The 57,671-nt window shown below is 65.6% G+C and carries 52 protein-coding genes and 1 pseudogene (2 of these 53 running past the window's edge); 35 read left to right on the top strand and 18 right to left on the bottom strand.

Going from position 1 to position 57,671, the window contains the following annotated elements; translation table 11 throughout:
- From I1A62_RS01595 to I1A62_RS01545, 11 genes are all read left to right on the top strand, one after another.
- Positions 1-1,540 carry the 3' portion of a dynamin family protein gene (locus tag I1A62_RS01595; protein ID WP_219453670.1) on the top strand. Its footprint begins 356 nt before the window's first position, so only the last 1,540 of its 1,896 coding nucleotides appear in the window; its start codon lies off the left edge, out of view; it ends in the stop codon at positions 1,538-1,540.
- Positions 1,537-2,964: a GTPase gene (locus I1A62_RS01590; RefSeq protein WP_219453668.1), complete on the top strand. Its 1,428-nt coding sequence runs from the start codon at positions 1,537-1,539 to the stop codon at positions 2,962-2,964. The genes I1A62_RS01595 and I1A62_RS01590 overlap by 4 nt, the downstream gene beginning before the upstream one ends.
- Positions 2,965-3,581: 617 nt before the next feature.
- Positions 3,582-5,087, top strand: a complete 1,506-nt coding sequence (locus I1A62_RS01585; protein ID WP_257890342.1) for an Hsp70 family protein — start codon at positions 3,582-3,584, stop codon at positions 5,085-5,087.
- A 212-nt stretch (positions 5,088-5,299) separates the two neighbouring features.
- On the top strand, positions 5,300-6,214 hold the full coding sequence (locus I1A62_RS01580; protein WP_219453666.1) for a hypothetical protein: 915 nt from the start codon (positions 5,300-5,302) through the stop codon (positions 6,212-6,214).
- 135 nt (positions 6,215-6,349) lie between these two features.
- Entirely contained in the window at positions 6,350-7,276 is a 927-nt protein-coding gene (locus I1A62_RS01575; protein WP_219453664.1) for a C39 family peptidase, read from the top strand.
- A 166-nt stretch (positions 7,277-7,442) separates the two neighbouring features.
- Entirely contained in the window at positions 7,443-7,874 is a 432-nt protein-coding gene (locus I1A62_RS01570) for a hypothetical protein (protein ID WP_257890341.1), read from the top strand.
- Between the two features lie 140 nt (positions 7,875-8,014).
- On the top strand, positions 8,015-8,557 hold the full coding sequence (locus I1A62_RS01565; RefSeq protein WP_219453662.1) for an RNA polymerase sigma factor: 543 nt from the start codon (positions 8,015-8,017) through the stop codon (positions 8,555-8,557).
- An 82-nt stretch (positions 8,558-8,639) separates the two neighbouring features.
- A complete protein-coding gene (locus tag I1A62_RS01560; RefSeq protein WP_219453660.1) occupies positions 8,640-9,710 on the top strand; it encodes a YhcG family protein in 1,071 nt (356 codons plus the stop codon).
- Positions 9,711-10,041: 331 nt separating this feature from the next.
- Positions 10,042-11,718 carry a CopG family transcriptional regulator gene (locus I1A62_RS01555; protein ID WP_219453658.1) on the top strand — a complete coding sequence of 559 codons (1,677 nt, stop codon included), beginning with the start codon at positions 10,042-10,044 and terminating at the stop codon, positions 11,716-11,718.
- A gap of 47 nt (positions 11,719-11,765) precedes the next feature.
- The gene (locus tag I1A62_RS01550) at positions 11,766-12,095 is read left to right on the top strand and encodes a hypothetical protein (RefSeq protein WP_219453656.1); all 330 of its coding nucleotides are present in this window, start codon (positions 11,766-11,768) and stop codon (positions 12,093-12,095) included.
- A gap of 132 nt (positions 12,096-12,227) precedes the next feature.
- Positions 12,228-12,587, top strand: coding sequence for a histone-like nucleoid-structuring protein Lsr2 (locus I1A62_RS01545; protein WP_219453655.1), 360 nt, complete (start codon positions 12,228-12,230; stop codon positions 12,585-12,587).
- 112 nt (positions 12,588-12,699) lie between these two features.
- On the opposite strand, the gene I1A62_RS01540 is transcribed toward I1A62_RS01545, so the two are convergent.
- Complete coding sequence (locus tag I1A62_RS01540) at positions 12,700-14,574, bottom strand: RNB domain-containing ribonuclease (RefSeq protein WP_219453653.1); 1,875 nt, start codon at positions 14,572-14,574, stop codon at positions 12,700-12,702.
- 1,138 nt (positions 14,575-15,712) lie between these two features.
- Between I1A62_RS01540 and I1A62_RS01535 the strand changes: the two genes are divergently transcribed.
- Positions 15,713-15,919, top strand: a complete 207-nt coding sequence (locus I1A62_RS01535; RefSeq protein WP_219453651.1) for a hypothetical protein — start codon at positions 15,713-15,715, stop codon at positions 15,917-15,919.
- A gap of 371 nt (positions 15,920-16,290) precedes the next feature.
- Here I1A62_RS01535 and I1A62_RS01530 read toward each other — a convergent pair.
- Positions 16,291-17,744, bottom strand: a protein-coding gene (locus I1A62_RS01530; RefSeq protein WP_257890339.1) for an IS3 family transposase whose coding sequence is annotated in 2 segments (ribosomal slippage) — positions 16,291-17,372 and positions 17,372-17,744 — 1,455 coding nt in all. Because the reading frame shifts where the segments join, the coding sequence is not laid out codon by codon here.
- Positions 17,745-17,904: 160 nt separating this feature from the next.
- On the opposite strand from I1A62_RS01530, the gene I1A62_RS01525 reads away from it, so the two are divergent.
- The 3 genes from I1A62_RS01525 (at position 17,905) to I1A62_RS01515 (ending at position 19,304) form a co-directional block, all read left to right on the top strand.
- Positions 17,905-18,195: a hypothetical protein gene (locus I1A62_RS01525; protein ID WP_219453649.1), complete on the top strand. Its 291-nt coding sequence runs from the start codon at positions 17,905-17,907 to the stop codon at positions 18,193-18,195.
- Positions 18,192-18,518 (top strand): hypothetical protein, encoded by a 327-nt coding sequence (locus I1A62_RS01520; protein ID WP_219453647.1) that lies wholly within the window; start codon positions 18,192-18,194, stop codon positions 18,516-18,518. Before I1A62_RS01525 ends, I1A62_RS01520 begins: the two co-directional genes overlap by 4 nt.
- A gap of 480 nt (positions 18,519-18,998) precedes the next feature.
- Positions 18,999-19,304 carry a WhiB family transcriptional regulator gene (locus I1A62_RS01515; RefSeq protein WP_219455004.1) on the top strand — a complete coding sequence of 102 codons (306 nt, stop codon included), beginning with the start codon at positions 18,999-19,001 and terminating at the stop codon, positions 19,302-19,304.
- Between the two features lie 404 nt (positions 19,305-19,708).
- Here the strand turns inward: I1A62_RS01515 and I1A62_RS01510 are convergent, their stop codons facing one another.
- Entirely contained in the window at positions 19,709-19,960 is a 252-nt protein-coding gene (locus I1A62_RS01510) for a hypothetical protein (protein WP_219453645.1), read from the bottom strand.
- 155 nt (positions 19,961-20,115) lie between these two features.
- Between I1A62_RS01510 and I1A62_RS01505 the strand changes: the two genes are divergently transcribed.
- Complete coding sequence (locus I1A62_RS01505) at positions 20,116-20,460, top strand: Lsr2 family protein (protein WP_219453644.1); 345 nt, start codon at positions 20,116-20,118, stop codon at positions 20,458-20,460.
- A 164-nt stretch (positions 20,461-20,624) separates the two neighbouring features.
- On the opposite strand, the gene I1A62_RS01500 is transcribed toward I1A62_RS01505, so the two are convergent.
- Complete coding sequence (locus I1A62_RS01500; RefSeq protein WP_219453642.1) at positions 20,625-21,122, bottom strand: N-formylglutamate amidohydrolase; 498 nt, start codon at positions 21,120-21,122, stop codon at positions 20,625-20,627.
- Positions 21,123-21,240: 118 nt separating this feature from the next.
- Positions 21,241-21,411, bottom strand: coding sequence for a hypothetical protein (locus I1A62_RS01495; protein ID WP_219453640.1), 171 nt, complete (start codon positions 21,409-21,411; stop codon positions 21,241-21,243).
- Between the two features lie 87 nt (positions 21,412-21,498).
- Here I1A62_RS01495 and I1A62_RS01490 point away from each other — a divergent pair, with 87 nt between their 5' ends.
- The 14 genes from I1A62_RS01490 to I1A62_RS01430 all read left to right on the top strand — a co-directional run bounded on the left by I1A62_RS01490 (position 21,499) and on the right by I1A62_RS01430 (position 36,388).
- Positions 21,499-21,717: a hypothetical protein gene (locus tag I1A62_RS01490; RefSeq protein WP_219453638.1), complete on the top strand. Its 219-nt coding sequence runs from the start codon at positions 21,499-21,501 to the stop codon at positions 21,715-21,717.
- Between the two features lie 516 nt (positions 21,718-22,233).
- Positions 22,234-22,566 carry a hypothetical protein gene (locus I1A62_RS45645; RefSeq protein ID WP_257890338.1) on the top strand — a complete coding sequence of 111 codons (333 nt, stop codon included), beginning with the start codon at positions 22,234-22,236 and terminating at the stop codon, positions 22,564-22,566.
- Positions 22,567-22,570: 4 nt separating this feature from the next.
- Positions 22,571-24,448, top strand: a complete 1,878-nt coding sequence (locus I1A62_RS01480; protein ID WP_219453636.1) for a hypothetical protein — start codon at positions 22,571-22,573, stop codon at positions 24,446-24,448.
- Entirely contained in the window at positions 24,448-25,245 is a 798-nt protein-coding gene (locus I1A62_RS01475; protein ID WP_219453634.1) for a hypothetical protein, read from the top strand. The genes I1A62_RS01480 and I1A62_RS01475 overlap by 1 nt, the downstream gene beginning before the upstream one ends.
- A gap of 1,330 nt (positions 25,246-26,575) precedes the next feature.
- Positions 26,576-27,859, top strand: coding sequence for a CdaR family transcriptional regulator (locus I1A62_RS01470; protein WP_219453632.1), 1,284 nt, complete (start codon positions 26,576-26,578; stop codon positions 27,857-27,859).
- Between the two features lie 53 nt (positions 27,860-27,912).
- Positions 27,913-28,548, top strand: a complete 636-nt coding sequence (locus I1A62_RS01465) for a 3,4-dihydroxy-2-butanone-4-phosphate synthase (protein ID WP_219453630.1) — start codon at positions 27,913-27,915, stop codon at positions 28,546-28,548.
- Positions 28,549-29,150: 602 nt separating this feature from the next.
- Positions 29,151-29,954, top strand: coding sequence for an acyl-CoA dehydrogenase family protein (locus I1A62_RS46805; protein ID WP_308340752.1), 804 nt, complete (start codon positions 29,151-29,153; stop codon positions 29,952-29,954).
- Positions 29,882-30,274: a hypothetical protein gene (locus tag I1A62_RS01460; RefSeq protein WP_308340749.1), complete on the top strand. Its 393-nt coding sequence runs from the start codon at positions 29,882-29,884 to the stop codon at positions 30,272-30,274. Before I1A62_RS46805 ends, I1A62_RS01460 begins: the two co-directional genes overlap by 73 nt.
- Positions 30,275-30,490: 216 nt before the next feature.
- Positions 30,491-31,543 (top strand): porin PorA family protein, encoded by a 1,053-nt coding sequence (locus I1A62_RS01455; RefSeq protein ID WP_257890337.1) that lies wholly within the window; start codon positions 30,491-30,493, stop codon positions 31,541-31,543.
- A gap of 141 nt (positions 31,544-31,684) precedes the next feature.
- A complete protein-coding gene (locus I1A62_RS01450; RefSeq protein WP_219453625.1) occupies positions 31,685-32,110 on the top strand; it encodes a hypothetical protein in 426 nt (141 codons plus the stop codon).
- A gap of 135 nt (positions 32,111-32,245) precedes the next feature.
- Entirely contained in the window at positions 32,246-32,623 is a 378-nt protein-coding gene (locus tag I1A62_RS01445; RefSeq protein WP_219453623.1) for an antibiotic biosynthesis monooxygenase, read from the top strand.
- A 107-nt stretch (positions 32,624-32,730) separates the two neighbouring features.
- Complete coding sequence (locus I1A62_RS01440; RefSeq protein WP_219453621.1) at positions 32,731-35,340, top strand: ATP-binding protein; 2,610 nt, start codon at positions 32,731-32,733, stop codon at positions 35,338-35,340.
- Complete coding sequence (locus tag I1A62_RS01435) at positions 35,337-35,738, top strand: roadblock/LC7 domain-containing protein (protein WP_219453619.1); 402 nt, start codon at positions 35,337-35,339, stop codon at positions 35,736-35,738. Before I1A62_RS01440 ends, I1A62_RS01435 begins: the two co-directional genes overlap by 4 nt.
- 62 nt (positions 35,739-35,800) lie before the next feature.
- Positions 35,801-36,388, top strand: a complete 588-nt coding sequence (locus I1A62_RS01430; protein ID WP_219453617.1) for an ATP/GTP-binding protein — start codon at positions 35,801-35,803, stop codon at positions 36,386-36,388.
- Between the two features lie 69 nt (positions 36,389-36,457).
- Here the strand turns inward: I1A62_RS01430 and I1A62_RS01425 are convergent, their stop codons facing one another.
- Positions 36,458-39,871, bottom strand: coding sequence for a serine/threonine-protein kinase (locus I1A62_RS01425; protein WP_219455000.1), 3,414 nt, complete (start codon positions 39,869-39,871; stop codon positions 36,458-36,460).
- 501 nt (positions 39,872-40,372) lie between these two features.
- Between I1A62_RS01425 and I1A62_RS01420 the strand changes: the two are divergent.
- From I1A62_RS01420 to I1A62_RS01410, 3 genes and pseudogenes are all read left to right on the top strand, one after another.
- Positions 40,373-41,558 (top strand): annotated as a pseudogene (locus tag I1A62_RS01420) (transposase); the annotation flags it as partial.
- A gap of 325 nt (positions 41,559-41,883) precedes the next feature.
- Entirely contained in the window at positions 41,884-43,185 is a 1,302-nt protein-coding gene (locus I1A62_RS01415; RefSeq protein WP_219453615.1) for a cytochrome P450, read from the top strand.
- A gap of 17 nt (positions 43,186-43,202) precedes the next feature.
- The gene (locus I1A62_RS01410) at positions 43,203-43,505 is read left to right on the top strand and encodes an EthD family reductase (protein WP_219453613.1); all 303 of its coding nucleotides are present in this window, start codon (positions 43,203-43,205) and stop codon (positions 43,503-43,505) included.
- Positions 43,506-43,514: 9 nt separating this feature from the next.
- Here the strand turns inward: I1A62_RS01410 and I1A62_RS45635 are convergent, their stop codons facing one another.
- Complete coding sequence (locus I1A62_RS45635) at positions 43,515-43,670, bottom strand: hypothetical protein (protein WP_257890534.1); 156 nt, start codon at positions 43,668-43,670, stop codon at positions 43,515-43,517.
- Between I1A62_RS45635 and I1A62_RS01405 the strand changes: the two genes are divergently transcribed.
- Positions 43,611-44,495 (top strand): PDR/VanB family oxidoreductase, encoded by an 885-nt coding sequence (locus I1A62_RS01405; RefSeq protein WP_257890513.1) that lies wholly within the window; start codon positions 43,611-43,613, stop codon positions 44,493-44,495. The two genes, I1A62_RS45635 and I1A62_RS01405, sit on opposite strands and share 60 nt — an antisense overlap.
- Positions 44,496-44,590: 95 nt before the next feature.
- Here the strand turns inward: I1A62_RS01405 and I1A62_RS01400 are convergent, their stop codons facing one another.
- The 11 genes from I1A62_RS01400 to I1A62_RS01350 form a co-directional block, all read right to left on the bottom strand.
- Positions 44,591-45,616 (bottom strand): AraC family transcriptional regulator, encoded by a 1,026-nt coding sequence (locus tag I1A62_RS01400; RefSeq protein ID WP_257890336.1) that lies wholly within the window; start codon positions 45,614-45,616, stop codon positions 44,591-44,593.
- A 974-nt stretch (positions 45,617-46,590) separates the two neighbouring features.
- Positions 46,591-46,980: a hypothetical protein gene (locus I1A62_RS01395; RefSeq protein ID WP_219453607.1), complete on the bottom strand. Its 390-nt coding sequence runs from the start codon at positions 46,978-46,980 to the stop codon at positions 46,591-46,593.
- A 230-nt stretch (positions 46,981-47,210) separates the two neighbouring features.
- Entirely contained in the window at positions 47,211-47,876 is a 666-nt protein-coding gene (locus I1A62_RS01390; protein WP_219453605.1) for a hypothetical protein, read from the bottom strand.
- Positions 47,852-49,309, bottom strand: coding sequence for an MCE family protein (locus I1A62_RS01385; RefSeq protein WP_219453604.1), 1,458 nt, complete (start codon positions 49,307-49,309; stop codon positions 47,852-47,854). Before I1A62_RS01385 ends, I1A62_RS01390 begins: the two co-directional genes overlap by 25 nt.
- 1 nt (position 49,310) lies before the next feature.
- On the bottom strand, positions 49,311-50,417 hold the full coding sequence (locus I1A62_RS01380; protein ID WP_219453602.1) for an MCE family protein: 1,107 nt from the start codon (positions 50,415-50,417) through the stop codon (positions 49,311-49,313).
- Positions 50,414-51,637 (bottom strand): MCE family protein, encoded by a 1,224-nt coding sequence (locus I1A62_RS01375; RefSeq protein ID WP_219453599.1) that lies wholly within the window; start codon positions 51,635-51,637, stop codon positions 50,414-50,416. Before I1A62_RS01375 ends, I1A62_RS01380 begins: the two co-directional genes overlap by 4 nt.
- The gene (locus tag I1A62_RS01370; RefSeq protein ID WP_219453598.1) at positions 51,637-52,638 is read right to left on the bottom strand and encodes an MCE family protein; all 1,002 of its coding nucleotides are present in this window, start codon (positions 52,636-52,638) and stop codon (positions 51,637-51,639) included. The genes I1A62_RS01375 and I1A62_RS01370 overlap by 1 nt, the downstream gene beginning before the upstream one ends.
- On the bottom strand, positions 52,635-53,669 hold the full coding sequence (locus I1A62_RS01365) for an MCE family protein (RefSeq protein WP_219453596.1): 1,035 nt from the start codon (positions 53,667-53,669) through the stop codon (positions 52,635-52,637). The genes I1A62_RS01370 and I1A62_RS01365 overlap by 4 nt, the downstream gene beginning before the upstream one ends.
- Complete coding sequence (locus I1A62_RS01360; RefSeq protein ID WP_219453594.1) at positions 53,666-54,865, bottom strand: MCE family protein; 1,200 nt, start codon at positions 54,863-54,865, stop codon at positions 53,666-53,668. Before I1A62_RS01360 ends, I1A62_RS01365 begins: the two co-directional genes overlap by 4 nt.
- A 3-nt stretch (positions 54,866-54,868) precedes the next feature.
- Complete coding sequence (locus tag I1A62_RS01355; protein ID WP_219453592.1) at positions 54,869-55,699, bottom strand: ABC transporter permease; 831 nt, start codon at positions 55,697-55,699, stop codon at positions 54,869-54,871.
- 31 nt (positions 55,700-55,730) lie between these two features.
- Positions 55,731-56,513, bottom strand: a complete 783-nt coding sequence (locus I1A62_RS01350; RefSeq protein ID WP_219453590.1) for an ABC transporter permease — start codon at positions 56,511-56,513, stop codon at positions 55,731-55,733.
- Positions 56,514-57,238: 725 nt separating this feature from the next.
- Here I1A62_RS01350 and I1A62_RS01345 point away from each other — a divergent pair.
- Positions 57,239-57,671, top strand: partial view of an ABC transporter ATP-binding protein gene (locus I1A62_RS01345; protein ID WP_257890335.1) — the beginning only. 644 nt of this gene lie beyond the right edge of the window; 433 of the gene's 1,077 nt are visible here — the first part of the coding sequence; it begins with the start codon at positions 57,239-57,241; its stop codon lies beyond the right edge, outside the window.

The following is a 57,671-nucleotide window of genomic DNA, read 5'->3' as shown; positions in this document are numbered from 1 at the left end:
CCGCACCGAGCAGATCCGGCATGCCGAGTTGGCGGACTGGGTCTCGTGCGAGGGCGCCCATGTCACCGACAGCCGGGTCGCGGAACTGCCCACCCGCGCGATCGTCCCGGTCGCCGGCAGCCGCCTCGGGAATGTCACCGTGATCGACACCCCCGGCGTCGGCGGGCTGGATCCGTCCTACGCGGTCCTGGCGGAAGCGTCGGCGTCGCAGGCCTGCGTGCTGGTAATCGTGTGCGATGCCACCACCCCGCTGACGGCACCGGAGATGGCGTTCATCGACAAGACCGGGTCCGCGGTGGAATCGCTGATCGTGGTGGTCACCAAGACCGACAAGAACATCCGCCGCTGGCGGCCGATCGTCGACGAAAACCGGGAACTATTGCTGCGGCACCTGGGCCGGCAGGTCCCGGTGCTGGGGGTGTCGAGTCTGCGGGCGGTGATCGCCGCCGAGATGGCACCCGGCCCGCTCCGCGACCACGCGGAGGCAAGATCGGGGATCGCCGAGCTGCGCGAGCTGATCGGTGCGAAACTCGCTATCGCCGAACACCTTCCGGCGATCACCGGGCTGCGGACCGCGGTCGAGGGGCTGCGCACGTTGGCGACGGACATGCACACCCAGATCGGGGCGATCACCCGCAGCGGTGAGGTCATCCCGGATCTGACCGCGCAGCTGACCGAACTGCAGGGCCTCACGGACCACTCGACGCAGTGGGAGCAATACCTGCAGCGGGATCTGACGTTGATCCGCCAGCACGCCACCGACGACCTCGACCGCCGCCTCGACGGGATCCGGCAGAAGTGGACCACCCGGATCAACAAGAACGGGATGGCGGTGTTGCGGCGGAACCCGCAGCATTTCACCGCCGAGATGGAACGCGACTTCCAGGCGGCGATGGCCGGGTCGGTCAACCTGTTCCTCGAGCAGCTCTACACCCAGATCGTGCACCCGCGATTCGCCTCCGAGATCATCTGGCACGAGATCTCCGAGCAGGTCCTCGCGACGTTGTCGAACCGCACCCTGGAAACCCACCAGGTCGCCGGGAAACGGCAGGGCCTGCTCGACCCGTCGATGATCACCATGGGCGTGATGGGCTCGTCGATGCTCGGCGGCCTGATCGGGGTCTCGGCGATGATGGGCGTCGGGGCGGTCGTCGGCGTCGCCTGGGTCGGATTCAACCTCGGGTTCAAGGCGATGCGCGCCGGGAAGACGAACCTGCTGTCCTGGTTGCGGGAGACGATCGCGACCACCAAGACCACCACCGCCCGGATGCTCGAATCCACCCTCGCCCTTGCCCGCCCGGAGATCGTGATCCGCTACCGCGAACACGTCAAAGCCTCGATCGAGACCCTGCAGGGGCAGATCAAAGACGCCGAGGACACCGCCCGGGCGGACAAGGCCACCCGGGAGAAGAAACTGACCCGCCTGCAGAACAACCTGCGGGTGGTCGAGAACAACATCACCCGCGCCGAAGCCCTGATCGCCGAACTGTCCACCCACCCCACACCCGCCGCCGACCCGGACGGCGGGGATCCCCGGTGACCGCCACCCCCACCGCACCGGCCGCCGATCCGGTGCGCGCCGGCCTGGACCGGGCATTGCACGCGCTCGCCGCCCTGGCCCCCGACCTGGCCGCCCACGCCAACCGGATCGGTCAGATCCTCTGGTCCCCGCCGCGGATCGTGATCGTCGGCCGCCTCAAGGCCGGGAAATCAACCCTGGTCAACGCCCTGATCGGGGCGCCGGTCGCCGAAACCGCCGCCCTCGAGGCCACCAGCATCGTCGCCGTCTACCAGGACGGCGCCCCCTCCCGCGCCGAGGTGGTCCTGCTGGACGGCTCCCGCCGCCCGCTGCACCTGTCCCGCGGCCACACCACCGACCTCGGGGTCGCCCCCGAGCAGGTCGCCTACCTGCACCGGTGGCTGCCCTCGGCGGCGATCCGCGACTTCACCCTGGTCGACACCCCCGGCCTGGCCACCCTGACCGCCGAGAACGAGGCCCGCACCCGCCGGGTCCTCATCGACGGGTACGAGCAGACCCGCACCGCCTCCGTCGACGCCGACGCCGCGGTGTTCCTGTTCGACTCCGCCCCCCGCGCCGACGAGATCTCCTTCCTCAAACAACTCGGCTTCACCCCACTGAACACCCTCGGCGTCCTCTCCCGCGCCGACGGGTTCGGGGAAGGCGCACTGGGGCAACGCAATCCGCTCGAGCACGCGATCGCCCACGCCCGAGTGCTGGCGGACCGGCTCGCCGACACCGTCATGACGGTGATGCCGATCGCCGGGCTGCTCGCCGAAACCGCCCACACCGGGGCGCTCACCGAGGCCGACGCCCGCGCACTGGCGTCGCTGACCGGATACGGGCCGCTCGAGGTGCTCGATCTCCTCGACACCGACACCCCCACCGTGGTGCCCGCGGCGGTGCGTGATCGGCTCCTCGACTTGCTCGGCGAATACGGCATCGCCGCGGGCCGCGACGTCGCCGCCCACGGGGCCGCCACCCTCAACGACTGGCTGGCCGCGCACTCGGGGATCCCCCAGCTGCGGGGCGTGCTCGCGGAGCATCTGGGCCGGTTCGCCGCCGTGCACCGGGCCAGCCGGATCATCCGCGAACTCGACCAACTCGCGTTCACCCACCCCGCCCGGGACCAGATCCGCGGCGTCGTGGACCAGCTGCGCCGCGACCCCGCCCTGAACACCGTGGTGCTGTTCGAACACCTCAAGGCCATGCTCGAGGCCGATCCCCGCTCCCCGGTCACCACCGAACTGCGCCGGCTCCTCGAACACCCCACCCCGGCCGGGCAGCTCGGCCTCCCCGCCGGTGTGGGCCCGGACCAGGTGCGGGCGACCGCGCAGCAGAAGCTGAGCTGGACACACACCCAGGCGCTGTCGACGCTGACCGCGGCCGAGGACGCCGCCCTGATCGTGCTGCAACACGCCTACGCCGCCCTCGCCGCCACCTGAGACCCAATCCCAGGGCGGGCCGGGTCGGTGGGGGTGTGTGCTCGTCGGCGGGAACCTTTCGCCCGCGGCCCGCATCGAACCATCACCCGCCGAGAACACCCTTGTGGAAGGACCGACCCGTGATGTTCCACCGACCGCCGCAGCCACCGCCGCCACGCCGGCGTGACATGATGCCCGGGCGCGACCGCGCCGCACCGGCCGCCGCGCGCATTCAGTGGGGTTCGAGCACGAGGGGGATCAATGTCTAGGCCGGACTGGCTGCTGGGGATCGACTTCGGCACCTCCAACACCGCCGCCGCACACACCGGCGCGGTCAGCGGCGCGGTGGAAGCGCTGCAGCTCAGCCACAACCGCACCACCATGTCCTCGGCGGTGTTCGTCGAAACCCCCCACCAGATCGCGGTCGGCGACGTCGCCACCAACCGCGCCGAAACCAACCCCGCCGCCTACCTGCCCTCCCCGAAACGGGTGATCGGGCAGGGCGTGGTCAACGTCAACGGCTACACGATCCCCTCGTCGGTGCCGGTCGCCGCGGTCCTCGACTCGGTGATGGCCCGGGCCCGCGCCGCGCACGCCGGGCAGGCCCCCGCCCAGCTGGTGCTCACCCACCCCGAGGCATGGTCCCCCGCGAGATCCAGGTACTCCTCGACGCCGCCGCCCAACTCGGGCTCGACCCCTCCCAGGTCACCACGGTCTCCGAACCACGGGCGGCGGCGCACTACTATTCGCGGTCGAACACCCTCCCCCCGGGCGCGAAGATCGCGGTCTTCGACTTCGGCGGCGGCACCCTCGACATCGCCGTGCTGGCCGCCAACGACCACGGCACCTTCGACGTGGTGGCCGCGCGCGGCGACAACGGCCTCGGCGGGAAGAACTTCGACGCCTACATCCGCCGGTGGGTCGATGAACAACTCGACGCCCGCAACCCCGAACTCGGTGACTACCTGCGGTCGGCGCCGATCGATATCCGGCACGCCCTCGACGATTCGATCCGCCGCGCCAAGGAACTGCTCTCGGAGGCACCGTCGGCGACCATCACCGTCGCCGGCGGCGGGCACACCGAAAAGTTCCAGATCACCCGGGAGGAGTTCGAGGAACTCATCACCCCGGCCTTGGAGAAGGCGGTCACCCTCACCCGCGCCACCCTCGCCGACGCCCACGTCACCGACCCCACCGGGCTCTACGCGCTGTATCTGACCGGAGGGTCCTCCCGGATCCCGATCGTCCAAGACCACCTCAAGGCACTCGGGCCGATCGCCACCCTCGACGACCCGAAGACCGTCGTCGCGCAGGGCGCCATCGCGGCCGCCGCCCCGATCGTCCGCGGCCTCACCACCACCACCACCGCCGGCGATACTGGGGCTCGGTACACCCACCCCACCCCGCCGACATCTGCCCCCGAACGCCCCGGCGGGCCGGGCGCGACCGCACCCCTCCCGGACCGGCCGACCCCGGCCTGGCACCCCACCCCCACCCCGGCGGCGGACACGGGTGCGGGCCGCAAGAAGTGGACGGTGATCGGCGCCGCGGCCGCCGCCGCGGTCATCGCCGCCGGGGTGATCGGGGCGATCACCCTCACCGGCGACGACCACAGCGCCGCCGATCAGCCGGCCACCGACACCGCCGCGGCCGGGGACACCGCCGACGCGGAACAGGTCGGCGCCTCCGGCACCGGAAACACGCAGGTTCCCACCACGAAAGACACTGTGCTGGCCGCGCTTCCGGCGTCCCTGCGGTCAGATCTGGAGAACTGCAAGACCAGCGGCGAAACCGAGAACGGTGGACTGGAAATGCAATGCACCCTGAAGGAGGGCGCCGCGCTCACCGCCGGCATCTCCGACCAGGACTACCAGTCGATCATTCTCAGCGTCGACGCCGCCGAGGCGAAGAAACGGGTCCTCGGGATCCGGCAGGGCTTCCAGAACGACACCACCTCGACCGACAACGAAATCGTGGAGAACATCCCGCGGACCGCGGCCGCCCACATCGACGGTCCGGGCTACGCCGGCACCTACTCGATCTGGTACGCCAACGGCTCGACCGGGGTGATGGCCAGCTTCAGTGACGTCCAGGGCCTCGACGGCGCGAAGACGTTCCTCTCCCGCGCCGGACTGATCAACTAACCATCCCGCCCCCGCACGAACTCGCTGCGCCCGCCCCACTTTTGGGGCGGGCGCAGCCGTCTGTGCACGGCCCTTCCGGGCTCGGTCGCGACCGGCGCAAAAGTTTTTCCGTGCGCCCGGGAACCTTTCGGGGCACTCACCGCATCCAACTCTCGACAACACCGGGAACACCACTTCCCGGCCGGAAACCCTTCGACGGACAAGGATTCGAGATGAGCAACCCCCGCGCCGCCCAGAACACCCAGACCACCACCACCGGCGCCGAGACCGCCTCGCCCAGCCCCAACCTGACCGGGGACCCGCGCGAGGCCACCTACACCACCGCCCCCACCGCGGGCGGCCAGCAGCCGACCACCGCCCCCACCGCGGGCGGCCAGCAGCCGACCGCCGCAGCCGACCCGGGCCCCGCCGGCACCGCAACCGCGCCGGACCTCACCACCACCACCACCGACCTCGGGGCCGCCGGCGACACCGACCCGACCGCCGGCGCCGGCGGGGAGTACTACTCGCCGCGGGACGTCGACGGCGACGGAGATGTCGACCTGATCCACACCCGCATCGAGGGCATCGACACCATCACCCACATCGACGAAGACGGCTCCATCACCCTCGTCGAACAGGACACCGACGGCAACGGCACCTACGAAACCGGCATCGCCCCCACCGCCACCGGGATCCGCCTCGCCGAGGACCTCGACGACGACGGAACCGTCGACCTCGCCACCCACCTCGACCCCGCCACCGGCGCACCGGTCCGCCAGGACGTCATCGAGGACGGCCGGATCACCGACACCCGGCTCGACACCACCGCCGACGGCAACCCGGACGTGCACCTGATCGACAGCAACGGCGACGGCCGCTTCGACACCGCCCTCCTCGACACCGACCTCGACGGCGTCACCAACGACACCCTGGTCGACACCAACGGTGACGGCACCTTCGACCTGCGCACCGCCGACACCGACAACGACGGCACCCAGGAATCCTTCGACACCGCCACCGACGGACACCTCGGATCGATCGAGCAGTTCGAAGCCCTCATCCCCGCCGAGGACCACTACCACGAGCAGGCCGGAACCTACCCGGCCGAGACGCCGGCCGACCCGAGCGCCACCGACCTGGCCTGACCCACACCCACCGGGCGCGGAGGGCGTCGGCGCCCACCCGCCTGCCGCCGGGGCGACTGGGTGCAGGACACCCGCCGCCCACGATTCATGTTGCGGCATTCATGTTGCGGCCGAACCACACCGGGAGAGCACCGAATGGACGACATCGCCGCGGATCTGGCTGCAGCAGCCTGGTCCGCCGCCCCACCCGACGACGACACCTACCTCGGCGACCCGGGCCCGATCGACGAGATCATCGACGCGATCTGCGCACCGGTCGACGACGACCCGTTCGCCGTCATCGCCGACGGGCCGGGACCGATGGATCTGTCCGCCATCGACCTGAGCGCACTCGACCCGGATCCCACCGAACCCCCGACGCTCTCCCCGCCGCAGGACGCGCCCGCACCGGCCGCCGAACAGTTCAGCATCACCCCAAACTCCCCGGTCGACGGCACCGGCGGGGACGGCGTGTACGGGGACCCGGTGGAATGGTCGGTGAACTGGTTCTTCCAACAGGTCGACGGCTACTGCGGGCCGTCGAGCGCCGCGCAGGTGATCGCCCAATACACCGGCGTCGTCATCGACGACCCCCAACAGTTGGTGGACCGGGCCCTTGAACTCGGACTCATGCAGGACGGCGACCCCGCGCAGGGCATGACCCTGCCGAACCTCGAGATCCTCCTCGAAGACCAAGGGGTGCCCTGCACCGTGCAGGACGGCACGATCGACGACCTGAAAACCACGCTCGAGGCCGGCCACGGGGTGATCGCCATGGTCGACTCCGGGGAGATCCGGAACCCGGACCAAGAAGCGGGGGAAGACGACACGGCCGACCACTTCCTTATCGTCGCCGGCATCGACGACACCCGCGGCGTGGTGATCCTCTCCGACCCCGGCGCCCCGGACGGCAACCAACTCGAGGTGCCCATCGACCAGTTCGAGGACGCCTGGGCGGACTCGGGCCACAAAATGCTGGTCGCCGACGCCCCGGATCCCGACCTGGCCGACCACCCGCACCCGGTGGCGGCGTCGGTGGCCGCACCCGATCGCCGGTGGGCGATGATCGACCTGTCGCGGTAGCCGCTACCAGCCGACCGCACCTGGGGCGTGCACACTGGAGAGGCCACACCGACCACGGTGACGGTGATCGGAACGATGCCGGCGATCGGTGGGAACCTTTCGCCGCACCGGTGCATCCAACCAGGGTGGGTGTCGGTGGCGGCGCCGACCTACGCGAGGAAACGAGGTGAGAGCAGCAGTGGACGACGACTCCGTCCTTGCCGCACTGGGGGTATCGGGTGCGCTGCCACCCGTGCCCGACGAGGTGTGGGCCCGCGCCCTCGAGGTCGCCCTCGACCCCACCACCGCACCCGTCGACGCCGACCTCGTCCCCGACATGGACGACGTCCCGGTCGTGCCCGAGGACGACGAGATCATCCTGCTCGACGACGGCGACGACGGCGAGGAGGCCGACGAGGACGACCTCGACACCGACGCTGACACCCTCCCCGGCCTGGACCTCGAACCCGACGAGGACGAGGACGAGGATCTACACCGACCCGCCGGGCAGGATCTCGACCTCGGCGACGACACCGTCGACCCGTCCGCCCTCGGCGTCGACGACGCGGCCGATCCCGGCATCGACCTCGGTGGGCACCACGACATCGACCCGCTCTGACCAACCGGCGCACCCCACCACCCCGGGCCCCCGGTCTGGGACCGCATTCCTGGCTCGGGCGGCTGTATGTGACGGCGGGTACGATTCTCTCGGCGCCCGGGGGCGGCAACGACAGTGATCACGGCACGGGGGGACCAGACATGGACGACGCGGACCTGATCGCCGCGTGCCGCGCCGGCGATCATCACGCCTTTACCGAACTCGTCGGCCGCTACCGCACCAACGCCTGGCACGTGTGCCTGCAGATCACCGGCAACACCCACGACGCCGAAGACGCCCTGCAGGACACCCTCACCGCCGCCTGGCAGAACCTCCCCAAGTTCCGCGGCGACGCCCGCTTCAACACCTGGCTGCACCGCATCGCCGCCAACGCCGCCCTCGCCGTCGTCCGACGCCGCAAGAACACCGACAGCCTCGACGACACCGACGGCGACTACGGCATCGTGCTCGAAGACCCCGCCCCCCGATTCGACGAGCAGATCACCACCGTCGACGCGGTCCGCCGCGCCCTGGCCCAACTCCCCGAAGACTTCCGCGTCGCCATCGTGCTCGCCGAATTCGCCTCCCTGCCCTACGCCGACATCGCCGAACACCAAGGCGTCACCGTCGCGACCGTGAAAACCCGGATCCACCGCGCCCGCAAACAACTGGCCACACTCCTCACCCCCGCGATCGACCCGTAAGCCGCCCGGGGGAGCCTGTCGTATGGGTCCGGATCGAATGCGCCCCCGCGGTCGTGTCCCCGGCGTGCGGGAGGATGGGCGGGTGAGCGATTCTCCACTGCTGCCCGACGACTACCGCGACTTCCTCGACCACCTCAAAACCCAGGTCCGCCAAGCCCGGATCCGCGCCACCCGGGTGGTCAACACCGAGTTGCTGCTGCTGTACTGGGACCTCGGCCGCGCCATCCTGGACCGCCAGGCCGCCGAGGGGTGGGGAAGCAAGGTCATCGACCGACTCGCCGCCGACCTGCGCACGGAGTTCCCCGAGATGCGCGGATTCTCCCGCAGCAACCTGCACTACATGCGGAAAATCGCCTCGGCATGGCCCCGGAGCGCATTCGTCCAACAAGCTGTTGGACAAATCCCGTGGGGACATGTGACCGTGCTCATCGACCGCCTCGACGACCAGGACTCCCGCGACTGGTACGCGGCCGCCGCGTTCGAGCGGGGCTGGTCCCGCAACGTCCTCACCCATCAGATCCGGAACCGACTCGACCAGCGGATCGGGGCCGCACCCTCGAACTTCACCGACCACCTGCCCACCGGTGACTCCGACCTGGCGCAGCAACTGGTCCGCGACCCGTACGTCTTCGACTTCCTGGACCTGACCGATAGGGTCGCCGAGCGTGAGCTCGAGGCGGCGCTGATGGCCCGGTTGGAACGGCTGCTGCTCGAACTCGGGCACGGCTTCGCGTTCGTCGGCCGGCAATACCACTTCGACGTCGACGGTGACGACTTCTACATCGACCTGCTGTTCTTCAACTGGATCCAGGCCCGCTTCGTCGTCGTCGAGCTGAAGGTCGGCCGGTTCGAACCCGAGTACGTCGGCAAGCTCGGCTTCTACGTCTCCTGGATCGACGACAACCTGCGCGACCACCACAAGCACGCACCGACCATCGGGATCCTGCTGTGCGCCGGACGAAACGACAACGTCGTCCGCTACTCCCTGGCCGGGACCACCGCACCGTTGGCGGTCGCCGACTACACCTACGACACCCTGCCCGCACCCGTTCGGGAACTCGTCCCCACCGACGATGAACTCGCCTCCGCAGTGGGGGAGACCCTCACTCACCTGGCGGAGACCCCGACCACGCCCGCCGACCCCGATCAGTGACCCCTGGCCTCGGTCAACCCCGCGCTGATCGAAATCAATTATCCCGCAGGATATCTGCGGCGCCCGATGACTGATCGGTGAGAAGTGTAACGGGTGTCATGCTCTGCCCATTGTCGCCGAACAGCCAGCGGCCAGCGGCGGCGTGCGGCGCCCGTGCGATCGATCAGACGCCCGCGCCGCGCCGACGGTCCCAACCCCTCGGCTACCGGGGCGCCACAATCTCGCCGCGACAGACCCACCCGGCTCACGATGACCGCGGCAGCGCACAACGCGGTCGATGCCGTGGGGTGCCGGATCGCCGTCCCCGGGAGTATTGGAACAATGGCCGGTGATGAGCGAGACGAACATGGGCCGCGTGCCGGTGGGGGATCCGATCCCGCTCCGGTTCGATCCGACCACGAAACAACGACTCGAGGAGTACGCCGCCGGCATCGGGCCCCGCCGTTTCGGGGCGTTGGTGCGGGTGGCCGCCCGGCGCCTTCTCGCCGACCCCGACCGGGTCCCGCAGGCTCTGACCGCGGCCCGGCGGGCGTCCGCCGAGGTCCGCCGCATCCCCTGGGCGGAACGACCTCTGAACCTCGACCCCGCCACCCGCACACGCCTGAACGAACTCGCCCGCGAGTTGCACACCGACCGCAGCACGATCGTCCGCGTCGCTGTGCACCGCTTCCTCACCGCGGCGGGACGATTCCGCCACCCGGTGCTCCGCGAAGACGCCCGCACCGACCTGACGACTCGCACCCGCGTGTACCTCAACCGCTCCACCCTCGACCGACTCGAGCGGCTCATCAGCCGCCACGGCGACGCCCCCACCGCCGCCGCGATCCGGGTCGCGGTGCGTCGACTCCTCGACGAACCGGGCGATCTCGCCGCCGACCTGACCACGATCGGCGCCGCCCGCGACCTGAAACCGGAGACCTTCGGCGCGCGCTCGAACGTGAACTTCGACGACGATTTGCGCGACCAACTCGACAACCTCGCCGAACGGCTCGACTCGAACCGCGCCGAACTCATGCGCCTGGCCGCCCGCCAACTCCTGGCGAACCCGCGGGACCTCGATCAGGCGGTGACCGAGGAGATCTACCGCGGGGACGCCAACCGGGCCACCCTCCTCGCCCGCGACACCCGCCGTCGGCAGGCCGCGGCCGCCGATCAACTCGCTCAGATGCCTCTTCGGGCGCCGAGTCCGCAGGGGAACCCGTTCGGGAAACGGCACGTTTTCATGCTCGACGAGGACACCAAACGCCGGCTGGAGGAGCTGGCGGACGAGTACGGTCCCCGCCGGGTCTCCGCGCTGCTTCGGGTGGGGATCCGCAGGCTCATCGGGTCCCCGTGCGCCGAGGCCGATCTCGCGCAGGCCCGCCGGGTGGCCGCCCAGGCGCGGACGCTGCCGCACGACCCGGTCACCCTGAGACTGGACTCCCGGGCGGCGGCCCGCTTCGGCGCCCTCGCCGCCCGCTACGAGGCGTCGCCGCGGGATTTGGTCGCGGTCGCGGTGCACCGCTTCCTCACCGCCCCCGGGCACTACAAGGCGGCGCTGATCGACGAGGCTGGCGCATCCCGGCTCGATGAGAGGATCACGGTGTCGCTCCGCCCCTCCGCCCTGCGCGACATCGAGCGGCTCGCCGACCGCCACGGCACCCGGTTGAGCGCGGCGTTGGTGCGTGTCGCGGTGCGCCGGCTCCTCGACGACCCCGGCGACCTCACGGGCGACCTGGAGACCGTTGCGCCGGTGCACGACCAGCGTCCCGCACCGCGGACGGCCCAGGTCGGCGTCGCCCTCGACGACGAACTCCTCGTCCACCTCGACGCCCTCGCCGCCCGGCTCGGCTCGGACCGTCAGGAACTGGTGTACCTCGCGGCCAAACGCATTCTCCGCTTCCATCACAACATCGAAAACCGGATGCTCGACGAGATGTTCCGCGCCCCGATCAGCCGGAAACACCTGCTGGCCAAACATGCCCGCCGCGAGAAAACTCGTCGGACAGACCGCGGCAGCGGCACCTGACCTGCGAGAATGGGCGGTGGGTCGGGCCCGCATCACCGGAGGATCCCATGTCTCGGTTTCTGCGCCTCGCCCTCGTCGCGTCCACGGCCGTCGTCCTGTCCCTGACCGCGGCGCCCGCACACGCCGCCCCAGCTCCGAGCGGGTGCGACATACAGTTCTTCGCGGTCGGTGCCATGTCGACCTGTGCACCCGGATCGGTGAACACCCACCAATTGGAACTGGTGTGCGTCCCGTTTACCAATCTGATTTATCCCGTCAACACCATCACCGTGTGGGGGCCGGAGGTCCCCACCTTCCTGCCTTCCATCGCACTGTGTCCGCCGCCCATCTACTTCGCGCTCGGCCCCCTGAGGGACACCCGGGTGCACACCCGATAGGACCAGCCCCCGGCTGCTCCCGCACGCCGTCCAACCGGCGAGTGACCTGCGTGAATGACACGTCCCCGGGGTTCTTTCGTCCCCCTGATCGGTTGCCCCCGCCAGTAGGGTTCTGCCTGCTGACGAGAAGATGTGAGAGATCGGGGAACTGTGGCGCGCAAAGTAGTTGTCGAACTGGTCACCGTTTCCGTCAACGGGGTGGACTACGAAATCGACTTGAAAGGTAAGCACGCCAACAAAATTCACAAGCAGACCGGACTCTTCATTGAACACGCCACCCGGGTCGGTGGCCGCACAACAACGCTTGGATCGTCCCGTGGCACCGGATGCCCGGTTCGTCGGCGCGGGAACGCCAAGGAGATTCGCGCCTGGGCGACCGAGCAAGGGTACGAAACTTCTCGCGCGGAGAGGTTTCGGCAGAGGTGGGACGGGGGAGTATCAGGACGCGAACTGACGCTACTGCGGCACGCATTGTCCAACTGGTGGATCTGAGCTGACTGGGGACGTCTCAGCTCCGCAGCCCGAGCCTGGGATCGCATTGCTATCTAAGCTAGCGTTGCTCGCAACGTTAGGTGAGCATCTGGGAGGCGGACACTCGTAGCCTTCAGTGGTGTGCGAAGAGCGCTTCGATGAGCGCGGCCGCTGATGCGGTCTTCGCCGCGGTTTTCGCTGTCGCGTCGGCGGTCGCGGTGTGGCCGGCGAGGTGCACGGTGGCGGTGAAGCGGGGTGCGTGCGCGGGTCCGTCGGTGCGAATCTCCCACTCGGGTGGGGCCTGATGGTTGTTCTGGGCCAGGCTCATCAGCCAGGCGGTGGGGTTGGACAGGGCCTTGGATTTCTTCGCCCCGTCCAGATTCAGCGCGGCCTGGCCGGTCGTACGTTGCGGCGTCGAGGCGGCGAGGCCGGGATGATCCGGCGCCGGTGGGGGAGTCGTCGGCTCCGAAGGTTGTGGCGTGGTGGGCCATTCGGGTTCGGTGTCGGGGTGGTCGGTGCCGGTCAGCTGCGCCCGCAGTGCCGCCCACAGGGCTGCCTGTTCGGCGGGCTTCTTCGCGGCGGCGGTGGTCCAGGGTCCGCGGATTCCGAGGTGGGTGGCGCGGGCGGCGAACAGTGGGTGGTGGGCGGCGCCGCTCTGCCGGGTCTCGACGTCGGTGGGGGATTGGTCGGGGTGGGTTTGCCGCCACACCGACACCACACTCGGGCCCATCTCCGGATGGGTGTCGGCGAGGGTGTCCAGGATTCGGAGTTGGATCGGAAGCCAGGTGGGGTCGGCGGCGTCGATCAGGACCGCGACGTCCGGGGCGGTGAGCAGGTCGGCGTCGACGCGGCGGGCGAGTTCGGCGGCGATCTCCTCGCGACGTGGTGCGGCGGCGGCGGTTTTGAGGACCTTGTGGAAGGTGCGACCGTCGAGGGCGGTGAGGTCGCGTGCCGCCTCTTGGGTCACGAGGCGGTGGTCGGCGTGTTTGAAGTGGTTCTTCTTCGCCTCCCGGGCTGCGCGGGTGCGCCGGTTCAGGTCGGCGCCGAGGGCAGCCAGTTGGTCCGGGGTGTAGGGGGTGGGGGAGTGGTCGAGGTGGGCGAGGATGATCCGCTGGTTGATCAGGTCGGCCACCCGGCGCAGCGGGGAGGTGACATGGGTGTAGGCGCTGAGACGGAGACCGTAGTGGCCGTGGACGGTCGGGTCGTAGGTCGCGGCCCGCAGCGTCGACAGCAGCCGCCCCCGGAGTTTCGCGAACAGGTCCGGGTCCCCGGCCGCGGCGGCGATCTCGGTCATCAGCTCGTCGGCGGGGCCGGCGACGGGGTTGGGCCGGTGGTTGCGGAACAGAATCGGCAACCCCTGCTCCACGCACCAGAGGGCGACCGCTTCGTTGGTGGCGATCATCAGTTCTTGGACGATGACGTAGGCGACGGTGCGCAGTTCGGCGGCGATCGGCACGATGGCGCCGTCCTCGTTGGCTGCCCAGCCGCGGGTGAGGTCGTAGAACGCCAGGGCTCCGCCGTCGCGGCGGGCGCCGAGCAGGGCCTGCGCGGCGGCATCCGCCGCAGCCAGCTGGGCATGGAGTGGATGGGCTGGGTCGGTCAGGGCGCCGGGCACCTGCGCGTGGTCGACGGCCACGCACCGGCCCGGCGGGATCTGTCCGCGGCCGACGGCGGTGCCGATCAGTCGGCCGTCGGGGGTGAGGGTGCCGGTGACCCGAAGGCTGGTCCGCGCGGCTTTGGTGGTCAGGGTGGCCGCCTGTTCGGCGGTCTCCCCGAGCATCGGGACGGTGCGGCCGGGCAGGTACCGGGTCTCGGCCCGCAGGAACGCCTGCTCGTCGGCGACCGACCCCAAGTCGATGACGTCGGCGACACCGGCGATATGAACTTCGACCGCCCAGCCGTGGCCGCCGGCGAGCGGGGTGACGGCGAAGGCGTCGTCGCGGTCCCGCGCGGACGCGGAGTCGATCATCAGCAGCGTCGACAGGTCGGTGGTGGTCGGTGATGCCATGGTCGCTTGCCCCCTTGATTCACTACAGGTCTTCGACGATAACCGGCTCCGGACCCTGCGGGTCGCCGACACACGACGCCCTGGCCAACCCCCAGGCAGGTGGCGTTTCTCGTGCGAGGTCCCCAGGGACTGGTGTGCGGTCCGCACTGCGGGAGTGTCGCTACCCCGGCCGACGAGGTGGACGGTCGTGGCGGTGATCCTCGCGGGGCAGCACGAGCGGTCCCGATGAGGACGCCGAGCCCCTTATTCGGCCGAACACGACGATTCCCGCAATCCAGGTCCCCGGTCTCGTGGGATGTCCTGCTCGACGTCGACGTCTCCCAGCCCACGGGCATGATCGCCTGAGGCCCCGTCCGCACACGGTCACACCGCCGGCCCACACGGGCCTGCGACCTCGTGGAGTGGCGCGGTGCGTCGGCACACAGCCGGGGCCGAAGAAGGGATGCGGTTCCCATCAAGGGGCGTTCCGGGTGCACTGGAACTACACCTACGGCGATGTACCCACCGAAGGCGACCAGTCGGTGGACGTGTATGCCACGGGTAGCTGGGATGACGTGCGGCGGGCGTATCGGCGGGGTGTGCTCGCCGACGACGAGTGGGACATCCCGGCGAGGGCACCCGCACCGCACGTCAGGCGCAGGCCGTATGGCACGGCGGTGAGCGTGGCCGGAGAACCACTGCGCGAAACAGTTTCTCGGCAATTGGTGCACCTGGGCCACCACGGGCAGCCGCTGCACCCGGACAGTGGCCGGAGTGCCCTCGACCTGTACGCGAATGATCGCCGTCGGGGCACCAAGAGCGGCAACGGCGAGACGGGATCGGGTTTCCTATGGGCGTCCGCCGGTAACTGGCCGCCAACGACCCGTTGCCGAGTGGTGGGGTCGCGGCGCGCAGCCACGCCCACGGTGGCCGGGGTGTGTGGACATCGCGCAGTGTCGGTGACGACCTCTACGTTTACGGTGCGCGATGGCAGGTGGTAGCGACGAAGGACGCGGACACTGTGTCCCCGGTCGCCGTGGACGGTTGCCACCGGTGTCGGATCAGTTGAGGACGGGAGATCGACATTCATTCACACAGCCAGGACTTTTATCTTGCGGAGATGACTCGTGCCACAGAGAAGGCTCGCACGCTGAACCGTGTGCCGTGGGCGTTCATTGCCGCCGCCGGTGCCTGTGCGGTGCTCTATCTCGTGTTTGACGCGTGGTGGTGGTTTCTGGCGATGGTCTTCGCGGCGGTGTCGGTTGTCGTGGCGATTTTTCAACTCTGGGTGGTGCGAAAGGGGTTGAAGGCGTCCCGCGCGTTTCGTGCCGTCGGTTCGACGGACCTGCAACACCTGGAGGGCTGACGTCGGCCTTGTCAGATGTGGTGAAGGAGATCGGGCAGGGGTGAGGTGATGGTGGCGTGTGCTATCCACCTCTGTCATTGGTCACGAAATTCCCCCGGTTGAGGGGTTTGTCCGTCACGTCATCGGATGTGGCGCAATTATCGTGATTGCTTTAACCCAAAGCCGCTTAGCTATCCGGCGTGTATGGCACGTTGGCGGAGTAGGTCGAAGTTGGCTCCCCCCGGGGGTGGCCAGCATCGGCACAATCAGTCGCATGGGCCGATTGTGCGCCTGTGTGCGCAGCTCCGACGGTCTTCGCCGAGAGTGCGGCCCGATTAATTCCCGCTCATGGCCTGCCCGGAACTTGTCAAGGGAGTTGAGTCCACCGGGTGTTAAGCGGCTGACGTTTCGGCCTCCGCAGAATCGTCGGCGGGGCGGTTGATCCAGACGGTGTCGGGCAGGTCGAGGATCTTCGGCGCTGTCGTAGTGCCGAAGCGGTACGGATGCCTGGCCCGTGCTGCCTCGAGTACCTGCCGACGTTCGGCGGCCTTCGCCGCCGCCAAACCGAAGTGGACGTCGGCGGCAGTGTGTAGCCCGATGCCGGTGTGGCGATGCTCGTGGTTGTACCACTCGGTGAACTGCATCATGAATTCCCTTGCTTCACGCAGCGATCCGAACCGTTCGGGGAACTCCGGTCCATACTTGAGGGTCTTGAACACCGCCTCCGAATACGGGTTGTCGTTCGAGACCCGCGGCCGCGAATGCGAGCGGGTGACCTCGAGATCCGACAGCAGTGACGCGACGGACTTGCTGGTCATCGACGTGCCACGGTCGGCGTGCACGACCTGCGGAATGCCGTGCACCGCGAAGATCTGCTCCATCAACTCCCGTGCCAGCACACCCGATTCGTGTGCGTGGACGTGCACACCGACGATGTACCGCGAGTAGATGTCGATCATCACGTAGGCGTCGTAGTAGCGGCCCTTGTCCGGCCCGGCGAGCTTCGTGATGTCCCACGAGTACACCTGCCGCGGGGCGGTCGCGACCAGCTCCGGGCAGGTCCTCGCCGGGTGCCGGGCGAGCCTGCGGCGTTCACTGACCTGTGCGTTCTCCCGCAGGACGCGGTACATCGTCGACACCGAACACAGGTAGACGCCCTCGTCGAGGAGTTGCGCGTACACCTCGAGCGGCGCCTGATCGACGAACCGGTCACTGTTGAGTGTGTCGAGGATGCGGCGGCGTTCGATCGGGGTGAGCTTGTTCGCCGGCGGATGCGTAGGTCGGACTGGAGCGGAAGGTGTCGGTGCGGCGGCCGCGGCGCGACGCCGGACCGCGGTCGACCGGACCACACCGGTCACTGCGCTTGCTGTTCTCGTCGACATCCCGACGTTGGTCAGTTCGGTCCATGCTGCGGTCAGCGCTTGGTTGGCTTGTCGTCCAAATCCGCTCTCTCGGAGAGCGATTCCAAGAGAGCATGCGCTTTTCCCATGATGTCCAGGGCGGCTTCGGTGGTGGCCAGTCGCTTGTTCGTGCGGTCGAGCTCCCGCTTGAGGCGAGCGATCTCGGCCTGCTCGGCGGTGAGTTTGCCGACCTTCGCGCCGGCGGGTTTGCCGTCGAGGACGCCGGCGTCGCGTTGCTTGCGCCACTCGGTGATGAGGGAGGAGTAGAGGCCCTCGCGGCGCAGGTAGGCGCCGCCTTCGTTCGTCTGGCAGGCCTGCTCGTAGGCGGCCAGGTGCGCGAGCTTGTCCGCCGGGGCGAATGAGCGTCGGCGTGGTCCGTCGGAACGTGGGTGGGAAGACTCCATGTGACCATTGTCCCCGGCTACGGCCAGGCTGGAAATTGTCATTGTCGGGTTGATCCGTATCTCGCCCTGCAGGCGGGGTTGCTGTGAACCGGTGGACTCAACTCAGCCTGACACGCAGGGGCCCGGCTGTCGGCCTCCAGGGGCATGACACCCTGTGACGTGACTTCACGCCCGTCGACCGCCTGGGAGGACCCGCACCGCCATGACCACCTGGACCCTCTGGATCGGCGCCCTGTTGGTCGTCGGTGGTTCGGCCGCCCAACTCACCCGTCGGGTAGTGGCGGCCCGGGCCCTCTGGGTGCTCGGCGTGCTCGCCTTCGTGGTCACGGCCGCCTCGGCGGCGTTCACGTCCGAGGTCCCGCTGCCGCTGCTGCTGATCCTCGTGGTCGCGATCGCGGCGACCGTCGCCTTGGTCTCCGTCACCCGGCAGCCGGCACGGTCGGTCACCCGGGAGCTGGCCAGGTCTGCGGCCGCGCGCCGGGAGGCACGGTGATCACCGCGGTCTGCGCCGTCGTTCTCGGTCTCCTGCTCGGGGGTTCCGACCTGGCGGACCGCTGGCGCACCCGCCGGTCGGAGCGGGCGCGGATCTCCGAGATCGCCGCCGGTCTCGACCGTTTCCAGTGGTGGGTGCTCGAGGACCTCGCCGACGCACGCCAGGCGTTCCTGAGCCGAGATCGCACAGCAGGGGACGAGCAGGTCCGTGCGTTCCTCGCGGCCCGTGATGCCGCCACCAAGGTGGGCATCCCCGACGAACTGGCGGTGTACCGGCTGGCGGATGAGATTATCCAGGACCGGGACCGGCACGCCCGCATGTAGCGAGGTCCGCGCAGACACCAGAACGGTCCCAGTCGAGTTCCACAGGCGCGGTGCACCGTTCTGTATCTGACGAGCGTGGGACCCGCTTGCGGGCGTCGTGCCGCGCGCCCCGCCGGGGTGGATCCGTCGGTGCGCCCGAGGGGGCCGCGTGGAATGACCAACGCACGAATGCGAACGAACGTGCAGGTGAACCGCTGCGTCGGAATCTTGGGCCGGCCGGGATGTTGGACATGCGACCGAGTGGCGCCGGGGCCGCACGCTCCGGTATACCTCTGCAAACAGGGTGACCGGTTTCCTCTCTCAACGCGGCGTGACCGGGACCCCGTGGCCACATGAGGGCCCCGACGCCCGTTGTCCCGGCCCGCGATCCATTCCCGGGCTCGGAGCAACGACGGGCTCGGGTGAACGGAAAGGGAATCGGCAGTGTCACCCGCAGGAACCGCACCGCTACCGGCGTACCAGACCCCGACCCCCGGGGGCGTGGGGTGGCAGGAGCGGGCCGCCTGCCGCGGACTCGACGTGTCGGTGTTCTTCTCCCCGGACACCGAACGCGGCCAGGCCCGGGCCCGGCGCGAAATGCGGGCCCAGCAGATCTGCCATAACTGCCCGGTGCTTGCCGCGTGCCGTGACCATGCCCTGGCGACGGGTGAGCCGTACGGAACCTGGGGCGGGATGACCGAAACCGAGCGCAGGCGGCATGCCCGCCGCCGCGGCGAACGCCGATCGCTGCCACCGCGGCGATCGGTATCCGACGATGCCGAACGCGAGTGGGCATCCGCCCGGTAGCGGACGCGGCACCGCGGCACCGCGGCACCGATCCTCGGATGCATCAGGGTCGCCGGCGGCGGCGGCCTCCCCGTGCCCTGCTGGAGGCACCCACCATCTGCGTAGGGTGTTGGCTCGGCTCCGGGCGCACATCACCGGAGGCGGTGGTGGTCGGCTTCCCCCGGCGGGATGGGGCGGCCTTGCCGTCGCACCGTCTGGTGCCGTGCGTCCTCGAGCCGCGCCGTAGCCGTCGTCGCCGATCATGTTCGGCGGGCCGGCACCACCGGGTGAGCGGTGGCGGTGGTCGTGGGCTGAGCAGCGCCTGGCCTGCGCGCAGAATACGGCGAGTTCCGCCGCGCACCACCCAGGCAGGGCGGTTCGGCACCCCCGTCTCGGTTCTCACCCGGGGTGAGGTCGGTGTTCGTCTACTGCGTGGGGTTGCTGCGACCACGCAGTCGGTCCCGGTAGTCGTGCAGCCGGACCACCGCCGTGTGCTCGGGGTCGACGAACAACAGACTCTCGTCCCGCAGGATCCGGGCGGCGACCCGATCGCACCGATAGGCGAACACTGCGATGTGTTCGGACGCGGTGACGTCCTCCATCAGCCGCAGGGGAAGGCGCGCGATGCGGTAGCCGAGTCTGATCGCGTTCAGCGGTAGCGACCTCATCGTCGTCATTGCACGATGCTAGGCCGGCGCGCACACCAGTGGACGAATCCACCCGCCGGTGGTTCGGCGGATCCCGCTGTCGGCCGCTGAGCTCGGCGGGGTTACCTGGTACTTCCAGTACTGTCATCAGATCCGGACCGACGAAGAACGCGAGGAGTGAATCTGTGGCACGCAAGGTCGTGGTGGAGCTGGTCGACGACATCGACGGCACCGTGTTCGGTGACGACGGCGAGAGCATCCACTATGCCGTCGACGGTGTCGAGTACGTGATCGACCTGAAGGACGAGCACGCCAAGGAACTTCGAGAGACGTTCGAGTACTACATCGCCCACTCCACCCGGGTCGGGGGCCGTAAACACCGCGCGGACCGGTCGGCTGCCCCTGCTGCGCGGCGGTCGTCGGACGAGACGAAGAAGATCCGGGCCTGGGCGCGCGGGCAGGGCTACGAACTGTCTTCCCGGGGCCGTATCCCCGCCGAGATCGAGCAGGCCTTCCGCGACGCCCACTGACCACGGGTGACCCGTCCTCGGGGTCGTTCACCGTCGGCGAACACACCGGCCCGTGGAGTGCCCGCGCAGGGTCCGCTGTGGAACAGGCCGATGTTGCGCGCGCATACCCCGGGTACCGCACCGGAACAGTCGCCGCGAGCGACCACGTGCTGCACGTCGTGAGCTCAAGCGGTGGTGACGATCCGAATCTCGGGATCGCCGTCACCGGTGCGGATCCGGTAGTGCGGACAGCCGACCACCTGGTGAGGCACTCGGATCGGCTGCCGGTCGGTGTCGAGGTAGAGCCGGTAGGCCAGTTGCCCGTCCCGGTGCTCGCCGGTGTCCGGGTCGACGGCGCCGAGGAAATACCCCTGCGCGGCGTCGATGCCGGCGAAGATCGCCCGCGCCCACTCGTTCGGCTCGGCTGTGGGGAGATGCCGCGGCAGGCCGGTGGCGGCGTCGACGCTGTGCACGAGCACGGTGACCACGAACCCCGAGACCGCCGGCGCCCACGGTGCGGCCGCCACCTCGAACACCGTCAGCGAGGTGTGGATTAGCAGTGCGATGTTGGTGCCGGTCCGGGCCGGGGTGGTGATGATATGCGGGTGCTCCGACGGCGCCAGTGTGGTCAATGACGGCAGCGCCTGGGGGTTGTTGGGGATGTCGTCGGAGGGAGCGGACACCGGCACAAGGCTTGGGGTTAACCCGTTCACGGCGCCCCGCGCGATCACCCGCACGGCGGCAACAGCCCGTGCTGGTGGACACGAATGCCTACGAGCTGTGTGTGTGCTGCGCTGCTTCTCAGGCCGGGTGGACGGCCGCGGCCGGGATCGGGGCCTGCCGCTGACTATCGCCGAGACCACCGATCCGTCGGCTCTCCGCGAGGGAGAGGTCCTCGGGCTGCTGTGCGGCCGTCACCCCGAACCCGACTGCAACCGACGACCGAATATCGAACGCATGTTCGAAGTACATGTTAGGCTTTCCCGTGCGGGGCGGGTGGAGGCCAAGCGCCCCGGGAAGCATCCGCCCCGCGCCAACTCGAGTGCCGAGGTGAGACAGATGGACAGTGTGATGCGCAAGGCCGACGAACTCGATCGTCTGGTGGGCGAGCTGGTGACTCTGGATGAGCAGCGCGTGGGTATCGGTACCAAGCTGGTCGATCTCGAGCACTATTTCCGCAAGGCCGGCTATCCCGAGTTGTCGCGGCGTGCACTGGATGCCTTCGTGACGCGGTACCTGGGACGCGTTCTCGAGCTCGCCGACGGGATGCGCGAATAAGTGTGAACCCGCCCGATGTCGGCCTGACCGCGGAACGGTAGCCGCACGCTCTCGTGTCGGTCGTGGTGTGTAGTCTGTGCGCAGTTCCGGGAATCCTCCCCCAATTCGATTCTCGGAACCCCCGCCCCGGCGTCACCCCCCGACGTCGGGGCATATCAATGCCCGGACATCTCACCGGACCGCCGACCGTCGACAGTCGCGGTCCTGCGGCCCGGCCACGGCTGTTCGCTGCGCCCGCCGAGCAGCTCCACCGTCACTGACAATCGCGGTCCTGCCATCCTCCGAGGATGGCAGGCGAGCGGTGGCGCAGCCATGCCACCAGCCCGGATGGGTCCGCAACGCCCAGTGCCAGCCGTGGCTCGTCCAGCTCGGCGCTCACCCCGCGACCCCGACATTGCAAAATATGCGTGCAACACTGCGCGTACTAGAGCGTGTGATCGTGCGTGCATCGACTAGTCTGAGTCCAGCGGCGGCCGGCACCACGCGCGGCGGCCACGGTGGGCGAAGGAGTGGGGTATGGCGCAGACCGGAAAGCGGGGCGGACACTCGTCGCGGACCAGCGACGGGGGCCGAACATCGAAGCCGCGCACCGATGCCCGAACCTCGACAGGTGGTCCCGTCGCCGCGGCGCCCACCGAGGGGTTGACGTCGAAGCTCGAGCCCCGCAGGGGTCCGGTGAAGGTGCAGCTGAACACGTGGGTGTTGGCGTCGACGGAGGCCCGGTTGAAGTGGCTGGTGAAGAACCGAGGGTTCACGGTCACCAGCGTCGTGGACGTGGCGCTGCAGGAGTTGCTCGACCGCTACGACGTCCCGGTGGCAGATCCTGATGGTCGGATCGGGGAGCGGTAGCGCGATGAGTCGTCCGTGGGAGCAGATTGCCCTGTTCGACGTGCACCAGCCCCCTGCGCCGGATCCCGCTCCCGACGATGCCGCCGAGATCGACGCGGAAGACACCGCCGCGGAAGAGTCGCCGACACCGACCGCTGAGGCGGAACCGGCGGAATCGCCGACACCGACCGTTGCCGCGGAACCACCGACTGCACCGGCGCCCGAGCCGACAACATCGATTCGGCCGGTGTGGGAGTCGCTACCGGTGGGGGTCGAGGCGGATGAGCATGCGGTGATCGTGACCGCCGACGGAACGTATACGCCGTCGGGGCGGGAGTTGACCGGTCCGGTCGATTCGGTGGAGAAGCTCGACAAGCTGGTGCGCTGGGCGGCCCTGAAGCCGTTGGGTACGCCGCCGCAGGTGTGGATCGTGGGCCAGGGCGCGTGTGACGCGTTGGGGTGGGTGATCGACCCGGGCGATGAGGACGACTTCAAGGACATGGAGGTGCTGCGCACCCGCGCCGCCGCCGACCTGACCGCGGTCCTGCAGGCCACGCTGATGCCGATGCTGAACGCGGGCTGGGAGTTGCGCGGCGATCCGGGGCACGTGGTGCACCTGTCCCGCAGCATCGGCAAGTTCACCTCGATGGTGGATGTGGTGATCGAGCCCTACGTGTGGACCTATTGGAACAAGGACTTCAGCTGGAACAATCGGGTCGGGGAGATGGGGATCCTCGGCTCACCCACGGCGGGAACGTATCTCCCCGACGACGATCTGCCGGCGGCGCGGGAGTTGGGGCGCCGGTTGGCGTGGTGTGCGAAACACCTCGGGGTGCTCCCGGGGCCGACACCGGCGCGGACCGGGGCGGCGATCGTCGACAAGATCAAGCGAGAACGCACCCGGACGGGCAAGGGCCTGGTGGTGGCGACCGCGGGCCCGGTGCCGCCGCTGGACGGGGCCCGGCGCGGGGACCTCGAACCCGCGGCCGGGTGGACCCGGGTCCCCGACGAACAGGACCTGGAGGGGGCGTGCCGGTTGGTGTCCATCGACCAACGCGCCGCCTACCTGGCGTCGGCGGGGATGCTGGAATTCGGGTACGGGCAGCCCACCCATCTGACCGGTGGGGCGGCGGCCGCGGCGGCGGTGGGGGAGAAAGGTGCCCCGTTCGGGCTGTGGCGGATCACCCTCCCTCCCGCGCAGACGCTGTCGCTGCCGGAGAAACTCCCATTGCCGCACCCGCACATGCTCATTGATCAGCCGGTGCAGACCTGGGTCACCACGGTCAGCCTCGACGGGCTTCGGGAACCGGTGGCGGATGGCGGGATCGGCGCCGACCTCGACGACCTCGACATCACGGAGGCGTGGGTGTTTCCGCAGCAGGGCCGGGTGTTGGACAAGTGGGCGAAAATCCTCCGTGAGGCCCGGAAGGTGTCGGTGGATACCGGGGATGCGGCGACGAAACTGTTTGTCGGGTCCTGCTACAAGGGGTATATCGGGCGGATGGTGAACCCGGACATGTGGACCGCGACCCGGATGGCCCATCATCACCAACCTGTGTGGCGGGCGGCGATCATCGCGCACTGCCGGTGGCGCGGGCGGCGGGTGGCGATGCGGATCGCCCGCGAACACGGCCGGTGGCCGGTCCGCACGGTCACCGACTCCTGGGTGTACCTCCTCGCCGACGGCGAGGACCTTGCGGATGAGAGTGCGGCGTTGGGGAAGATGTCGGTGGAGAAGGACACACCGCTCACCGACCCACTCCAGACGGCACTGGCCTCGGCGGAGGATGTGCACGAGGTGAAACTGGCGATCACTGCGGCGTTCGCCGACGACGACTTCGAAGCCGATGACGACTTCACCACCGATGACGAGAACACCGACGACGGGGAGGGGGTGCTCTGATGGCCCTGCATCTTCCGCGGCCGCGCACCACGAAGCTGCCGCAGCAGGCGGTCGGTCTGGACGGCCTCAAGGTCTCGGTCTCCGACGCCGCCACCAGCGGCGTCGAAAAATCCAAACAGGTCAAGACCGGGGGCTTGGCCGGGCTGACCAGCAAGGTGTCGGTCACACAACTACGCAAGGAACTCGGGAACGAGGGGTTGCGGCAGGCGGCGATCGACGCCGGCCGCACCCCGCCGTCGGCGCGCACGTTGCGCCGGTGGGCCCAGCAGGGCCGCATCCCGCACGCGGATGTGCTCGAGCGAGCCCAACGCCGGGCGGCGATCGAACGCCTAGGCGGTATCGATGCAGTGGCCGCGAAGATCGGCCGGTCCCGCTCCGCGGTCTCCCGGTACCGGTCGGGGGAGACGAACGAACTGCGGGCCGACGCCAGCAAGAAACTGAAAACCGTGAAGGCGCAGGACATCATGAAACGGGCCGGGGTGCTGCGACCGGACGGAACCCCGAAACGGGCGGTCATCCGCGTCCGGGGCGGTGTGATGGTCCGCAACGGTGCCGACGAAGGCTACGACTACCGGGTCCGCACCTTGGATTTCGCGAACTCCGACACCCCGTTCAGCAGCGACGAGTCCCGCGAACTCGCCGCCGCACTCGCGAATGACGATCACGCCCGCGTCGTCGCACTCCTGGAGCGGCACGCCACCCTCGACTACCCGGAGAACAAGGGCTTCGACAGGTACAGCGACCAGTTCGGGTTCCACTTCGACCACATCGACTCCGTCCACATCGACTGGATCTAACTGTCATCCATTGATCACGACTGGGCATTGCAGTAGTCGACCGGGTGATCCGGGGGTCCGATCGGCGAGCGCCTGTAGTAGGCCGCACCCGCGCGGTTGTGTCTGGTGAAGGTGGGGTACCCGAACGCCCGGGACTGCTACGCGCGTGCCGGACGTCCGGATGTGCGTGGATCGTCGACTGCCCGCCGCCGACGGTGGCCGCGTGAACCCGTAAGTGATGAACCGAAGGTCGGAGTGCCGGAGAAATAGTCTCGTGACCGATGTCGTCACGGTCGACGAGCACGGGCGCTACCGCCTGCGCCTGGAGCGCCACCTGGATCACGCTCGCCCGGAGGTGTGGCGAGCGCTGATGAGTGTGAGATGTCCTCCTCGCTTGGCGCAGATGGCACCGCGCGCGCCAACCCGCCGAGGTTGCCCGAGTACAGAACCGGTGACACCGCGGTGCGGTGGGAGATCGCCGACGATGGCCGCGCCGGGTCGGTGCTGGTCTTCACTCAGCTTTGCGGCAGCCGGCAGGCTTGGTGTCGACGAGATGGGGTGGTGGTTGACAGCCCTTAAGGTGCTCGGCGAGTGTCTGACCGGCGATACGGACACCGACGTCCCGGGGCGGCCCGGTGCATGTTCGAACGCTGCCGTCGCGCCGTCCGGTAAACGTCGGGTGACCTCATCTGTCACTCCGGTGCCGCCGATGGCCTCCGGCCCCGGACCGCCGCTTACCTCGTGGGATTGACGCCTTTGTGAGACGTGCTGCGCTGGCTCGTCGACCGGGTCAGCGCTGCCACCCTCACCGCACTCGACGACCTGGTCCAGAACATCGCCGCATAGGCACGCGAGGAGGAGTGCTCATGGTAGCCCGAGCCGTCAGGCGCGCCGAAGTCCATGTCGCGGCGCCTGTGTCGGGCGCCGCGAGCGTGATCCCCGACCGGCACCGCAACGGCCAGGTTTTCTTGCGCAACGAAACCTGTGGAGCCTCTTGCCGGTGACGCTGCGGAAGTCCGGCGAGCGCTGCCCGAGAGGCGGGACACCGTGATCCGGGCACCCGACGTCGCGACCCTGATGGCGGGTCTGATCGGCCGCCATCACCGGGTCACCGCCTATGAGGTCGGGCAATTCCGCGCAATTTCTAGCTTCAGATTTTGGCGTTGAGTCCTAGAAGCATGTGGTCCGCGTCACGTAGCCTTCAATATGTCCATCGAGGGCCAATCGGACCAGGTCAACGCCACCCGGCGGATTGCCGTTGACTCAACCGGCCGGTGCGCCGGAGTGCTCGCGAGACCGGAGCCTTTCGCGCGGCAGGATGTTGACGGGCACAGAGCCGAAGGAGCAGGTGATGGCTACCGTAGAAGCGCGTTGGGTCAGCCAGCTCAAGGTGAGCGACTCGAAGCGGGTTCAATCGGTCTGCTCGACCGAGTTACTCGAACTGGCGGCTGGCCAGGTGGGGTGGGAAGCATTGGATTGGGCTGTCGCGGTGGGGAAGGAGCTCGCGCAGCGGTGTGTCGAGATCTTTCCCGAGTTCGGCGACCGGCCGGCTCAAGTGGCCACGGTTCGTCTCGGCACCGAATCGGGGGCGATCATCACCATGCTGGCAATCGATGGCCACGACTTCCAGATGCCCGAGATCAACGACGATACGGTTCGGGCAGTCCAAGAGTGGGTTCAACGGGGAGTCTCACTGTTGACGATTTGGGCGGCTGTCCGCAAGGGGCACCAATGGCTCGCCGACGAGTACATGCATGCGTGCATGGAAATGGTTCCCGCGGAAGAGCAACCGGGTCAGCTTCAATTGATTTCACAGGTTCTGCTGCGCTTCATCGACCGCTTCTCCGACGCCATCGGACGCGAGTACGAGACCGAATACGGGCGGTGGATGACGACAACCGCCGCTGCACGTGAGCAGGTCGTGCGAGCCCTTCTCGGTCGTGAAGAGTATGACCTATCGAGCGCAGAAAAAGAACTCCAATACTCGTTGGCGCACAGTCATCACATCGGCCTGATCCTGTGGTCCGATACCAACGATCTGCGGCGGAACTCGAGATTGAACAAGATCGCCGACACCGCGCTCAGGGCCTGCGGCGCGGAACAAATACTCTTGGTCCCACACGGTCAGTCCACACTGTATGCATGGGGAAATCGCCCACGGTCGCCCTTCCCGCTGCACGTCGACGTCGATCTCGACGGTGACGCCGCGGTACGGGTAGTGATCGGACGAGCGCACGAAGGACTGGCAGGCTTCATACGAACTCATATCGAGGCGCAGCAGGCGCGAGTAGTACTCGACGCCCTGCCGGGACTGAGGAAGCGCAGCGTCGACTTCGCTGATGTGCACCTGCTGTCCGTCCTGGCCCAGGACATGGAAAAGGCCCGCGGCTTCCTCGAAGCTGAACTGGGCGAGCTCGCTGCTGACGACCCCCAGAGCTTGACGCTGCGACAGACCGCAGAAGCGTACCTACGCCTCAAGCACAGTCCCCTCGCGGTAGCCAACGAACTCTACGTTGTTCGTAACACCGTCATCTATCGACTGAAAAAGATCGAACAACTCATCGGGCATTCGCTCGATGAACGAGCGCTCGAAACGTGGACTGCCCTTGTGCTCAAGGATGGAATTACCGCGTGAGCAGAACACGCGTGCCGCATGTTAATTCGCAACGCACAGAACGGAACCACGCCATGACAACCTCGATCATCGAAACCCGCGAACGAAGGTTGACGCACGACGGTGGAAGAGGTATTCGAGCCCTGGCGGCAGGCGAGACCATCGTGATGATTGACGATTCGGCCATCGTGTTGATGGCATGCGCCGGCACCGTCACCACCGCACAGATGGCATTCATCATCCGCCATACCGGTGGTTTCGTGCAGGTCGCCCTTCACGAGGTGGTGTGCGACCGACTCCTCCTTGCTGAGGCGATTCCCTCGGATCGGTACGCTCCCGCACATTCCCGTGGGCAATGTGTTGCCGTAGATGCTGCAATGGGAACGACTACGGGGATATCCGGTACCGACCGCGCCCGAACAGCGCGTGTGCTGGCCGATCCCTCTACCGAACCGAATGGTCTCACGCGGCCCGGGCACCTCGTTCCCGTTCGAGTCAAGGCGTCGAGCGGGACCGCCAGGACTGTCCCCGCTCTCGCATTAAAGTTGGCCGATTGGGCGCATCCTTCCAGTTCTGGTGCAGTGTTCGCGGATCTCGAAAGTAGCGACGATCCAACGCAACTGGCGAATTCAGAGGAAGCGGTCCGATTTGCGGACAGGCACGGACTCGTAGCCGTGCATACTGGCCGCACCTCGGCGCCCGGCCGGTGATTGTCATCCGAGTCTTTCACGCAGTCCGTCGAGTTGTTTTTTCTAGTGGTGCAACGCGTTCGGCAGCTGCGCGGGGAACGTCATCTTCCGATCCGGATACTGAGGAGTCTTCAGGCGAGTTGGCCAGAAAACGTGAATTCAATTTATGTACAGTGCAGTTCCACCTTGGCGGCATCAATTGTCGCAACCGCGTTCGCTGCTCCGAGGTCGATTATGGGCGGACGCGGTGCCAACGCCGTATATTTGGGCTTGCAGGGTCGACAGTGTCTGGCGTGTCCCGGGCAAATGAAACGTGATACCGGTTGAATACGTTGCTGCGCAATGTATTACGACGCGCAGTTCGAGAAGCTAGCTTTCGTGTAAAAAGACATTTTAGGACTTGACGTTATAACATATGTCAGCATAGTGTGGTCTAGCACACGCAGATGGCGTGATGACTTCGCCCGACAGCGCGGGATCGAGGAAGTCGATCCCTGCACGTGTCTCATGAAACCGGAAGCCAAGACGGTTTCTCGGACCCACATCAATGAATCAAAATATGGAGGACAACAGTGACTGCTACTGCGATGCCGCGTGATACCCGGGATTTGTTGGCGGAGGCGGTGAAGATTGTTCCGGTGGTGGCCGAGGGGGCGCCGGAGGCGTTGGAGTTGCGGCGTGCTCCGGATCGTTCGGTGCAGGCGTTGGTCGATGGTGGTTTGACGGTGATGTCGTTGCCGGTGGAGCGGGGTGGGTGGCGTGCGCCGACGGCAGTGCAGGCGGAGGTGATGGCGACCCTGGCCGAGGCGGATGGGTCGTTTGCGTGGGTGACGTCGATTTACAACGCGGTCGGGCACATGGTGTGTGCGTTCGGTGATCAGGCGCTCGATGAGTTCCTCAGTTCGGATGTTCCGCGTTCGGCGGGTGTGTTCGCGGTGACCGGCCGTGCCGCGGCGGTCGAGGGTGGGTATCGGGTCAGCGGTAAGTGGGGTTTCAGCTCGGGTCAGCATCATGCTGGTTGGATCATCGTTCCGGGGATTCCGGACGAGGGTGGGGCGCCGGTTGCGTTCCTGGTGCCGAAGGCGGAGTTCGAGGTCAAGGACGACTGGTTCGTCACCGGTTTCATCGGGACTGGCTCGAACACGGTGGTGCTCGAGGATGTGTTCGTGCCCGAGCATCGGGCGATTCCGTTCATGGACATTGTGACCGGTAATTATCGGACGGCGTCGTTGGCCGGTGACACCTATTACAACCAGCCGTTTGTGCCGTTTATGTGTGCGATGTCGGTGGGTCCGGCGATCGGGCTGGGTCGTGCGGCGTTGCGGGCGTTCGAGGAGCGGGTGGGGTCTCGGGGATCACTTACACCAACTATGCCCGGCAGGCCGATGCGCCGATCACGTTTCATCAGCTTGCTGAGGCGCGGATGAAGCTTGATCAGGCGAAGTTCCATGCGGACCGGATTACCGGTGCGGTCGATGGGCATGCGGCGTCCGGGGCGGTGTGGGAGATCGCCGAGCGGGTGCGGTGTCGGGCGGATATCGCGTGGGCGATCAAGCTGACGCGGGAGGCTTGCGAGATCATCGAGCACGGTTCCGGTGCGAATGCGTTGCGGGGTTCGGACAAGCTCGGTTCGATTCTGCGGGACATCCGCACCATGTCGGTGCACTCGTTCCTGTTGCACTCGACCAATGCGGAGTTGTACGGGCGGATCCTCGCGGGCAACGAACCCGACGTCCCCTTCATCTAACGAGTTCCGGCCAAGACCCGACCGCTGGGGGTCTTGGCCGGTACCCCCCCCGTACCGAGCCGATCCGGATCGCTGACGTGAGCACGTACCCGAAAGTCGATTGATTTCGGCTCCCGACCGAGGATCCGATCACGGGCCCTCACGGAACCGAAAACTCTGGCCCGATAACACCACGGCATCACTCGCCGGCGAAGCCACACAAATCTCTCACTAGGAATGATCTCTATGCCAGTACCCCGATCAACGAAATTGTCTATAGCAGTTGGTGTTCTGTTCGTCCTGCTTGCGGTGACGCTGAGATTTTTCCTAGTGCCGGCGGCCTCGAAGATGCCTGATGACCTCGATGTGACGCTCCGTTACGAGGGCGCGGGGACGATGCTCAATCCGACGGCCCTTCAGGCCGGCGATCTTGCCAACGTGGTGGCTACCAACGTCCCCGTCTCCGTCGACCGACACGTGTACGTCTCGAGTGTGGACGGGAACACTGCCATCACACACGATGATCTGACCGTCGAAGCGCCGGGAGGAGTATCTCTGCCCTCCAACCACACCTACGCACTTGACCGCACGACTATGGACAGTGCACCAGCCCCGGACGGGGTCGAAGTGGAGCCGCACGCAGGTCTCACGGTGGGCTGGCCAATGGATCCGAACCCGGACGCAGGCTATGCGCTATACGATTTCGCGACCAGGACGACAGCACCGATGACATTTGCCGGTGAAGGCTCTGTATCGGGTCGAGACGTGCTCAACTACACCGTCGAAGCAGCTGGCCCGCTTGCCGATCCCAATATTCTCAACGGATTGCCGCCCGGCATGCCGAAGGCGCAGCTCGCCTCGCTCGCCCCGCTCCTGCCGGCTGACCTGCAAGCGAAGCTGGGCGCGGCGGCCGGTTCGCTGCCCGATCCGGTGCCGTTCAATTACACCGCCGTGAGCAAGCTGGCGCTGTCCACCGACAAGACCCTCGGAACGCCTGCGGACGGCTCACTGAACCTGCAGGTGATCGCAAACGTCGAGCTCGGTGGCGAAAATGTCAGCGTCATGCCGGTTCTTGCCCTCGATACACAACTCACCGATCAGTCGGTCGCCGACGCGGCAGCCACAGCCTCGACGGTAGACAAGTTGCTCACGCTGATGGGAGTTGTCGTCCCACTCGGTTCGGCACTGATTGGTCTGATCCTCATCGTCACCGGGCTGCTTCGGCTCCGCAAGCGCCCCCCGACACAATCGACTCCCCACCGTGATCCCGAGTCGCTTGGGGCCCGTTGACCATCGACACCCCCTCGCCACGGCGGCGCCGTTTCATCATAATCGCCCAGTTGACCGCAACCTGCAGGTAGTCCGGCAAACCCCGGCCACCGTCCGGTCAGAAACCCGACGTTCACCACTCGACCGAAAGCGTGCGAACACATGCCTCGTATCAATACCTCCCACCTACCGACCCGACTCGTGACGGGCGCCTTCATTCTCAGCTCCGGCCTCGGCAAATGGTCCGGAAACAAGGAGATGGCGGCAGGTGTGCACGGGTTGGCCGCAGGAACCTATCCTATTCTCAACAACCTCGAGGCACCCAAGTTCCTCAAAATCCTGGCCGGGGCCGAGATCGCGCTCGGTGCCGCCCTGCTCGCCCCAATTGTGCCCGCTGCGGCCGCAGGTGCGGCGCTGACCGGCTTCGCCGCCGGCCTTCTCGGCCTGTACGTGCGAACCCCCGGTATGCGCACGGGAATCCGACCCACTCCCGATGGAATCGCGATCGCCAAAGACGTATGGCTACTCGGAATCGGCGCCGAACTCTGCACGGACGGCATCCGGAACCGCAGCTCGCTCCCCACATAGACCCGGTCGACGCGCGGGCATCGTGGTGAACACGTCGAGGTCTCAGCTACTCAGGCGCGTCCTTCCTCCGCACCTTTCGGCCGCACGACAGGTACCACGTTTCAGAAATTGCACAGAGCGAGAAAGAGTTACAATATGATCTTCGAGCACGCCCACGTCACTGTGGCAGTCGATCGCACATCCGACTTCGAGCGAGCGTTCGCCGGTGTGAAGAAGCACCTCGTTGCCGCCAACGGCGGCAAGACTGCGGAACTCGTTCGCAGCGTCGACACCGACGGCCTTTATCTCATGCGCGTCGGCTGGGATTCCGTGGAGCAGCATGCGGAGTTCGGTTCGTCGCCGGATGCGCAGATAATCGTGGACGCACTGGCCGAATTCTTCGTCGCCACTCCACAGGTTGCCCACTTCGAAAGACCTGGTCTTGCGACACGAGTGAGGAGCTTCGTGCAGGTCACCGCGGCCGGAATCGCGAGTCAGGTACGTGTTCGGCAGGCCGGCAAGACCTCGGCCTGACCGCAGGTAGTCCCGGACGAAACCGAAGAGCAGCGGCGGTTGCGACAGGTCCGCGCGCGGTTCGACTCGAACCACACCAATAGGTCGGGTAATCATCAAGGAGAGTCGTGATCGATACCGGCTTGCCATCGCGTTCTGCGGTCGTGTCGATTTCGTCGTGGCCGCTGCGCTGGAAGATGGCCGTGGTCCTCATAGTTCCGTTTGTGGTAGCGACATCACTCGGTGCACTGCGAGTTCAGGAGCGACTTCGTGAGGCTGCCGACTTCACCGTCGTGGCCGACCGGATACGTGTGGTTCCACTGCTCATCGAGCTTGATTCCGACGTGGCCGTCGTGACAGGCACTCTGGCGCAACGCACCGTCACCGCGGACCTGATCGACAACCTGGATGCCACTATCCGCAATGTCGAATCGCTGGATCCCTCGAAGATCCTTACCGATGATGCTGCGCGCACCGTGACCGATGCGCTGGCCAGTGCGCAGGCGCTGAGCACACAGGCAAGACGTGGTCCGACTGCGATGGAAGCACTCACCGAACAACTCGATGCCATCCGCAACGCCCTGGGGGCTTCCGTGCGGGCGATCATGGAGCCGATCGTCGATCACGATGTAGCTGCCTACGCCAGGGGCCTCGAGGGACTGTGGGCCGCGCAGAAGATGCTCTCTCCGGAGGGGTTGGCCGTGGTCGCCGCAACACCGATGCACGAGAACGCCTCGGACAGGGCACTGGCAGAAGAGGCAGGGGCGCTCCGAGCCCACCTGCAAACGGAAGGTGTCCTCCTCCAACAGGCCGCCCAACTCCCGTTCGTCGACCGAGAGGCTGTCGCAGCGCTGCAGCAACTGGTCGCTGATCGCGTCGGACTACTGGCGAGCCTCGACTCACCCGGAAACGCCGCTCGAGTCCTGGACGAGCTCAAGCTGTCGCTGTTCACCAGCATTGATCAGTACGAGACGGCTGTCTCCGCCGCGTCGGCCGCGCTCAGCGACGCCGTCACGGCCAAATCGAGCACCCAACGCATCGGCGCCTGGCGCGACACCACCGTGGTGATGGGACTGTTACTCACGGCCGTCGTGCTGGCCGTCCTGGTCGCGCGATCGCTGCTGGCCCCTCTCCGTCGATTACGCCGAGGGGCACTCGAAGTTGCCCACATCCATCTTCCCGAGGCGGTCGCGCGCATGAAAACCGAGAGCAGCATCGGGGCGCCCGACATCGAACCGATCGACGTGCACACCACAGAAGAAATCGGGCAAGTCGCCCGCGCGATCGACGGCATCCACAGCCAGGCATTGCGCTTGGCCGGAGAGCAAGCTCGTCTGCGGATGCAAATGACACGTGTCTTCGAAACCCTCGCACGGCGGAGTCGCTCACTGGTCGACTCACAACTGGAACTGATCGAACAGCTCGAGTTCGAAGAACGAGACGCCGCGCGACTGGACAATCTGTTCCGTCTCGATCACCTCGCCACCCGAATGCGACGGCACGGGGAGAATCTCCTAATCCTTGCCGGGAACCGTGACCGGCGCACTCGTCAACCTTCGTTGCCGGTGACCGACGCGGTCCGCGCGGCAGTCTCCGAAGTCGAGGACTATCGGCGTGTACAGGTACAGACCGTCCCCGACGTTGCACTGACCGGGGCGTCCGGCGCCGACCTCGTCCGAATCCTCGCCGAGTTGGTCGACAATGCTCTGCAATTCTCTTCACCTGACACCACCGTCACCGTCCACTGCACCCGCACCCTGGAGGGTGGGCTGCTGATCGAGGTCGCCGACCGTGGAATCGGGATGTCACCAGATGACCTCGACGCCGTCAACGAGCGACTCGCCAACGGCACCTTCGAGGTCAGCGCAGACACCGCCCGACGAATGGGGCTGTTCGTCGTCGGCACGCTCGCGGCCCGGCACGCGATGACCATCGCCCTCCGCGCCACTCTGGAGATGACCCGAAACGCGGGGATCACCGTCACCGTGACCATTCCCGGAGCCTTGCTCATCACCGCAGCCGACCGGAATGGCAATTCCGCCGCAGCATCCGTCAATCGCCGAGTGCGCGGCCCAGCCATTCAGCAGGCGGCACTCATCGCCGCACCGTCGACCACATCGGACCCGCACAACACAAACCCAACTGAGCCCGCGGCGATCGCGCCGGTTGAGAGCGGGGGCAAGGAAGGCAGCGACGATTCGGATCACCCGCGGCTTCCGCACCGCACCCCGGGCGCATCGATAGGCGCAGGCCGCACGCCACCAATCCACACCGCCGCGGTGGATAACACCGAAGATCCCCAACCCATCGCGCGACACCGACTCCGCCGTTCACGGACCACCGCGTTCTTCGAGCCCCGCGTCTTCGACGAGGACAATTCCGCGAGTCCGATCGCACCACCGCCGATCTTCGCGAGCATCGCGCCTGCATGGCTGACCGATCCGACCACCCGCGACAGTCTGGAGTGGGCGTCGAGCGCCGACGAGGGGTGGTCAGCCGCTCAACGCGCCGGCGAGTCATCCTCGGACATCACAACCACCGGTCTGCCACAGCGGATTCCCGGTCGACGACTCGTGCCCGGCAGCGTCGATGTCCTCGCGCCACACCCGTCCCCACTCCGTACGCCCGCCGCCGTGCGCGAGAACCTCGCCCGCCACCAGGCAGGCGTCCAGGACGGCAGGGCTGGGCGCCATCGCGACTTCGGCCCCACACTCGAAGCGCAGAAGGGACTCTCATGACAAATCGGGGCACCCTGGACTGGTTGGTTTCGAACTTCGCCAAGGACGTACCGCGTGTAGCCCATGCCGTCCTCGTCTCCGCCGACGGGCTTCTGATGGCTGCGAGCGCTCATCTCCCACTCGACCGCGCCGAGCAACTGGCCGCTGTGACGGCGGGTCTCGCCAGCCTGTCCACCGGTGTTTCCACCCTCTTCGACGGAGGCCGAGTGCTGCAATCGGTCGTCGAGATGCAGCATGGCTATCTACTGTTGATGAGCGTCGGTGACGGTGCCCAACTCGCCGCTCTGACCACCGCGGAGTGCGACCTCGGACAGGTCGGTTATGAGATGGCTGTCCTGGTCGAGCGCGTCGGATCGGAAATTCAAGCGCTTCCCCGAACGTCGGCGACACTGTCGTGAGCGGTGTGCAGGTCGGCGCGGTCGATGCGGGAGTGCGATCGACATCGGGCTACCCCTGCCGGATGACTTCGGCGAAACTGGTCATCGCCGGCGGATTCGGGGTCGGAAAGACAACCCTGGTCGGCGCGGTCTCGGAGATAGTTCCACTGCGAACGGAAGCGCTTGTCACCGAGGTCAGTGCCGGAGTCGACACCCTCACGCCGGCCACGCTGAAGTGCACGACCACCGTTGCGATGGACTTCGGCCGGCTCATGCTCGCCGACGACCTGACCCTTTACCTGTTCGGGACTCCAGGACAACATCGGTTCTGGTTCATGTGGGACGACCTCGTCCGCGGTGCGATCGGAGCCATCATCCTGGTCGACACCCGGAGACTTGTCGAAAGTTTCGCCGCTGTCGACTATTTCGAAGCTCGAAACATGCCCTTCGTGGTGGCGATCAACGAGTTCGACACCGCGCCGAGATACAGCGCAGTCGAGCTTCGTGCGGCCCTGGCCGTCGCCGAAGATGTCCCGATCATCTCACTGGACGCTCGCGATCGAGCTTCCGTCAAAGCTGCACTCCTCGACATCACCGAACACGCCCTCAGTTCGCTGAGCAATTCCCGACACATTGTAGGGATAGCGCCCACGACTCCAGCGTGGATGTAAGGGCAATCTCCATGTCTACCGTCGGACTTTCCGCGTGGGACAGGCAAAGATTGTCGGCACAGCACCAGTTCACGAGTGGGTCGACGGTTCCAAGCGGCGATGAAGGTCCAAAAGACGATCGAGAAATTCTGCGATCGTGGGATTCAGCTCGTGAGTGTCGCTGATGTGTTGAACAATCCCGAAGATGGCTGGACCTGCGTCGAGGATCGGTAGGAAAAGCCCGGCCCGCGCACACTGCTCGAGTAGTGGAAGCAGTATGTGTTCTACCTGTGAGCGCGGTCGGAGTGTTGCCTGGCATTCGGTCAGCAAGAGACGGGCATAGAGGGAGGCTCGGGGTCGCTGGCTGGTGTCAATCGACTCGGCGAGGTGGTGAGCTCGCGAACAGGCTTGCCGCGCTGAGTGATGAGCGCCGGCGGCGAGTAGTAGCCGAATGGAGGATTCCTCGATGATTTCAGCTGTGATTCGACTGATGCCGTCCAATTCTGTGTGTCCGAGCCGGTCGGGAATGGTGGGGGGAGGGCCGATATGCGCTGGCCCGAGTTCGGTGCGGATGCGCTCATTGGTGATGTGCGCCTTCAGTCGCGGCAGCTTCAGCCGGGTCGCGAGTCGTTCTCCCTCCTGCAGACGCTCTACTGCCTGGTCGCGCCGACCAAGCCGGAACTTCAGGCGGGCGCCCACAGCGTAGGTGGCGATCAAGAAGTCGACCGTTCCGCCCTGGGTGCCGAGAGCGTAACTCTGGTCGAGACGGTGTTCGGCTTCGTCCAACTTCCCCTGTTCGTAGAGCACATCTCCGAGAAGCGCTGCGGTGAGGCGCGAACCGTAGGACAGATCGTCGCCGGGGTTCGTTGACAGATCCACCGCACGGCGGAGGCTGGCCTCAGCGCCTTCTAGATCGAGTTGCTCCCGTGAGGCCAGCCCGTCCAGGCAGTACCCGTAGACGACGCTGAACGGTCCGACCGCCCGGTGTTGGTGCGGGCGGGCCCATTGCTGCCAGCGCCGTGCCTCGTCAAAATCGAATCGGTGGATCGAACGGAACGAGGCGGCATCCGCCGTGCCGCAGAGAACCCATGGCCGGAGTCTGTGGGCCCGAGCCATGCAGGCGTCGATCGCCTCATCGACGCCGTGGAGTCGATCGTCGAGGATGCTGATGGCTGCCCGGATCAGAGATGCTTCCGCGCGAGTGTCGGCGTCCTCGTCGATAGAACCCGCAGGCAGTGCCGCCTCGACGTGACTGAGTGCCTCGACCGCAGCCTCCGGGTGGTGCAGGAGGGCGTGAGCCCACGCCAGCGCCATCTGCAGGCGAGGATGCGTAGTGGCAGGTACGGGGAGCTTTGCAGCTAGGCCGAGCAGCGTGCTCATCTGTGATTGTTCGAGCAACAGGAGCGCTTCACTTTCGACTGCGGCGATTGCATCGTCATTGTCACCGGCGGCGAGGAGGTGGCTGACCGCCGGGCTGAGCAGGTGTTGACCGCCGAACCACCGAGATGCGTTTCGGTGCAATTCTTTTAGTCGGGCGGGGTCGTTGCGTTCCAGACGGCGCTGCAGGTGTTCGGCGAACAGGTGGTGGTAGCGGAACCATTGCCCCTCTTCATCGAGTCGCATCAGGAACAAATCCCGGTCTTCGATGTCCTCGAGCATCGTTTGAGTGTGCTGATGTCCGGTCAATGCAGTAGCCAGCGACGCACAGATCCGTTCGGTGACCGAGGTGGCCAGAAGGAAGTCGAGCAATGCGGGGTCGAGAATGTCGAGGACGTTCTCGGTGAGATACTCGCCGATGGCACGATGTCGGCCGGACAGCCGGTGAATGGCGGCCTGTGGATCGCGGTGTTCGCGCAGCGAAAGCGAGGCGAGTTGAAGGGCAGCCACCCAGCCATCGGTTGATTTCTTCAGTTCGGCGAGAGCCTTCTCTTCCAACTGTAAACCGGCAGTCACCGTGAGAAGCTCGCGGGACTCGTCGAGGTCGAACCGAAGTGCAACTGTGTCGATCTCGACGAGCTCCTTGTGTACACGCATGTCACTCAGCGGCAACCCCTGTCTGGTGCGACTGGTGACGACGAGCTGTAGATGGTGACAACCGTGTTCGAGCAAGAATCGAGCAACATCCCGGCTGGCGGGGTTCGTGACCCGGTGCCAGTCGTCGAGAACCACCGTTACTGCGTGGCCCGCAGTATGGGTTCGATTCAGCAAGGTGGTCAGTACGAAGCGCTCCGCGCCCCCACCGTGCACTTCGAGAGTGCGGGTCAGTTCCGCTGCGAGACCCGGGAGCGGTAATGCGATGGCTTCGGCGAGGTGGGCGAGAAACCACGCGGGGGTGTTGTCGTCGTCATCGAGAGTCAGCCACGCTGTTTTCCGCCCTGCGCCTTCGAGCACCTCGAGGTATTGGGCGGCCACGGTGGTCTTGCCGTATCCGGCAGGTCCGTGGATCAGGACGAGTCGAACACCCATCTCGCCACGGAGTCGGTCGAGTAGCTGGGTCCGCTGCACCGTCGGATGCCCCGGGGACGGCGGACGGTACTTCGTGGCCACGGTCGGCGGTCGGGGTCGCCCGCTCTCCAGGGCCGTGGGCTCGGCGTGGACGTAGGTGCGGCTGGTTTCGCGCTCGGGCGGTCGTGCCAGAGGCTCGTCGTCGTCCCATGCAACCGGCAGGGGAACGTCCGGAACGGAGTACCCGAGGTCCGCGCCGACATGACGGAGTTCCTCACCCATCGCTGCGGCGGTATCGGGTCGGGTGGACGGATCCCGTGCCATCGCCCGTTCGACCACTGCGCGCACGCTGTCGGGGACGGTGCGATCACTGATCTCGGGGATCGGCTCCGTGCTGATCCGGAGCAGTTGGGAGAAGAGCTCCTCGCCGCGTCGGCGGCCGAAGGCCGGACGACCGGCCAGCGTGGTGAACAAGGTGGCACCGAGGCCGTAGATGTCCGAAGCAATCGTCGGCGGTTTTCCGTGAAGCAGCTCAGGGGCGGTGTATGCGGGAGACCCCACCACCATGCTGCGGGTGGTGTCCTGCTGCTCGGACAACCTCGCAATCCCGAAGTCGGTGAGTTGGGGCTCGCCGTACTCAGAGAGCAGGATATTCGCCGGTTTGATGTCGCGGTGCAACACGCCCGCACGATGTGCCGTCTCCAAGGCTCCGGACATCTTGATGCCGATGTCGAGCGCCTCGGCGACCGTGCGGGCACCTTTGCGGCTTATCCACACTTCCAGGGAGTCACGGCGGTGGAAGGGCATGACGAGGTAGGGACGACCGGTGCGGGTGACACCTACTTCGAGGACCTGCACGATATTCGGATGGCCGGAGAGTCGGCCCATGACCTGCTGCTCACGAAGAAACCCCGCACGGTCGGCAGTTCGAGGGTCCGCGATCAGCACCTTGATTGCCACGACTCGGTCCAGAGCGGGCTGGCGACAGCGGTAAATGACGCCGAACCCCCCACGGCCGACTACACGGAGATCATCGAAGCCTTCACCTGCCAACTCCATCGCGACGTCCTCCGGAGCTGCGCCTTCGACAGATTTGCCGGCATCGTCGGACACCTCGCACCTCACTGAGTCGGCAGTGGCGGACGGGACCGGGGCTCCGTCAGCGGGCCCGGAAAAGTCATCCGCACTGCTGCTCACCGCCCCAACCTCGGATCTTCCCTCGATTCTAAACCGCGCCTGCTCCACACCACATCAGAGTGACGAGGTCCCCGAAGTCAACAGACGTTAGACATACCTGCCGGTCACGGGTGCGGTAACCGTCACTGGTTGGTCGGTCGCATCGACGCCCTCATTCTTGCCGTGGTGGCCGCCGGTGAGTTTCGAGGACGTCGGTCGACTACGTCGCATCGACGCCACGCCACGCCGAGCTCGAGGCGCTTGTTACCCACACCGGCGGCGCCTGGGTGCGCGTTGTCTCGTCCGTCGCTGGAACGTTGACTTTAATTGTTGTGTAACATGATTGGCTCGATATTGTCGCTTTCCTCGACCGTTAGCCCAGTGCGAGTCTGCCGGCCCAGCACCCTCCGGCTGATGTTCCGCAAGTTCCGCTACCGACTCGGCCACGAGACCCTGTGCCGCGACCGGTCGTATCGAGAGCCTCCCGCGCAATGGTGAGCGACTCGCTTCCCCTGGCGGCGGTTTGCCGGATTCCCTCGGGCGGGTCGGTGCCGTACCCGACCGATGTTGATGAAGCTGACCACCCGCTGTGGCGCGGCGGCGGTGGACGGGCTGAACGAGACGCTGTTGGCCAAGGCGGCCGAGGTCAAGGTGCTGCGCGCCACCAAATTGCGGGCCGATACGACGGTGGTGCCCAGCAACGTGTCCTACCCCACCGACTCCGGGCTGTCGGCCAGGACAATCCGACGCGGACCCAGGTGCGGGACCGGTCCCGTGCGGCGGGCAAGCGTGCGCATCGCGACGAGGTCCCGGCGGCGGTCCGGCGCACGACATTCGGAGCTGGCCGACCTGGCCGTGTCCGCCGCCACCGATGCCGAACGGCTGCTGACCAACGCGAAACAAGCGCTGCGCCGGGCACACGCCAAGGCCACAGTCCGGAAGGCCCAGAGCGAGCACCACGGGGCCGCGGGCAGCAGGCTGGGACGTCGGCCCGCGCCATCGACGACCCCCGTGGACCTGGTCACCGTCGCCGGGCAGACCCCCCGTACGGAGCGACCCGGAGGGACAGCCTGCACGACCCCACCGCTCGGCCCATCGCCGAGGGACGGCTCGGCAAGCCCGTCGAGTTCGGCCCCAAGGCCCAGCTCGTCGAAGGCGACGACGGCGTGATCGTGGACCACAACGTCGAACACGGCAACCGGCCGACGCACCCCAACTGGCCCCAGCGGTGGATCCGGTCCGCACCCGTGCCGGGCGCCCGCCACGCACGGTCACCGCCGACCGCGGCTACGGCGAGAAAGCCGTCGAGGACGGACCTCCATGACCTCGACGTGCGCACCGTGATCATCCCCCGCAACGGCAACCCTCAGCCGGCCGGCGAGAAGAGATAACGCAGACCAACGTTACGACGAACAATTAAGTGGCGCACCGGAGTAGAAGACAGAATAGCGCCCTCAAACGCGGATACGGCTGGGACCACCCGCATCGACAGCACTGAAGACGTCAAATCTGTGTCGGCCACGGGCTCCTGGCACACAATCTGGTCAAGATCAGCAGCCCGGCAGCATGAAAGGCGCCGATCGGAGGAGTCTGTGACCAACCCATTCCCGCCCGGCCGAGAACGGCCGAATCATGCTCACCGAGCGCCTCGGTTTCGGGTCGACGTAGCTACCCAGGCGCAACTCCTCGGAGAAGTCGCTCAGCTTCGCAAATTGCGCACTAGGCGTGCGCGAAGTGGATTGACCCGGCACAAGTGCCCGCAGGTAGGCTTTCGATACTCGGAGAGACGCCGGTCACATCGTGGGTGGCTCTGGGATCTCCGACACAATCAATGACCATTCCCATCTACTGTCCACCCGCTGTCACAGCCTATGTGACTGACGCTAGGAGTATTGGTGACCACAGGATCCGACCACGCTCTCAACATCCCTGCACAGTGCCCGGTCTCACACGACTTCAATCCTTTCGGTGGGAGCTACCAGGAGGACCCCGCCGGTTCGTTACGGAAAGCTCGACACGAGCAGCCTGTCTTCTACAGCCCCCTCCTCGATTACTACGTCGTCACACGCTACGCCGACATCAAGGCGATCTTCCGGGACACGACCTCGTTCTCCGCGGCGCTGACACTGGAGCCCATTACGCCGCTGCGCGAACCGGCAATCCAGAAGTTGGTCGAGCACCAGTTCGACCTGGGCCCGTTCCTGGTCAACGAGGACGAGCCGATCCATATGCGTCGACGCCGGGCGTTGGCTGAACCGCTCAACCCCGCAAACGTGCGGGGATGGGAGCAGTACATTCGCGATCTCGTCACCCGCTACATCGACAAATTCGTCAAGAAGGGGCATGCCGACCTCGTCGCCGATTTCATGTGGGAGTTCCCCGCCACGGTCGCCTTGAAGTTCATGGGCGTGCCGGACACCGAAATCGAGCAGGCGCGCCAGTTCGCCGTCGGGCAGATCATGTTCGGATTCGGCCGCCCCACCGAGGAGGAACAGGTCGCCGGCTGCGACGGGATGGGGCAATACTTCAACCACGCCAAGAAACTCGTTGCGAAGCTGAAAGAAAACCCTGATGTAGAGGGCTGGGTTCCCTTCGCGATTCGGGCGAGCCAACAGGATCCCGACACGATCGATGATCGATTCCTGGTCAGCATGATGATGAGCGGGACGAGCGCGGCACACGAAACAACGAGCAACGCCGGAGCGAACGCACTGCTCACGCTGATGCGGAACCGAAACATGTGGGACGAGATCTGCGAGGATCCCTCCCTCATTCCCAACGCGGTAGAGGAATGCCTGCGGTACAGCGCTTCAGTGGTGGCCTGGCGACGGCTGTGTGTCAAGTCGACTTCGGTCGCAGGCGTCGAGATCCCGGAAGGCGCGAAGGTACTGGTGGTGACCGCGTCGGGTAGTTTCGACGACGAAATCTTCGACGAACCCGAGCGGTTCGATATCCACCGAGGCAATGCCAAGCAACACTTCGCGTTCGGCTTCGGCACCCACACCTGTCTCGGTGCCCCGCTGGCCCGTCTGGAAATGAAGATCGTTCTGGAGGAGATGTCACGCCGACTCCCCCATATGCGCCTTGTACCGGACCAGGAGTTCGAATATCTGCCCAACACGTCCTTCCGAGGACCGCAGAACTTGTTGGTCGAATGGAACCCGGCCGACAACCCGCTTCCCTCAGATCGTCCATAACTGGAAGGAATGACGAAATGCACAAGCTCACAGTGTGTTACGGACAGCCGCAGGATGCCTCAGCCTTCGACGACTACTACACGTCGAAGCATGCACCCTTAGCGGAGACCGTTCCGGGTGTGGTCCGATTCACCTACGGAAAGTGCGAGCCCCTTGGTGGGGTCACACCCGACTATTACATGATTGCCGAACTCGCCTTTGATTCCCGACCTGACTTGGAGGCGGCACTCCAATCGCCCCAGGGGCAGGCCGCCTCGGCGGACCTGGCGAACTTCGCGACCGGCGGTGTGACGATGCTCGTCCACGCGGAGACGAGCTGAACGATGTACTCAGATCTGCAGAATAGGTTGCCCGCAGCAGCGCCTCCCGAACGGGATCTCGAAGTGGTCGTCGCCGATCGGCAAGTCGTAGCGGACGGGGTCGTCCTGCTCGATCTGCACCATCCCGACAGTGATGTCCTCCCGGCATGGGAAGCCGGCGCTCACATCGACCTGATCCTGCCCAACGGGCTCGTGCGGCAGTACTCGCTGTGTAGTACACCGGAGGACCGGCGATCCTGGCGGGTGGCGGTGCTCCGCGAGCCCGACGGTAGGGGCGGTTCGACGTTCATTCACGACGAGTTGCCGCTGGGGAGCACCGTTCGGGTTCGTGGACCGCGCAATCATTTCCCCCTGGTGCCGGCACCACGCTACGTCTTCATTGCCGGTGGTATCGGCATCACCCCTCTGATTCCCATGATGACTGCCGCATCCTCAGCTGGAGCGGACTGGCAGTTGATATATGGTGGGCGCAGTCTGACGTCGATGGCGTTCGTGGAGCAGTTGGTCGCCGAGCACGGCCACCGGGTGGCCGTCCACCCACAGGACACATGCGGCCTGCTCAACCTAGATGCCCTGCTCGGTGGTCCGGATGGATTGCCGGACGGGACCCTGGTGTACTGCTGTGGCCCCGGACCCCTGATCGATGCGGTGGAGCAGCGCTGCACCGGCCTACTGCACGTCGAACGGTTCGCGCCGGGCGACGCAGGCGAACCCGTCCTTCACGGATCATTCGAGGTGCAGGTTGCATCGACAGGACAGACCCTGACGGTGAGTCCGGACGAGTCGGTGCTGGAAGTGCTCCGCTGCAATGGAATTGGCATCGACGCCGCGTGCGAAGAAGGTACATGCGGCACCTGCGAGACCAGGGTCCTCGACGGACAAATCGACCATCGAGACTTCGTTCTCACCGCCGCCGAGCGCGAGCAGAACGCGCTGATGATGGTTTGCGTTTCCCGTGCGGCATGCCCCCGGGTCATTCTGGATCTGTGACAAGCCCCCATTGCGGCCTGGCCACAGGCCGCGATGGGGGCTACCTGAAGAGGTGCACCGCCGCTGTGTGTCAGGGCGAGTGGTAGCGGCGCCAGTCAGCCGTTGCGCGTCAGTGTCGTAGACGGAGCTTCGCCGTAACGGCGCCGGTAGTAGGCGGCGAACCTGCCCGGATGCGTAAAACCCCAACGCATGGCGACGCCCGCGACGGTCGATCCGTCCGAGGGGACGGCCGACATCAGATCGCGCCGGGCGCGGGTCAACCGAACCTCGGTCAGATACGCGGCCGGGGACGTGCTCAACTGGCGCCGGAAGCCCATCTGCAGAGCACGCGGACTTACGTTGACCGCGCGAGCGATGCTCGCCACCGTGAGCGGTGCCTCGGGTGAGGTCTCGATCAAATCAACCGCGTCCTGTACCGCACATCGGGAGACTGACCTCGGCTGCGCAAGGAGCGCCGCTGAGTAACTGTTCGGCTGCACCATCAGCAGGGTCGCCATCAACTGTTCCCGCAACTGTCCGACCATCATCGGCGCAATTCGCTCGGAGGCATCAACTCGCTCGAACATGTCCTGCATCAGGCTCACTGCCCCCCATACTGCGGCCAATGCGGTGGGGCGGCTCACCAGGGGCGCAAAGCCCAATTGTCGTTCCCCAGCATCCGGCGCAAGGTGGCGGGCGAAGGCCGTGAGCGCGGATAACTCCAAACGCGCGCACAGCATCGCGAAGCCGGGGCTCCATTTCATCCGCAGGTCCTGATCCGGAGAGATCACTCCCGCCGAATTTCCCGCGGCGACGCTGAACTCGTGTCCCGCCTGCCGCAGCTGCATAGTCCCCTCCAACGGAAGGGTCAATGCGACGTAATCATCGAGTGGAGGAGCGACGACCTCGAGCTCCGCGCCATACTTCATGTAGTACAAACTGATCGGGCCCAGCGAAACTCCGTGTATGCGGGCGTCCAGTGTCTGTCCTGGCCGGATACGGAGATGATTCTCAGAGAGCAACTGTGCGCCCTCATTCTCTGCTTGACTCAACTCCGAAGTGCGAACGAGGCAGTAGCGACTGAGCGGAGCGGTTTCAGCCCCGTACGGAGCGACGTCAGCAGCCGATATTTGTGAGCGCATGAAGTCCCCTCGTTCTGATTCGGACATTCCTATGCATCGATCATCAGCGCCTATCTGGAATATATCACCCCAGATAGGCTATCGATATAACAGATAACATACGGACGGCTCATCGCTGCCGAGGGAAGCCGTGGCGGTGCTGGAGAAGGAGGGCCGGATAGGGGCCGACAGCTGTTGTGGTGGCAAACGGCCGGCGGGGGCAGAGTCTGGTGGGCCCTTTTCCTGTCGGCGATTTTGGCAGTAGGGAGGGGCCTGCTGGGCGGGCGTCAGAAATAGACCGTGGCGGCCTCGTCGGTAACGTACTGAACGAAGACACGCGCCATGACAGGCAATCGAGTGGTTCTGGCATGTGGTCAGCACTCGTGGGTGTCGCGGATGCTGCACAAGTGCGCAGACGGTTGAACTTGTTCAGGCGCATTTCCCGGGAACTTCTGCGATGGTGCGACCGGAATCGATCACACGATGGGCAGCCTCGACCTTGTGCTCGGCCGCGAACGACCGAGCCTGCGAGGAGGGATACGGACATCCTTTCAGCGGGACCGGCGTCCCGCGAACGCGGTGTCCACGTGCCGGGGCGCCACCGCAAGTGTGAAGGGTCAGTGCGATGCCCAGCCCTGAAGCGCTCGCCCTGTGACCGGAACGGTGAAGTTGGGCTATCGCCGAATGCACCGTCCCGAGAGTCACCATGACGGGACCGGCGAGGATCGTCGGCCGACGCAGCGTCCCAGCCCCGAGTCTGCCGATGATCGGGGTGGTGGCGGCCGCGACGAGCAACGTCGATGTTCAGTGCCCACTGTGCATCGGTCAATGCGCCCCCGTATCGGCCAGCGGTGGCAGGAGTCAGCGGTGCACCGAGACTGCTTCCGATGCCGGTGATGGTGGTGAGCATCGCCAGCGTGAGCACCAATCCGTGGTCTTGTCACGGTGGTCACGCGTTAGCGAGCCACGCCGAGCCGAGTTGATCGACACCCTACTCACACGGGGTCGATCGAGGAGATTAGCCACCGACCGTCGACCTTCTCGAGGCCGATACGAAGGCGGGCACCGTCAACCTTCGGCGTTTGCTGGTCGGCAGCGGTTGTGGACTGGTTGATGAACGCGAGCACCGTGGCATGCGCCTGGTCGGCATCGACTACCGACGCATCCTGTACAGCCGTGGTGGTGACGATCTTCCGATCGGCGGCCGACGGCCGGACGGCGGAGTCGATTAGTTGCTGGAAATCCGACTTGAAGTCTCCGGTCAGGGCGTCGGTCGCGCCGGTGAGCGAGGCATCGAGAGTGTCGTAGCTGTAGGAAAGAACCTTGGGCAACAGATCGCGGGTGGCTGCCACGGCCTCTGCTCGGGAGGCGTCGGTGGTCTCCATGGCGCGCACCTTCCCGAAAAGTACGGCGCCGATCGCGAGAAGCGCGCAGAGGATGAACGCCGAGCACCCGAGTGCAAGGACTCGCCGGCGACTCCTACTTGCGCCTGGGTGGCCCGGTTCGATCGAGACCTCCGTGGGGGTGCCTGACGGCTCACCGGCCGTCGTCGAATCGGCAGGAACCACGTCCTGAGGTGTGGCGGTTGATTTCATGGTTGTGCTCTCGGTGGTGGTCATGCGACGAACTCCAGATTAGAGATCATCCAGTGGTCGTTCTCCTGGGCGAGGCTTATTCTCATGCGGAAATGCCGCTGTTCGCCGTCCGGGGCCTGAGCGTTCTTGACTGTTGCGGTCACTGCCGTTAGGACCTGTGCACTTGTCGGGTCCTCGTGGACAATCCCGGCCTCGATGACGTTTCCTACCGAATCGACCTTGCTGTCACTGACCATCTGGGTGACCGTGGCTGCTTGCTGGGCGAACTGGTCTCTGAATGCACCGGTCGCCATGCTCAGGACGTGGTCGATATCGGATTGCGCGGTGTCGGCTTTGATGCTCGTGAGACCGATCGAAGTATCACGAGCAACGTCGAGCACGGCCGCACGCCGCGCGTCGGCTCGGTTCGCGTCCTGCAGTCTGCCCCACAAGGTGGCTGTGACAACGGAGGTAGCGACGATGGCCGCCACGAGCACGAACATTGTTGCGCTGAAGGCTTTGTGGTGGGCCAGGTACTTGCGTCCGTGCGTGAGCGCGGTCCATGTCGCACCATTGCCCGGCTCGTCTCGTGTCGCTACCGATTCCGCGTTCTCGTCGACCTGCCGGGGATTTCGAGGGTCTGCGCGATCGATGAGTCCCACAGCAGTGTCCGAACCGACATCTACTTCAGAATCAGATTTTTCCATGTTTTCTTCTCCATATCTTGCTCCTTGGCGGACACGGTGCCCAGCAGGTACAACCGCCCATCCGGACCTGACAACAACCCAGTTCGTGGGTCGTACGTGGTTTTCCAATCGCTGGTCTGCGCATGAAGTCCCGAACTGACCGAAGCGCCATCCGGCGCCGGTGCCGTCGCGGCCGCCGGTGCGGGCGACGACGGCGGGAGCGTGGGGAACCCGGGCGACGACAGCGTGACGGGGGGAACCGAGCCGACGGGTACGGGCTGGCTGCCACGCGGTCTGCCGAGGCACTCCTCGAAGTAGGGGGTTCGAAGGTCTTGGTCGTTCGCGCACGGGGTGTTGCGTGCTCCACGCACGTCCCGCGGATCGTCCTGGGCAACCTTGCAGTACATGTCCGCCGGTTGCGGTGCCGGACTGACGTCCTCCCACGCTCGTTGCTCGGACATAGGATTGAATCCCTCGTAGCACGGCGGCGGGTCGTTCGCCGTTGTGCGCACCCGAAGGCGGATGGACGTTCCCTCATCGGTGTGGATGAAGGCCGTCTGCAACGCGGCGACCACAGCGGGATACAACACCAGGGACTGCGTCAGGCCCGGAATCTGGAGTCGCAGAACTTCTCCGGTGGACGTGAGATTGTCGAGCAGCACCGGCAACGACTGGGATATCCCCGCTTCCAGGTCGGTGATCGCTGTTGCCGTCGTGGGAGCGTCGTCGACGACCGCCCGAAGATCATGGTCGCTGTGCGCAAGTTGCGCGGTGAACGATGCCATATCCCTGGTCAGTGATTGAACGTCGGCGTTGACGGAACTCTGGGTCTGGAGGAAGGGTGGAAGCTCTCGGAACACCTCGCCGGATGAGTCAGCGTGTTCGGCGGCATCGCTGACGATGGTGTCTGCGTGCGAGATGATTTCCCGGATGTCCTGTTCGGCACCCTGAAAAGCGGTGGACATCTCATCGAGAAGCACAGCCGAATTGCCGGCCGGGATTGCCCGCGCAAGCGCGGTCACGCTCGTCAGCATGTTCGTGATGGGCTCTTGCGGGGCCGTGCGGTCGGCGGGGATGACCGTACCGGCGTGCAGGAAGGGCGGTTGGTCCGTTCCGGACGTGAGCTCGACATACTGTTCGCCGACGGCGGTCGAACTGCGAATCGTGGCGTGCACGTCGGCCGGAATCGACGTGGCGTCGTCGAGGGCGAGGTCGAGTCGAGCGCCGGTTCCGTGCAGTGCGAGGCCAGCGACCTTGCCGACCTCGACGCCACGCAGGGTGACCAGGGCGCCGACGTAGATTCCGGTGGCGTCGGTGATTTCCGCGGAGACGTGGTACTGCTGAAATCCGATGAGACGTGGAAGCTTCAGGTACTGAACTATGACGACAGCTGTGGCCACGACCGCGATGATGGCGAAGGCGGTGAGCTGCATTTTGATCAACCGTGTGAACATGTCAGTTTCCCTGCCCGGGGAGTGGAAGCGCGGGAATCAGCAACGATTGCAACGGATTGGTTGTCCGTCCCGCGTCGGTTGGTGGCGCGGTCACGATCGGAGCCGTCGCAAACGCCCCACCGAGGTCCTTGGTGGTGAGATTGAACGTGCCTGCAGCGCTGAGGTAGTCGCCTTTGAGGACGTTGTCGTGAGTGCTGACCGGAAACAGTAGGGTGAGGAGGATGTCGGCGGCGTTCGGTAGGTCCGGAGCAGCGGTTACCAGGCTGTCGAGGATCGGTTGAAGGTCCGACATGATCGACAGCAGCGACTCGCGTGATCCCTCGACGGTTTGGGTGCCGAGATCTCCGAAGGTCGCCATCGCGCCGGCGGCGTTGACGATGTCGTTCGACTGTCTGTTCAGTACGGTCAACCCGGGTTCGAGTCGTTCTATTGCACTGCCGAGTTCGACCTTTTGATCTGTGAGGCTCTTACCGAACGTGTCCATCTGATCGATCAGGCCGGTGATCTCGTAGCGCTGGGTGTCGAGCGTTCCGATCAGTGCGTTGAGTTGATCGATGAGGTTCCGCACTGTTCGATCGTTCCCACCGAAGGACTTGTTCATCTCGACAGTGATGGTTCGCAGGTGGTCGACGGCGCCGCCGTTGAGCCACAGTGACAAGGAACCGAGTAACTCCTCGGTCTCCGGGAACTTGGAGGTGCGATCGAGCGGTATCACGGCACCGTCGTCGAGATGGCCGGTGCTCTGTCCATTCGGTGGGACAGCGAGCTCGACGATCTGGGCGCCGAGGAGGCTCTTCTGGCTTACCGCCGCGGTGGTGTCGGACGGCAGGACGACGTCACCGCGTATGCCGACCTCCACCACCGGTTGCCAGCCGTCCAGGCGGATCGACTTCACTGTTCCGACCGTGACGTCATTCAACTTCACTTCGGAATTCGGAACCAGGTTGGCGACGCTGTGGAATTGGAGGGAGACGGTGTAGCTGCCCTCGCCCGTTCCTTCACCAGGTAGGACGATCGAGTTGACACCTTTGAACCCGCACCCGGTGAGGGTGGCGGCGGCGAGGGTGAGGGCGGTGCATGCGCTGATGCGGCGGAGTGTGCGGCTCACTTTGGTCCTCCAGAAATTCCGAAGAGGGATCCCAGCGCGCCGGTAGTGATGGGCGGTGTCCCGGGAACTGGCACTGTTGCGGCCCCTGCCGCTGCTTGGTCGGTGGTACCCGGACGGTTCAAGATGTTGAAGCCCAGAGGCAGATTCGGATTGTCGAACTGCTTCAGGTAGGGGTCGAGAGATGCACGGCAGTCGTCGAGGGTCCCCCCGAGAGAGAAGACGGTCTGGCACACGAATGTCGGTACGTCGCCGAAATGTGGCAGCGCGATTCTGCCGGTGAAGGAATGTGAATTCGGGTCGTAGATGTTGTAGAAGTTGGCCAAGGTGATCGGTAGCGAGTGCAACACATTGGCCAATGCGGTCTGGTTTTCTTGGACCATGGTCGCGACGTCGCTGAGTTGGCCGACGCTCGACTGAATTCGGTCCTTGTTCTGCAGGACGAAATCGGACACTGCGCGCAGGGCCTCATCCAGCTGCGTGAGCGCTTCTGCCATCCGACCCCGATTATCGTTCAGCAACGCTGCAATCGAAGCCAACTGGGATGTGAGAGTTTGTATTTGCGCGTCACTCTGGTTCATCGCACGAATGAACTTGTTGAGGTTGTCGACCGTCGCGAAGAGGTTCGTGCTGTTCCGTCCGATGGTTGCCGCGGCATCGTGTAACGCGGAGATGGTCTCGCGAAGTGATTGGCCATTGCCTTCGAATCCGGCAGCGGCACTGTCGACGAATCGTGCGAGGGAGCCGGCTTGGTCACTGCCCTGGGGTCCGAGCGCGTCTGTGAGGGTCGTCAGCTCATCTTTGATCTGGTCCCATTCCACCGGCACCGCCGTGCGTTCGACCGGTATGTCGGCGCCGTCGATGAGCTGAGGTCCGCCCGTGTACGCAGGTGCGATTTGGATGTATCGCCCGCTGACGAGCGCGGGTGCGACGATCGCGGCCATCGCGTCGGCCGGCACCTTGCGGTTGCCGTCGAACTCGAAGGTCACGACGACTTCATCACCGCGGGGTTCGACGTCCGTGACCTTTCCAACCTTCACACCGAGGATGCGCACCTCGTCGTCGGTGTAGAGTCCGCTGACCCGCTCGAAATGCGCGGTGACCCGTGTTGCCGGAGCGACGTGATTCCACACGGTGATCGTGCCGAATCCCATGGTGATGACTGCGACGACGCCGATCGCAAGGTACGCCCACCGCCTTGCGCGGCCTGTCGTGGGGGACATCAGCGGCCTCCCGTCATCAGTTCCGGCAGACCGGGAATCAGGTTGGTGGGAGCGAGGTTCGGTATGTACAGGTTGAACCCGGGGAAGGCGGACAGGACCTCTCCCAGGGCGCGAAGCACTCCGGCGCCACCGGTGAGAGTCCCCGCGACCGACTCGCGGTTGCGTTGGAGGAGCGCGAGCGCGGTGTCCAGTTGAACCAGCGCAGGACGGAGTTGTTCCTGATTGTCGGTCACGGTCCCCTTCAGCTGTACCGACAGGGCCGAGGTGTTGCTGAACAGTTGGTCGAGGGCCTGGCGTTGTTCGTTCAGTGTCGATATCAACGTCGAGCCATCTCCGATGAGTTGCTGGACTTGGGTGTCCCGGCTCGCGAGGATTCCGGACACGCTGGCGGTACTCGCCAAGAGATCCTGAACCGCCTGGTCACGACTTCCGACGGTCGTCGAAATACGCTTCATTCCGTCGAGGAAGGGTCGGATCTCGTCGGTGGTGTCATCGAATGTCCGGGAAAGGACATCCAGGTACTCCGAGACTCGGGGAGTATCGATGTCGCTCACGTTCTTCGTCAGATCCTCGAGCGCGGCGGCGACGTCGTAGGGTGGCGTCGTGCGGTCGAGCGGGATCAGTTCGTTGTCGCCCAGGTTTTCGTCGCCGTCCGGCACCACCTGCAATGCCTTGCGGCCGAGCGGGTTTTGTGCCTTGATCTGGGCGGTGGTGAGATCACCCAGTTCCACCGAGTCGTTGTCGATGGTGAAGGTGACCTGTACCCAGGTGTCCATCAGCTCGACCTCGTCGACCTTGCCGGCGTGGACCCCCGAGACGATGACGCTGTCGCCGGATGCGATGCCCCCCGCCTCGGTGAAGGCCGCACGATAAGTTCTGCCGCCGAAAGAGCCCATGCCGCCGTTGATCGTGAGAACGGCAACGAGGCCCACCACGATCACTGCGGTACCGACGAAACCGAGGCCGGCTGCGCTCCAGCGGGGGAGTCGTAGTTGCTTCATTTCACCGGCTCTCCGTTGCAGCGGGCAATGTCACTGTTGATCCACGGAGTCTTGACATCCTGACCTAACGGGTCGAATTGGAATCGCAGGTTGCAGAGGAAGAAGTTGAAGAAGTCGCCGCTGACCCCGATCCGGCTGACTGCACGGTAGGTCTCCGGTAGCTCTTGCAGTGTGCCTTCCAGTGAAGCGGTGTTGTCGTTGATCGTGGTGGAGGCTTGCTGGAGTTTCGGCAGAGAATCCTTCAGATCGGGCCGTACCTGCGACAGCAGATCCGCCGCCGAGGACGTCAGACCGTTGATCTGCACCACGGCCTGCGATACCGGGTCGCGGCCCTCCGACAGAGCAGAAACCAATCCCTGCAGTTGGTCGATCAGGTCCGTCACTGTGCGATCCCGGCTACTGATGACGCCGAAGCCGTCGCGGAGGTTGGTGATGACCTGACCGATGACCTGGTCGCGATCTGCCAGGGTGGATGTGAGCGAGGCCGTCGACGCCATCAGGGTGGCGATCGAGCCTGATTCCCCCTGGAATGCGGCGATGAGCGATCCGGTCAGGGAATTGACCTGCTCGGGGTCGAGGGTACGGAACAGTGGCTTGAAGCCACCGACCAGTACGTCGAGATCGACGGCCGGGCGTGTGCGCTCGACCGGGATCGTCCCACCTTCGGGGAAAGATCCTGCACCATCACCGTCGCCCGGGAGAAGTTCGAGATAGCGATCACCCACCAGATTCTTGTAGCGAATCGCGGCCTCCACGCTCTCCGGCAGCTCAGGTGCATCGGACACGTCGAACGTGACTCGCACTTCGTTCCCATCGGTCAGTTCGAGACCGCCCACGGTTCCGATCCGGACCCCGCCGATGCGGACCTCCTGGTTCGGCTTCAGGAAGGACGCATCGGTGAATATGGCGTGATACGTCGATTTCGGACCACCAGTCTGGGTTTCGTTCAGCGCGAGACCGAGAAGGGCTGCGGCGATGGCAGCGACCAGAAAGAAGATCGACAGTTTCACTGTTGTCGCAATGTTCTTCATGGGTTGCCGGCCCCCTTGGTTCCGAGATCTCCGAACAGGAACTGTCCGAGCTGAACCCACCCGATTTGAATGTTGTTGTTCTTGGCCGGGTAGGGGTTGGCGCCGGTGTCGTAGGCGACGTAGGGGACAGAATCCGGATTTGCGTGCGGCAGTCCGTGACAGTCCGGGCCCGTGTCGACACCCGTCTTCGGCAAGTCCCGCGGGAATTCGTACGCGGGAAGCCCAGGAACGAAGCCCAGCTCCGCGCTCATGTTCTTCTGCACACCCCCGTATCCGGGCCCACCCATGACCGCCCGCCACTGATCGGCGTTGTAGGACGAGCCCGCGACCAGGCAGGACACCACTGGCGAATAGCGCTCCAAGACACCAACCGTGGGCTCGAGGACGTCCAGGGTGGTGATGAGGCGGCCGCCGTTGTTGCGCAGGAAATCAGAGTTGTCGTTGCCGAACTTCGTCATGGACAGCCAGAAGGCGCCGAACTGCGCCTGCCGTTCTGTGACGGTCTCACTCGTGATGCCGACGTTCGACATGGTCTCGATGAGGGGCGGGAAGGACTGTGAATAGTCGTGAACCACCTCGGTTGCGGCTGGCAGCGTATCGACCACGGCAGGAAGATTGGGATTGAATTTGTTGAGGTACTCGTCGAGCTTGCGCATAATATTCGAAATTTGATCGCCCTTACCGTCGACGGACCTGGCGACGGACCCGAGCGCGGTGTTCAGCTTCTGCGGGTCGAGAGCTGCTAGTGCCTTCATCACCGCGTCGAAGGTCGAATTCAGCTCGACGGTAACGTCATCGGTGGCGAGAACGGTGTTCGGCCGGAGGTGGTTCGCCGGGGTGGCTTCCGTGTCGGAGATCAGATCGACGAACTTGACGCCGAACACCGTCGGCGGAATGATTCGGGCCTTAATATCGCCGGGAATCTCGGAGATTCGGTCAGGGTCGATGTTCAGGTGCAGCCGCGCGCCGTCGCCGTCCACATCGATGTCACCGACAGTGCCGACGGGGACGCCGCGGAGTTTCACGGCTGCGCCCGGTTCCATGAGGAGGCCGGCGCGTGGCGACATGAGGGTCACGATCTCCGATCGTGTGAAGGCTTGGTTGAATTGGGCAATCGCCGCCGCGACCATCGCGCCGACGGCGAAGACCGCGACGCAGCCGAGAAGGGGCAGCCGCTGGGAGTGTCGAGTGGTCACTGTCTACCCCGTGATGTGCACAGTCGAGGCGCCACCGTAGATGGCGAGATCCAATACGAGGTCGATCATCATCACCGATATCAGGGAGGAGCGGACGGCACGGCCGACGGCCTCACCGACGCCGGCGGGCCCCCCGGAAGCGTGATACCCGTGGTAGCAGTGATTGGCCATGACGAAAACGGCCATGACCAACGCCTTCACGAACGACCAGAAAATGTCGCTGGGTATCAGGAAGACGCTGAAGTAGTGGTCGTACGTGCCACCGGACTGTCCGTACCCTGCGGTGACTATGAGGCGCGTCGCGATGAACGAACCGATCAGTGCCAGGCAGTAGAGCGGGACGACCGCAATCGATCCCGCCAGAATGCGCGTCGTGACGAGGAAGGGCACCGACGGGACGGCCATGACCTCGAGTGCATCGATTTCCTCACTGATTCGCATCGCGCCGATCTGTGCGGTAAATCCGGCGCCGACGGTGGCCGTCAATGCGATGCCGGCGATGACCGGCGCGACCTCACGTGTGTTGGAGTACGACGCCACGAAGCCTGCGAGCGCTTCGATGCCGACGTTCGCGAGGGAACTGTAGCCTTGGAGTCCTACCTCCACTCCGATCGCGGCAGTCATGAACACGACCACGACGACAGTGCCGCCGATCACCGCGAGACCACCGGTGCCGAGACTCACCGACGCCAGCAGTCGCATGACCTCCTTCCAGTACCGCCGAGACGCGTGTGGCACTCCGGTGACGACATGACCGTAGAAGTCGGCCTGTGAACCGATTTCCGTCAGCTTGCGGACAGGCGCTCGATATATGAGGTGAAGCCGCCTGCCCATTCGAGACGTGGGATACACGATTGTTGCGCCCCTAATATTTTGACTGGAGGAAGATTGCGGAGATGATCGAGTTGGCCAGAAAGAGCAGCATGAAGCTGAAGACGACCGTCTGGTTGACGGCGTCCCCGACCCCCTTGGGGCCACCTTTGGCCTTGATGCCCAGATAGCAGGCGACCAACCCGGCGAGCAGCCCGAACACTGCTGCCTTCAGTTCGCTGACGAGGAAATCGACGAGATTGACCAATAGGGTCAAGCTCGCTACGAATTGGCCGGCACTGGCGTTCTGAACGAGGACGGTGAACAGGAAGCTTCCGGTGAGACCGACGACGGTTACTATTCCGTTCAACGCGAGAGCCACGAGGGTCGAAGCGATCACACGCGGCGCTACGAGGCGCTGCACGGGATCGAGACCGAGGACTTCGATTGCGTCGATCTCCTCGCGGATTTTTCGCGCACCGAGATCAGCGCATATTGCGGTTCCACCCGCGCCGGCGACAACGAGGACGCTGACGAGAGGCCCGATCTCACGGACCACCGCCATACCCGCTCCCGCCCCCGACAGGTCGGAAGCGCCGAGTTCTGCCATCAATTGGGTGAGCTGGAAGACGACGATCACACAAAATGGAATGGCCACCATGATGGTGGGGACAAGTGCGACGCGAGCGATGAACCAGGATTGAGTGATGAGTTCCTCGACCTCGAACGGCCGCCGGAACATGTGCTTGAACGTCTTCCCGCTCATCCGATAGAAGCCGCCGACATCACCGGCAACCGTCCAGATCCCGCGACGAGCAGCCTCGGATGCGGTGCGCATCCTGGTGGTCACCACAGCCGGACTGCCTGGTCTACCCTCGCGGCCGCCGACAATATTGCAATGAGCGGATACGTATCGTGCGGAGTCGTCGTCATTGTCACGTGTGTCCTCCAGTAGGAACGGGCCGCCGGACGGCGTAGTCACGCGCGTCTGCATGGCTTCGTGGAATCTGGTCGCACAGTCATGGGCACCGCTTCGCGCCCCGCCGATACTCGTCATTCCGGGTGTCGGCTGGTTGCCATCTGTCCCCGCTCCCGCGTTTCGGGCGGTTACGAGCAACCGTGTCGCGGGACATATTTCTGCGGGGGTTGTGTGCTGACACACACTAAGGCGCACTATGTTATAACGTCAAGGTGGAGCTTGGGTTGTGATGATGATTGCCGTCATCGGCGTGCTCTATCGTCCCTGAGACGGCATCTGGCCGAGCATGTCTCGTGCCCCTCCCTGCATGTCGCCATCCCGCGAGGCGTGTGCGCGGAGATCTCGGTGGGAGTTTCGGTCTTGTGGAAAATTCTGACGACCGGGGTTCTTTGTTATCACATATTGCTTTATGGTGACGAGACGACGTAGCTGGTATGGACTGCGTGGCTGCAACGCGCATGTCAGTCGCGCCTGAGCTCGTCCAGGGACCCTCATGTGTCGGAGTAAACCGATCAGACCGTTGGTCCGCGCGCCGGGTGAGTAGTTCCGTGTCAGTGCAAGCAGGTGGATCACAGGAGGTAGACATGGGTGTGGAAGTGGCGGTTCAGGACTTGACCAAATCCTTCGGCTCGCAGCGGATCTGGCAGGACGTCACATTGACCCTTCCGGCCGGTGAGGTCAGTGCGTTGCTGGGTCCGTCGGGCACGGGTAAGTCGGTGTTCTTGAAGTCGCTGATCGGTCTGCTCCGTCCGGAGCAGGGGTCGATTGTGATCGACGGCACCAACATTCTCGAGTGCTCGTCGAAGGAGTTGTACGAGATCCGGAAGTTGTTCGGGGTGCTGTTCCAGGACGGTGCGCTGTTCGGGTCGATGAACCTGTTCGACAACGTGGCGTTCCCGTTGCGGGAGCACACCAAGAAGTCCGAGTCCGAGATCCGCAAGATCGTGATGGAGAAGATGGAGCTGGTCGGCCTGCTCGGGGCCGAGGACAAGCTGCCCGGGGAGATCTCCGGTGGTA

The sequence above is a fragment of the Rhodococcus sp. USK10 genome, assembly GCF_019378875.1.
In the GTDB taxonomy this organism is placed as follows: domain Bacteria; phylum Actinomycetota; class Actinomycetes; order Mycobacteriales; family Mycobacteriaceae; genus Rhodococcus_F; species Rhodococcus_F pseudokoreensis.
Note: the sequence above shows the minus strand (reverse complement) of the source record. Positions and strands in the feature narration are given on the sequence as shown.

Coding starts and splice junctions, on each gene's coding strand:
- I1A62_RS01585 (WP_257890342.1), top strand. CDS start 3,582: ATGGTCCCCCGCGAGATCCAGGTACTCCTCGACGCCGCCGCCCAACTC.
- I1A62_RS01580 (WP_219453666.1), top strand. CDS start 5,300: ATGAGCAACCCCCGCGCCGCCCAGAACACCCAGACCACCACCACCGGC.
- I1A62_RS01575 (WP_219453664.1), top strand. CDS start 6,350: ATGGACGACATCGCCGCGGATCTGGCTGCAGCAGCCTGGTCCGCCGCC.
- I1A62_RS01565 (WP_219453662.1), top strand. CDS start 8,015: ATGGACGACGCGGACCTGATCGCCGCGTGCCGCGCCGGCGATCATCAC.
- I1A62_RS01555 (WP_219453658.1), top strand. CDS start 10,042: ATGAGCGAGACGAACATGGGCCGCGTGCCGGTGGGGGATCCGATCCCG.
- I1A62_RS01550 (WP_219453656.1), top strand. CDS start 11,766: ATGTCTCGGTTTCTGCGCCTCGCCCTCGTCGCGTCCACGGCCGTCGTC.
- I1A62_RS01540 (WP_219453653.1), bottom strand. CDS start 14,574: ATGGCATCACCGACCACCACCGACCTGTCGACGCTGCTGATGATCGAC.
- I1A62_RS01525 (WP_219453649.1), top strand. CDS start 17,905: ATGACCACCTGGACCCTCTGGATCGGCGCCCTGTTGGTCGTCGGTGGT.
- I1A62_RS01510 (WP_219453645.1), bottom strand. CDS start 19,960: ATGACGACGATGAGGTCGCTACCGCTGAACGCGATCAGACTCGGCTAC.
- I1A62_RS01495 (WP_219453640.1), bottom strand. CDS start 21,411: ATGTACTTCGAACATGCGTTCGATATTCGGTCGTCGGTTGCAGTCGGG.
- I1A62_RS01490 (WP_219453638.1), top strand. CDS start 21,499: ATGGACAGTGTGATGCGCAAGGCCGACGAACTCGATCGTCTGGTGGGC.
- I1A62_RS45645 (WP_257890338.1), top strand. CDS start 22,234: ATGGCGCAGACCGGAAAGCGGGGCGGACACTCGTCGCGGACCAGCGAC.
- I1A62_RS01480 (WP_219453636.1), top strand. CDS start 22,571: ATGAGTCGTCCGTGGGAGCAGATTGCCCTGTTCGACGTGCACCAGCCC.
- I1A62_RS01475 (WP_219453634.1), top strand. CDS start 24,448: ATGGCCCTGCATCTTCCGCGGCCGCGCACCACGAAGCTGCCGCAGCAG.
- I1A62_RS01470 (WP_219453632.1), top strand. CDS start 26,576: ATGGCTACCGTAGAAGCGCGTTGGGTCAGCCAGCTCAAGGTGAGCGAC.
- I1A62_RS01465 (WP_219453630.1), top strand. CDS start 27,913: ATGACAACCTCGATCATCGAAACCCGCGAACGAAGGTTGACGCACGAC.
- I1A62_RS01455 (WP_257890337.1), top strand. CDS start 30,491: ATGATCTCTATGCCAGTACCCCGATCAACGAAATTGTCTATAGCAGTT.
- I1A62_RS01450 (WP_219453625.1), top strand. CDS start 31,685: ATGCCTCGTATCAATACCTCCCACCTACCGACCCGACTCGTGACGGGC.
- I1A62_RS01445 (WP_219453623.1), top strand. CDS start 32,246: ATGATCTTCGAGCACGCCCACGTCACTGTGGCAGTCGATCGCACATCC.
- I1A62_RS01435 (WP_219453619.1), top strand. CDS start 35,337: ATGACAAATCGGGGCACCCTGGACTGGTTGGTTTCGAACTTCGCCAAG.
- I1A62_RS01430 (WP_219453617.1), top strand. CDS start 35,801: ATGACTTCGGCGAAACTGGTCATCGCCGGCGGATTCGGGGTCGGAAAG.
- I1A62_RS01425 (WP_219455000.1), bottom strand. CDS start 39,871: ATGGAGTTGGCAGGTGAAGGCTTCGATGATCTCCGTGTAGTCGGCCGT.
- I1A62_RS01410 (WP_219453613.1), top strand. CDS start 43,203: ATGCACAAGCTCACAGTGTGTTACGGACAGCCGCAGGATGCCTCAGCC.
- I1A62_RS01400 (WP_257890336.1), bottom strand. CDS start 45,616: ATGCGCTCACAAATATCGGCTGCTGACGTCGCTCCGTACGGGGCTGAA.
- I1A62_RS01395 (WP_219453607.1), bottom strand. CDS start 46,980: ATGGAGACCACCGACGCCTCCCGAGCAGAGGCCGTGGCAGCCACCCGC.
- I1A62_RS01390 (WP_219453605.1), bottom strand. CDS start 47,876: ATGGAAAAATCTGATTCTGAAGTAGATGTCGGTTCGGACACTGCTGTG.
- I1A62_RS01385 (WP_219453604.1), bottom strand. CDS start 49,309: ATGTTCACACGGTTGATCAAAATGCAGCTCACCGCCTTCGCCATCATC.
- I1A62_RS01375 (WP_219453599.1), bottom strand. CDS start 51,637: ATGTCCCCCACGACAGGCCGCGCAAGGCGGTGGGCGTACCTTGCGATC.
- I1A62_RS01370 (WP_219453598.1), bottom strand. CDS start 52,638: ATGAAGCAACTACGACTCCCCCGCTGGAGCGCAGCCGGCCTCGGTTTC.
- I1A62_RS01365 (WP_219453596.1), bottom strand. CDS start 53,669: ATGAAGAACATTGCGACAACAGTGAAACTGTCGATCTTCTTTCTGGTC.
- I1A62_RS01355 (WP_219453592.1), bottom strand. CDS start 55,699: ATGGGCAGGCGGCTTCACCTCATATATCGAGCGCCTGTCCGCAAGCTG.
- I1A62_RS01350 (WP_219453590.1), bottom strand. CDS start 56,513: ATGCGCACCGCATCCGAGGCTGCTCGTCGCGGGATCTGGACGGTTGCC.